Source organism: Prochlorococcus sp. MIT 1306, assembly GCF_047304515.1.
GTDB classification, from domain to species: Bacteria; Cyanobacteriota; Cyanobacteriia; order PCC-6307; family Cyanobiaceae; genus Prochlorococcus; species Prochlorococcus marinus_D.
Genome location: NZ_CP138959.1, coordinates 2396283 through 2453953, shown reverse-complemented (window position 1 = coordinate 2453953; position 57671 = coordinate 2396283). Strand labels below are relative to the sequence as shown.

The following is a 57671-nucleotide window of genomic DNA, read 5'->3' as shown; positions in this document are numbered from 1 at the left end:
GCTCCTGAAGAGGTCAATGCTCTGCTGCTAAGAATCATTCAGCAAGCTGCATAGGCCTCAACCGTTTCACTCTACTGGCGCAGACCATTGAATCCATGACGCTCCAGATTGCGAACTCGGTCACGACTGATATCGGAGGATGCGACCAATCCCGGTGATATTCATCGGCGAATTCTGTAGCTTGATTAATAACCTTGCATAGTGATCACCTCCTATCCTGAACATTCAAACCTCCCGCTTTCACTGGCCTTAAGGCAGGAAAACGATCGTAGCGATATGGATATTAGGAGAACAGCAATAAGTAACCAACCACTAAATAGATCTATGAAACATAAAAGCTTTACTGGACACGCAGATTCGAGAGAGCCATGGGCTGGATCAAATGGTGCCCAAAACCTTATAATAGAATAGAGCTTCAGTACATTGAGGGGAAATGACCAATACACATGCTGAAATTCACTCCATATTTCCAACGCCAATAGGCAGTTACAAAGGATTTAATCAACAAGAAGAGTTGAAGCTTTATCTTATTGATTTACTTCAGAAAAGCCAGGCCAGGGAAAATAGTCAAGATCAAAGACTTCTTCATTACTTCGATACGAATAACAGCGGGATACTTACACTCAAAGATCCTTTATTGGAAGCTTTAAAGCTTTGGGTCCTATCTTGCGGGAAAGATTTCATTACTCGCATACAAGGCTATCAATGCGAAGATCTTCAAGTAATTAGTTCTTGGTTGAATTGGGCCAATCAAGGAGGGGCTCAATCAGTTCACGCCCACGAGAACAGCTTTATCAGCGGAACTTATTACATGTGCTTTGAGCAGGGCCATGCTCCAGTTCGGTTCTGGAAACCTGCATCACATTCACAAGCGAATACTCCATACATGTCTTTGTTGAAAACTGAAACAGAGACAATATTTAGTAGCAATGAAGTACAGGTTGCCCCTGCAGAAGGAACTTTACTGCTATGGCCATCTCATTTGCTGCATGGACATAGTGGAAATGCTCGAGATGGACGTTTCAGCCTTTCACTCAACCTCATGCCAACCAAGTTGATTGGAAGCAGCTACAGCCTTTCGATTGCACCACTAGCAAGCAGTTAATATTACCAATACTAGATTTTGCTTACAGAAATTTTCCCAGATTGATGGCATTAAAATAATCAAAAATAGTAAGTCAATATCTCAACTCTCCACGAGCTGCTGACTCAATTTTTATTGCAAAACAGCTTGCTTTTACAAATCATTCAGCAAGCCGCATAGGCCTCAACCGTTTCACTCAACTGGCGCAGACCATTGAGTCCATGGCGCTCCAGATTGCGAACACGATCACGACTGATGTCGAGGATGCGGCCAATCCCGGTGAGGTTCATCGGCTCGCCTCCGTCTATCCCATAACGCATCCGCAGCACCCGACCCTGCAGCTCAGGCAACTTTTCTAGCAAGGTACGTAAATCGCCTTTCATGCAATCCACTTCCACCTTCTCGCTCGGCAACTCCTCTTCCCCAGCAAGCAACTCAAGCAACTCCGTTTCATCACCATCTCCCACCTTCATCTCCAAACTCATCGGCTGACGTGCACGGCACATCAGATCCTTCACCTCCTCCTCGGGCAACTCCACAAACTCTGCAAGTTCGCTCACTGTTGGCGTGCGCCCCATCTCCTGACTTAACTCTCGCTGGCCTTTCTTGAGCTTGTTCAACATCTCCGTGATATGGATCGGCAGACGGATCGTCCGGCTCTTCTCCGCAATCGCACGCGTGATCCCCTGACGAATCCACCAATACGCATAGGTCGAAAACTTGTAGCCACGGGTTGGGTCGAACTTCTCCACTCCCCTCACCAAGCCGATCGTTCCCTCTTGGATCAAATCAAGCAGCTCCATATTCCTTTTGGTGTACTTCTTGGCAACACTCACCACTAAGCGCAGGTTCGCCGACACCATCCGCTCCTTCGCACGTCGTCCGCTCTGCAACTTCTTCTTGAGCTGCAGCTCACTCAATCCAGCGGCCTTCGCTAACTCTTTACGACTCGCTGGCTCACCTGTTTGACCTTCCAATTCAGACTCAAGCTGCTCTAAAGACATCAACTGCTGCACCTGACGACCCAGCGTGATCTCCTGCTCATGGCTCAGCAGCGGCACTCGACCGATATCGCGCAGGTATGAACGCACCAGGTCGACATCTGCGGGCAACTGACGAGCAGGCACAACCGCTGATTTAACAAGGGATTTGGAGGCTGCGGAGTCGGCCACGACAACTCTATTGCGTTTTGTAAAGCTTACCCCCCAGGCGGCCCAAAAGACCCTACGGGAAACCCACCTCGTCAGAATGCATAGGTAGGAATGCCTAGAACGCTATGCCATTTGTTTGCTCAAGCAGCCAAGCCGCTGTCCGCAAATAGATAAAGACCCCAGCCACATCAGTTGCTGTCGTAATAAAGGGAGCCGACATCAGGGCGGGATCCAGGCCCATTCGATCGAACAACAAAGGCAAAGCCGCCCCAGCCGTAGCAGCCAGGGTAGTGATCGCCATCAGACTGATCCCTACTGCTGCACCCACAAGAAGACTTTCACCCCGCCACCAAGCAAAGGGAACAACCACAAGCAACATCAACAAACCCAAAAGCCCGCCCGCCATTGCCTCACGCAACACCGCTTTCATGCGACCAAGAGCCTGGATGCGCTGAGTACTAAGACCTCGAATCACCACAGTGGAACTCTGAGCGCCAACGTTGCCGCCCGTACCGATCAACAACGGGATGAACGCCGCCAACAGCACAACATGCTTCAGCACATCGTCGTTCATGGCAATCACTTGACTAGTAAAGCCATTCGCTACCACCAATACAGCCAGCCACACCACTCGACGGCGCGCAACAATCAACAAATTGCTCTGAAAATAGTCGTCTTCATCCCCCGCCTGCACAGCTCCAGCGGCATAAAGATCGCGTGTGGCCTCCTGTTCAATCACGTCAATCACATCATCGACGGTGACGATCCCTACCAATCGCTGTTCTCGATCCACAACTGGGACAGCCAAAAAATCGTATCTCTGAATCGCTCGGGCCACCTCCTCTTGATCTGTGTCGGTGCGCACATTCACCACATCGCGGGTCATCACATCCCCGATGCGTGCCTCCGGCTCAGCAGTCACGAGATCTCGCAATGAAAGGATCCCGGTCAGGTGGCGCTCGCCATCAGTCACATAGAGGCTATAAATCGTCTCCGTGTCAGGAGCTCGACGCCTCACGATCGTGAGAGCCTGAGCTGCACTGTGAAATTCCTTGAGATCAATAAACTCGGTGGTCATCAAGCGACCAGCGGTTTCAGGCTCGTAACCAAGCAACTGAGCAGTGACCCGTCGCTCTGCTGGGCTCAGTTCTGCCAGCAATCGTCGCACCACCTTGGCAGGCAGCTCATCAAACAATCGCACCCGGTCATCGGGGGACATCTCCTCCACCAACTCGAGCACCTCACCAGAGCGAAGGCGTTCCAGCAGACTCTGCTGAACAGCAGGCTCTAGGTATTCGTAAACCTCAATGGCCTCGTCCTTGCTGAGCAAGCGGAAGGCCAGAGCCTGCAGGGTACGAGGCAAAATGCCAATGGCTTCAGCGATGTCAACCGGTTGCACCGGTTGAAGCAACATCTTCACTGCGTCATAGTTTCCTGCTGACAACAGCGCTTGCAGCTGCTGGGCCACCAAGTCCACCAGGTCAGAGCCGCTGACGACGGCCGCCTCCGGACTGTTTGCCCCCGTTGCCTCGTTCATCGGCCCGCCGTCAAGGCGAGCACACTGTATGGCGTATGGTCATCGCTAGGGTCTTGAAGACAAAATCGAATATCCATGGCCATCAACATCAGCCAGATTGTGGTTCGCACTCCAGAGGGTGCTGAGAAATCTCTAAGCGAATACAACGGCACGGTGCTGTTAATCGTGAATGTGGCCAGCCGATGTGGATTCACCAAGCAATACAAAGGCCTGCAAGCGCTGCAAGACACATACGGCCCTAAGGGACTCAAGGTGCTGGGCTTTCCTTGCAACGACTTCGGAGCCCAGGAGCCCGGCACCCTCGAGGAGATCAAAAGCTTCTGTTCCACGACCTACGGCGCCAGCTTCGAGTTGTTTGACAAGGTGCACGCCATGGGCCAAACCACCGAGCCCTTCACCACCCTCAATCAAACTGAACCAGCAGGAGATGTGGCCTGGAACTTCGAGAAATTCCTTGTTGGCAAAAACGGCAATGTCCTGAAGCGCTTCAAAAGTGGAGTCGAGCCTGAGAGCACTGAGCTCAAAACAGCTATCGACCAAGCCCTGATGGCCTGAACTGCCGACCAATCAAAAAACCAAAGGCTGCAACACCAAGACCTAAGCCCATGGTTAGACCAATCAATCCCAGCGCTGACCACCAAGCTCCCTGGGAGATCAGGGTGCTGCATTCCACCATCCAGCTGCTGAAAGTGGTGAGAGAACCACAGAAACCCACCCCCAGCAACAACTGACGGCTTGGACGGAACGGCAAACCAACCACCAACCCCAAAATGGCAGCTCCAATTACATTCACCAGCAAGTCGTTCTGAACTTGCCAGCGAAGCAAGGCTCCAGGCACAGCCCCAAGAGCCACCAGCCACATCTCATTCAATTCATTGTGCAAGGTCGTTTTAGCCATCAGCCAACCCAACGCCTGCAGCTACAGCCAAGAGACCTCCCAAGATCGAGCCCACAGCAAGCACAAAGCCCTCACTCCAGTGATGCTCTCGCAAGGTATTGAGCACCTCTACAGCAAAAGTCGAAAAGGTGCTGAGAGAGCCGAAGAAGCCCACACCAATCAACAAGATCAAAGGCGATGCTCCACTTGCTGGTGCACATTTGGCCTGCAAGGCCAAGACCAAGCCAAGAGCGAAAGCAGCAACCATGTTCACCGCAAAAGTGCCCCAGTGCTTGCTCGGCACCATCGGCTCGAGGTGGTTCACCACTCTGAGGCGCAACCAAGCTCCTGGCACAGCGCCTATGGCTACAAGTGAAGCCTGCCATGCTGGCAAAGCCAGATCAGACATTGAGCCAGCCACGCCTAACAACCCCGGCCAAGCACTCCCCGCTACCCGAGGCGATCTGTACTTGCAGCCAGTCCTTACCATCGTCGCCATGCCAACGACGGAGCACATTCAAGGGGGTGCCAACGGCCAGTCTTCGCAAGCTGGGAGCTACAGCCAGAGGGCTAACTCGCAATTCACAGCTTGTACCAGCAAACAAAGGTCCTGAAATATCAGAACGACGAATTTCTGGCTGGCGACGCTCACCCCCACCAGCCGGCAAGGCTGCAGGAGCTAGCAAGGCCACCACTAGGACCCACCCCCAACGGAGCACAACACCCATCAGATATCTAACGCTGCCATATCGAGCTCAGCGCTGTGGGTTTCAATGAACTCCCGGCGGGGAGCAACCTTGTCACCCATCAAAATTGTGAAGATACGATCAGCCTCTAATGCATCCTGAACCTCCACCCGCTTCATCATCCGGGTAGAAGGATCCATGGTGGTCTCCCATAACTGCTTTGGCATCATTTCGCCGAGACCCTTAAAGCGCTGAATGGTGTAGTTGGCCTTCTCGGGGAAACCTGAGAGTGTCGTCTGTAAATCAGCCTCGTTGTAGCAATAGGTATGGTTCTTACCTCGCTCAACCTTATAAAGAGGAGGGCAAGCAATATAGATATAACCACCTTCCACTAATTCTTTCTGGTAGCGGTAGAAAAATGTAAGTATCAGCGTACGAATATGAGCACCGTCAACATCAGCATCAGTCATGATCACCACACGGTGATATCTAAGGTTTTTTGAATCAAATTCTTCTCCTTTGATACCTAATCCAAGCGCAGTAATCAACGCCTGGATCTCCGTATTTTTATATATTTTAGCATCATCTGTTTTCTCAATATTTAGGATCTTACCGCGCAAGGGAAGAATTGCTTGAAAGCGACGATCTCGGCCCTGCTTTGCAGAGCCACCAGCGGAGTCGCCCTCCACGATGTAAATCTCTGATTCCGAGGGGTCCCTAGAACTGCAATCAGCCAGTTTGCCTGGCAACGTAGAACTCTCAAGTACGCTTTTGCGGCGCACTAATTCTCGAGCACGACGTGCAGCTTCAGCTGCATTGAATGCCTGGATGGCCTTCTCAAGAATAAGGTCAATCACCGCAGGATTAAATTCCAAGTACTGACTCAATGCTTCACCCACCAAGCTGTCGACAATGCCGCGGACTTCGGTATTGCCCAACTTGGTTTTTGTCTGCCCTTCGAATTCCGGATCGGGCACCTTTACAGAAAGAACAGCCGTAAGTCCTTCACGAATATTTTCTCCAGCCAGATTAGAATCGGCTTCCTTGCGTTTGCCACGCTTACGGGCAAACGTATTGAGAGTGCGCGTAAGGACTGTCTTCAGCCCCTCAATATGAGTACCCCCATCTACAGTACGAATATTATTAGCAAATCCGAGAATGCTGTCTGAATAAGCATCAACACACCATTGCAGTGCTGCTTCAACCTGCACATTATCCTTTTCGGAATTCACATAAATAATTTCGGGATGAAGAGCGTCCTTTTCCTCGTTCATATAGGTGACATATTCTTTGATACCGCCCTCATAAAAATAGACCTCCTCATGAGGAGCCCCTTCAGCATCTAAAACAGACTGACGCTCATCGCGGAAAACAATCCGCACCCCACCATTGAGATAAGCCAGTTCACGCAAACGAGCAGACAGGGTGGCGTAATCGAAAACAATGCCAACAGTAAATATCTCTTCGTCCGGCTTAAAACAAACGCTCGTGCCAGTGCGCCCTTTTTCTGAAGCAGGCTGGGCTTCGGAACGAAGACTACCGATCGCAGTCCCACGTTCAAAGCGCTGACGGTGCACCTGTCCTTGACGCCGCACCGTCACTTCCACCCATTCACTCAGGGCATTGACGACAGATACACCAACTCCGTGCAAGCCGCCAGAAACCTTGTAACCGCCACTGCCGAACTTACCGCCAGCATGAAGCACGGTGAGCACCGTTTCCAAGGCACTCTTGCCTGTCCGGGAATGAACGTCGGTGGGAATGCCACGGCCGTTGTCAGATATTGATGCGGAACCATCTGGCCCAAGCACCACGAGAATCTCGTCACAGTGCCCGGCCAAGGCCTCATCAACAGAGTTATCGACAACCTCAAAGACAAGGTGATGCAACCCCCTTGGCCCAGTGGAGCCGATGTACATCCCCGGACGCTTCCTAACGGGCTCTAGCCCTTCCAGCACCTGAATTTGTTCGGCGCCATAGGCAGCCTGGACTTTGGAGTCTTCGCTCATTCAATAAATCCGCAGCCAGGAAGGGTTGTTCTAAGAGGCCTCATCGGCGAGAAACCTCGACCTGGCATGCTCATTTTACCACTGGCTCACCACTGGCGCATACAACGGTCACTGAAGCGTCATTGCCCAAAAGGGACCACCTAAACGTTGCTGACATGACACTCATCACGGCTGCTCATGCCCGCCTCTAAGCCGCTTCTGGTTGCGCTGCTAGGGCCAACAGCAAGCGGCAAAACATGCCTGGCCTTACAGCTGGCAGAACAGCTGAAGCTGAGCGTGCTCAATGTGGATTCCCGCCAGCTCTACATCGGCATGGACGTTGGCACCGCCAAGCCAACCAAAGAACAGCAGCGGCGCGTGCAACATCACCTGATTGATCTTCGTCGCCCAGATCAACCGATCACCCTGCAGGAATTCCAGGCAGCCGCGCAACTGATCCTTGCGCAAAAGCTAAGGCAACAAAACATGCCATTTCTAGTTGGCGGCAGTGGTCTTTATCTCAAAGCTCTCACTTGTGGGCTGCGCCCACCAGCAGTGCCACCCCAACCAGAGCTCCGCAAGCAGTTAGGCGAGCTAGGACAACGCACCTGCCACCACCTACTCCAAGCCGCCGATCCCACCGCTGCAAGCCGAATTGCCCCTGCTGATGCCATGCGCACCCAACGGGCTCTGGAAGTGGTTTATGCCACTGGCAAACCGATCACCACTCAACAAGGCTCAAGCCCACCCCCTTGGCGCGTGCTGGAACTAGGCCTCGACCCACACAACCTGCGCGAACGCATTGGCCAACGCACAACACAGCTCTATGCCAATGGTCTCATCGAAGAAACCGAACACTTGAGTCATTGCTACGACACCAATCTGCCCTTGCTGCAAACAATCGGCTATGGGGAAGCACTAAAGGTGATTCAAGGCCTACTCAACCGTGAAGAGGCCATCGCCCTGACCACACGTCGTACCCAGCAGTTCGCCAAGCGTCAGCGCACATGGTTCCGCAGACAACATCACCCGTATTGGCTCAAAGGTGAGGAACCGCTGAGCGAAGCGCTTTCACTGATTCAAGCGGGTCTAAGGTGAAGGGTGCAGACATAAAACCTTCTGGTCTCCTTGTCGTCTGCTCTATTCCCTTATCTCACTGAATGCCACCACGTCCTCGTTTTGACCGTCGCGCACCCGTCAGGGAGCTCCCCAATATTAATGACCGCATCAATTATCCCAAGTTGCGGGTCGTTGACGCAGACGGAACTCAGCTCGGGGTGATCAACAGGGAAGAAGCCCTTGATGTAGCAAAAGATAGGGAACTCGATCTGGTCCTTGTCAGCGAGAAAGCGGATCCACCCGTTTGCCGAATCATGGATTACGGCAAATTCAAGTTTGAGCAGGAGAAGAAAGCCAAGGAAGCCAAAAAGAAGTCGCATCAGACCGAAGTCAAAGAAGTCAAAATGCGCTACAAAATCGATCAGCACGACTACAACGTGCGCATCGGCCAAGCCGTGCGATTCCTCAAGGCTGGTGACAAAGTCAAATGCACCGTTATCTTCCGGGGTCGGGAAATTCAGCACACTGCCCTTGCTGAAACGCTGCTACGACGTATGGCAAAAGACCTGGAAGAACAGGCCGAAATTCAGCAAGCTCCTAAGCGTGAAGGTCGGAACATGATCATGTTCCTTACACCGCGCAAAACACCGCTGATCAAAACAGATAAGGAAAACCAAATTCCTACGCGTGCGGTTCGCACCATCACAGCCCCACCTCGAGCCACTGCTGCTGCCAAAACACAGCTCAACAAGGATCAATAAATCCCTAACTTCAGAGGAATCAACCACCTGCTAGCCCTTGAGAGCAACCTGAGCCACTAAGTGTGTGCTGGTCTATCAATTCAGAGGGGTCGACCCCTCTGAATTCCCGGTAGCAACAACGCTTTTTCAAAAACATGCTGTATCCAGTACAAGCCTGGATAGCCCGCCTAAACATCTCGCCAGGCAGAGAGTCGTCCGGACGAAAGAGATATTGCCACTCCACACTGCAGCCAGGCAAAACATTCGACCTGAGAGCAGCAGCAAGGCGGGCCTTTATGCGGATTCTCTAAATGAGCTCAACAACAAACCACTGTCAAGCTCAGCCATGCCAAGGCCACAGTGAACTGTCACAGCATCACAGGACACACGCGCGATTGTCATGAAGGCCTCCTGCTCTTTAAGGTGGCCGCATTGCAACCTGGCCTACCGGCGTGCGATTCCATATTCAGCAGGAAAGCGACATTCCGGCTTCGGCCCAGCTTTACAACCAAATTTGTTTCGCAATCGCCGCACGTCATTACCCACCTGGCCACAGACTTCCCAGCACTCGCCAGTTAGCCATGCAAACTGGCCTTCATCGCAACACGATCAGCAAGGTCTATCGACAGCTGGAAACAGATGGGGTCGTCGAAGCCATGGCTGGTTCAGGTATCTACGTGCGCGACCAGCAAAAGCCGCGCGAAATCAAAACCCCTCCCCATATTCGCAATCGAGGCACCCCTGACCTTGACCAGGAAGTGCGCAAGTGCGTCGATGGTCTGCTCAATGCTGGCTGTACTCTCCAGCAGACTCGAGAACTCTTAACCCGCGAAATTGACTGGCGCCTTCGCTGCGGGGCGAGAGTGTTGGTAAGCACTCCGAGAGAGGATATTGGCGCCTCCATGCTGATTGCAGAAGAGCTGGAGCCCCACCTTGATGTTCCAGTTGAAGTGGTACCGATGGAGGAGCTGGAAAGCATTCTTGAAAGCTCAAGCAACGGCACCGTGGTAACCAGTCGTTATTTCCTGCAACCGCTGGAAGAGCTAGCTAAACGCCACGGAGTTCGGGCCGTCGCAGTAGACCTCAATGACTTCCGCCAAGAGCTCGCCATGCTTAAGGAGTTGCGACCCGGCAGCTGCGTGGGGCTGGTAAGCATTAGCCCAGGGATCCTACGAGCTGCCGAAGTAATCCTGCACAGCATGCGCGGCAATGAACTCCTGCTCATGACAGCAACACCGGATGTAGGCAGCCGCCTACTAGCCCTGCTCAGAGCAGCCAGCCACGTGCTCTGCGACCGCCCCAGCCTGCCCCTCGTCGAGCAAAGCCTGCGCCAAAACCGTTCCCAATTGATACGCATGCCCCAACTTCACTGCGCAGACAGCTATCTCAGCACCAACACGATCGAACAACTGCGCAAGGAGATCGGCCTACTCAGCGCCTAATTAAGCTCACTAATCTGGGCAAATGCTCACAGCCATAAAGACCGACCTAGCAATCATCAAAGAGCGAGATCCAGCAGCCCGAGACCTGCTTGAGATCCTGCTTTGCTATCCGGGCTTTCAGGCCTTGACACTGCATCGAATCAGTCACCGACTTTGGCGCTCCGGATTACCTTTGCTGCCACGACTACTCAGCCAGATCACACGTGCCCTGACTGGCATAGAGATCCATCCAGGCGCCCAGATCGGTCACGGAGTATTCATCGATCACGGCATGGGTGTTGTGATCGGCGAAACAACCGAAATCGGCAACCGCTGCCTGCTCTATCAAGGCGTCACGCTCGGTGGCACAGGCAAAGAGCACGGCAAACGCCATCCAACCCTGGCAGAAAATGTGGTCGTTGGCGCGGGCGCCAAAGTTCTTGGCGCAATTCACGTGGGGGCCAATACGAGAATCGGTGCCGGATCAGTCGTTGTAAGGGACGTTGAAGCCGACAGCACGGTTGTGGGTATCCCAGGGCGAGTGGTCCATCAAAGCGGTGTCCGTATCAATCCATTAGCCCACTCAGCACTACCAGACTCAGAGGCCGATGTCATACGCAACCTGATGGAGCGTATCGACCAACTAGAAAATCAGGTGACAGCGTTGCATTCTTTCCTACAAGAGCTAAGTACTGATCGTGTTCCTCAAGATCTTCAAACCGGACAAGCTCAAAACCTCAAAGACAGGGAAATCATTGAGTTCCTAGGGGATACTCCCAGAAGCTGACATTAATTTAGACAAGCTTTTCAATAAAATCAAACCTTAGCGGCCTCTTGAGCAGGAGCAGGCTGGAACATAAACATCGAATAAATCACATTGCGACGCATATTTGCCATCATCTCAAGAAACATATCGTAGCCCTCATTCTTGTATTCAATAAGCGGATCTTTTTGCCCATACCCTCGCAACCCTACAGATTCACGCAGAGCGTCCATCGCCTGCAAATGTTCCCGCCAAAGTGTATCGATCTGCTGAAGGATGAAGAAGCGTTCTGCCTCCCGCATCAACCCTGGTCGCTGCTGCTCAATCTGACCTTCCTTAATGTCATAAGCATTGCGCAGTTGCTCCTGAAGGAAAGACTTAAGTTCCTCCATACTTAGCCCCTGCAACTGCTCAGGCTTGAGATCCTCAAGCAGGTAGACAAATTCCTGAACCTTGCTAACCAGTTGGCCTAAATCCCATTCTTCAGGGGGCAAATCAGGATTCACATATGCCTCAACAACGTCGTCCATTGTTCGCTCTCCATAACCAATCACCTGCTTCTTGAGTCCGCGACCCTCAAGGACCCTGCGACGTTCGGCATAAACGGCACGACGTTGATTGTTCATTACCTCGTCGTACTCAAAAACCTGCTTACGAATGTCGTAGTAATAGGTTTCTACCTTTTTCTGAGCCCCCTCTAAAGAACGGGTAAGCATGCCCGACTCAATGGGCATGTCCTCCTCCACGCGGAAAGCATTCATCAACGAAGCCACCCGTTCGCCTCCAAAGATGCGCAATAGGTTGTCTTCCAAAGAAAGGAAAAAACGGGTACTACCTAAATCCCCCTGACGGCCGGCCCGACCACGAAGTTGATTGTCAACCCTGCGAGATTCATGACGTTCTGTACCAATCACATGAAGACCTCCTGCTTCCCTCACTCGAACCTCCTCCTGGGTCACTACCACGTCGTATTCAGTCTTTACTCTTGCGATCGACTCTCTTAAGGCAGCAATCTGCGCATCATCGGTAGGTGCTTTTTCAGCAGCAGTGGAGATGCGATCCTCTAATTCGATCACGCTCAGTGCCCTATCTCCCCAAACCTTCACAAGGTCCCGAGCTAACTCCGCAAGGAACTGATCAGTGTCATCAGTGAGCAAGCAAGGATAGAGACTCCCGATTGCACGGGCCTCGCTCAAGACATGGCCATGAGATCCATTCGAAGCAGCGGCCTTGGCAGCGAACCCACCACCTGTCTCGGCAGCCCTCTGTAATGGCACTGGTGGACGATGACCCTCCTCAGGCCGCACCAATCTTGGCAGCAAAACCTCACGCAACTTGAGGCGTGCCATGTAATCGCTATTTCCGCCAAGGATGATGTCTGTCCCACGGCCAGCCATGTTTGTGGCAATCGTCACAGCCCCTGCACGGCCAGCCTGGGCAACGATCTCCGCCTCACGTTCTACATTCTCCGGCTTGGCATTCAAAAGATTGTGGGGAATCTCTTGTTCTGAGAGCAGAGAACTCAACAATTCGCTTTTCTCAACACTGGTCGTGCCAACCAGAACAGGCCTTCCCTGCTTATGAATTTCGGCCGTTTCGTTGGCCACGGCCCGCCACTTGGCTGATTCAGTCTTATAAACCTGATCCACCCAATCCGCACGAGCCCGAGGCTGGTTGGTAGGGATCACTGAAGTCTCAAGCTTGTAGGTCTTCTCAAACTCCACCTCTTCGGTTTTAGCGGTGCCGGTCATGCCAGCCAAGCGGGGATAGAGCAGAAAGAAATTTTGATAAGTAATCGAAGCCAGAGTCTGAGTTTCAGGCTGAATCGCTAGCTGTTCCTTGGCCTCAATCGCCTGATGCTGTCCGTCGCTCCAGCGCCGGCCTGGCATCACACGACCTGTGAACTCATCGACAATCACAGCTTCACCATCGCGCACGATGTAATTCACATCCCGAACAAACAACTCCTTGGCCTTCAATGCATTGGTGATGTAATGGGCCCAGGGATCAGCGGGGTCAAACAGATCCCTCACTTTGAGGTTCTGCTCAGCCTTGGCAAAGCCTTCATCTGTGAGTGTGCAACTGCGTTGCTTCTCATCAACCTCGTAGTCACCCTCAGGATCAATGCCATCCTTACCCTGTTCGGCAGCCCGCTCCAGAGCAGCGGCCACATCTGCAGCCTGCTGATACTTCTCCTGGGGACGCTCCACCTGTCCGGAAATGATCAAGGGAGTACGCGCCTCATCGATCAGGATCGAATCCACCTCATCGATGACGCAGTACTGAAACTCCCGCTGAACCACCTCACTCAGATCGGTGGCCATGTTGTCACGTAGGTAGTCAAAACCCAACTCTGAATTGGTTGCATAGGTGATATCGCAGGCGTAATTGCGCCGCCGCTCAGCAGGGCTCATGTCCTGCTGGATCAAACCAACACTGAGACCGAGAAAACGATGCACCTGGCCCATCCATTCAGCATCGCGCCGTGCCAGGTAATCATTGACCGTAACCACATGCACCCCACGGCCAGTGAGGGCATTGAGGTAGCTAGGCAGAGTGGCTACAAGAGTCTTCCCTTCACCGGTCTTCATCTCACCAATCTGACCCTCATGCAGCACCATGCCGCCGATCAGCTGCACATCGAAATGACGCATGCCGAGCACCCGTTTAGCAGCCTCACGCACAACAGCAAAGGCTTCTGGGAGCAGCTCATCAAGTAAAACTCGCTGCTTAGGAAAACTGACGACAGTCTCAAACTGCTGGCGAAAATCGGCCGTTTTAGAGCGCAGCTGGTCATCGCTGAGCAAGGCGATGTCCTCTTCGAGGATATTGATGTCAGTGACGATCGGCTGGTAACGCTTCAGCTTGCGGGCATTGGGATCACCCAGCAGGAGCTTGAGCATGGAAGGAGGCAGTCGAACTCCTCTAGCCTATCTACAGCCACTACAAAGGCAGCTCTCAAAGCATGTTCGCAAAGTTCTAGCAGTCAGCAGAAGCCGCAAGAACGACAATTCAGAGGTAACTCTGGGCAACCTTTGAGAAATCATTCCCTTGCCGACTCAATCAGATGGATCCTGGTCAATCAGGAAGCCAATTAAAAACCCCTTGGAACTCCACATCGCTGCTAGCTGAGAACCAACCATCGAGCTATCTACAACAAAGGCTGCTGGCAAAGAGAGCCTTGGTACGCCGCTAAGTCAGAGAAGCGAATAGGGCTCGAAGAGGCGTATCCAAGATCCAATCCTGAACAAACAACCTTCTTTCTATCCTCAGACTGGTTAGCCAAGGCCAGGAAAGATACCAATATGCTGTACCTAAGTAGAGGTGTTGAACGCCAAGGCAGCAACTCTTGCAGCAATAGCCTAAAGTTACTCAATGCTAAAAGCTGCGGTGGTGTGATCAGAATCAAAGATGGGCAAATCTGAAACCACCAAGCAGAACAACTGATCTCAACCATGAAGTGTTCAGTGACATTTTATAAGCACTTAAAAGCAATTCACAACATGGGCACATCCTCGAACCTGACAATTACGCCTTGCAGAGTGTCCTAAGCAAAGCTCACAGGCCTTCTGATGCAGAGGGGTTGAAGCGAACATCTACACAGAAACATCAAGACCACAATCTTATTAAACAAGATTCCAAACCTTCTCCAAACTCCCATCAGACCCATTAATAATATAAACCATCATTTAAAATCACATGCCTTACGAATTATGATCATTTCAAACAGCCCGAGCTTAACAACCTGAGGCAGGGAAGATCTACTAAGCGCTTATAATCATCAACTAATCCCTGGCTATGGCAAACGATTACTTCCCATCCATCAGTTGGCTGATGCCTCTAGCACCTAGCGAGGCTCCGGAATTACTGAAAGCAACGTTGGATTGCCTAGAGAAACAAACACTGCAAGCGCAGGAGCTTATCATCGCCGCTGACGGTCCATTACCCCTCGATCTTTGCCAGGTCATCGAATCCTGCCACCTACCAGTAAACTTAAAGCAACAAAAGCAGCCTCAAGGGATAGGCGCGATGCTTGAAATTATAGCTCCTTTCTGCAAAGGAGATGTGATTATGCGTATCGATAGTGATGATCTATATGCAGCTGATCACACCGAATTAATGGCATTAAGTTTAATCAATAGGCCAGGCATAGGAGTTTTAGGTTCTCAACTTTTAGAGTTGGATACAACCCGTGCTTATCAACAGTCTGCGCGCAAAACGCCAACATCAAAAAGTGATGCTCAGCGATGGCTGCCTTGGCGTAATCCACTCAATCACCAAACAATCGCGATCCACCGTCACGTTCTGATCGAGGCAGGAGGCTATCGCCATACACCTGGCTTCGAAGATTGGGATCTATGGATCAGAGTTGCAGCTGCTGGCTACGGAATCGTGAGTCTTGCGAGCTGCACAAGCGCAGCTCGAGTCAACGATCGGCATCGAAAGCGACGAAGAGGTCTTCAATACATCCTGCAAGAAGTCAACTTTTATGCACGGCAGGTAAGAGAAAGAAAGATCAACCCTTGGATAGCCATCATTGCTTGCCTGAGCAGGCTGCCTTGGCGTCTACTTCCTGCGAGAGCATTGCGATGGTGGATGCAAAGCAAGTGGCGAGGCTCACCAACGTTCGATACTTCCTGGGTCTCCGAGTTTGTTCCTGAGGGATCGAGGCCACAATCGATAAGGTAACAACAACAATGGCCATGAAAGTAGAAGAGCTTGTAGGTAACTTGTGGAGATCAAAGCGAGGTGAATATGAATGCGCCAAGTGTTCAAGCCAAGTCTCTGATCACCATAAAATTGCTGCACTCGCAGACACTTAGCAATATTTCGTCGCCAATCGGAATGCAAGAGCAGCTTCAACAATGCAGATCGATTTTGGGCATCAATGAAGCCACTGAAACTCGCCAGAGTGGTCACCATCTCAAACCAAGTCGCTGCCTTGGGCCAGGAGGCCTCCGAGATGCCATGCTCGACTGGCTGCAAATGTGAAAACATCAGCTTGGCATCATCCCGCACACAAGCCTGCAAAGCCGGAAACAAGTGAGAGATTTTGCTGGAATAACCAAGATAAGCGCTAGCCAAATATAGTCTATAAGAGTCAGTACGGAACAACCAGTTTGATATTAAGCATAGATTGTTGAAAGCATCAGGGTAATTACGAGGTGAGAGCTGCTCTATATAATCACCAAGTCCTGATGAAACACATTCAGGCTGAGAACCAAACAAGCTTGAATCAAACTTCACTGCAGCGATGTCGTCTTGAAGTGAAGCAATAAGATCCAAAATTTGATCAGCCGCTCCAAACTTAAACAAGTCATCATCCCCTACAATCATTAACCAAGGGGTTGTACAGCATTCAAAAGCCCGAAGAAAATTCACACCAGCAGATAAATTAGCAGCGTTACATCGATAACAAACATTAAGCGGCAGATCACCATCACCCTTCGCCATGGTTTCTGCCAATGGCCCCTCAGGATCATTATCAGAAATCACAACCTCTGCAAAATCAATGATCCCAAGCTGATCAAAATTCTTTAAAAGTTGAGAGAGCTGTCTTGGCCTACGAAAGGTAGGAATCCAAATCGTCAGAGGCTTACTCAATAAACTCATTTCATACTTTAGGTTTATTTGCTAAGACATTAATTCCAGTGATTCGATTAAAGCTAATGAGTCGATTAACTAAAAATCTAAAAACGAAAGCGAAGCCAAGCTTTTTCCATAGCAACAAACTAGGTCGTAAAAGCTTAATAGATGCCAATAAATCCGCGAAATCATCTAGTCTAATCAACCCATTACAAAGCATTGCATGCGCCCAAAAAGGGTATTTAAAACTATCTACATACTCACCTAAAAAAGCTGAAGAGAATGACTGCCCATCCTTAAGAGCTTGAATGGTACGGCTACTCATAAGAACACTTCGATATTGCTCTATCTGATCAAGAGTTATTTGACTAACTCTGTATGCCATCGCAGAAAGAGGCGGAGGATCCGACAAAAGCAAATCGAATATATCAACAGATGATCTACTTTTAAGTATCAAAGCTGATAGCGGAATCTGCTTCAACGGACTATTACTGCTGAGGCGAGCAATAAAAGCTCCTGGAGAATCTGTAATCAAAGAAGTAAGATCGACTGGGAAGTTGCGAAAACATCGAGCAGGGAAAGGATTGCCAGTAAGATAAACAGGCAAACCCAATATGGCGGCTTCCAGATTCAGATTAGTCATCGGATCACAGCTAATCAAGCCTTTAGAGTCAATCAATAGTTTTGTCAGTTCTGACTTTTTGGAAGGCCAAGATCTAGTAATCAAAATAACTTTATAACCCAGCAAGTAGCGATGCAAGCTCCTTGGTAAAGCTTTAAGGCGTCCTTTTCCGGTATACAAAAGAATCTGTTTTTTCTTGGCTGGTTGGTGACGATATTTAATCAAATAGCTAGAGAAAAGAGGATCGTTTTCTGAGTCAAGCTCTGGTTGGACGAAAAGATACTCTGTTTGCCCTGGCAAAGCGAACTCTGAAAATCCAACCAAAAAATCTCCAAGCCGAATATTAGGACGGAATTCCGTAAGCACTCCAGCAGGGGCTAGCAACCACCAAATCAGTTTATGAAAATATGGTCGTAATCTTTTGATCAAAGCTTTAGGTGCTGATTCTGGGACTAAAAGCACTGCTCCTAGCAATTCTTGCGGATCAGAAATAAAAGACAACACTTGAAATTTCTCTGGCAATTCGGAAAAGTAATCTCGGAAAAATGTAAGTGGCTTAAAAGGTAGAAGATGAACAGTATGTCCCATCTCCTGCAAATGCAAAGCCAAGGTGAGAATACATGCATGCCCATTACTACGGGCATTAAGCTCTGTTGGGGTCAATATCACCAAAGGTTTTCTCAAAAGATCAGGCAATAGGGAAAGAGTGGAAGAATCACGACTTAGTGCCTTTAACTGATTAGCATGAATCTCTAAAGACAAAAAATACTGAACTACTAATGGATGTACTCTTGCGGTTGAATGAAAGAAAGTTCTTTCCAGCCAATATGAATATTTAGCGTTATGAGAAGTTTCGGTGGCACCTAACCAGTGTGGAGATTGGATCGCACAAAGACCTTGATTTCGATGCACTGCAAGTTGTTGGTGCTCTGCTTTTGCAAGATCAGCATCTAAACCAACAAAGACATCAGAAATACAGCAACAGTCCCAATTTAGCTCCAGCAAACAAGCCCACCATCTAGCCGTTACTTCTATCTTCGGATCCCATCTTGAAGCAAAAGCTGCCAAGGTCTGCCTTACCACAGAAGAACACAACAGCTGAACAGCAGGTGATGGGAGATCTACAGGACGAACATGAGAATAAGTCGCGAAATCATTGTTATAGTTATTTTTACTAAGGTGTTGGCCTAAGGGAATGTAGACATCTGGAACTGATGGCAACATTGCATATCCGGCTGATATGCATAACTCTGGCTCTTCCAATGTGAAGCAGGGAAAAGTAATCTCCTGCCAACGGGATGTACGCTCCAACCAAGCAATTAAATCTGGGTTAATCTGCTCCTGCAATGAAGCGCCAACTTGCAAAACTAGTAAAGGTTGATCATCAGGTATTAAGTCATGAAGTTCCCCTAATCCAACCTCATTAGTAGACAAACAATCTATCCTTACCGCAGCTGAAGCTGGAGAAGAATGATCAGACAAGCGAATGCTAAATATTTGATCAAAAAGAATTTCTGAACCTTGAATCGATTGAAGCGTACGTTGCAAGCGGCTTTCAATCTTCAAGTTGCCTAAAAGCAGAATATTGCATCGCCTCTTTGCAACACAATCATCACTACGGTCAATGCCAAACTTATAATAACTGGTAGTTTTTTCTTCTAGAGCTACACGTGTACTCTCTCCTAGTTGCTCGTGAGCATGGCCCAAAAATTCCTGCGCTTTCTCTAGCAACTGCAGTTTTGGAGTTGCTGAAGACGCAACAGATTGATCCGAAAGTCGCCAGGCATAAAGAGGCAGAGGCAAGTATCCAACCTGTTCAGGTCTCAATACTTTTGACAAACGAAGATAAAAGTCCCAGTCTTGAATTCCGTCATACTCAGAATTCATCCCGCCACAGGCTTGGTATGCTTCAGTCCTGATCACTGTCAGGTGAATTAAATAATTAAATTCCAACAGCACCGCTGGGTTCCAAGGGAACTTAGGGATATATTGGCACCTAGTCCTGTCATCTTGAAAGGCAATATGATCGGTGTAGAGCAATCTGCATTCCTTATTCTCAGTAAGATGCCGATTAACGAAAGCAAGTGCTGCAGGATGCAAGAGGTCATCTTGATCAAGGATGGCTATATAGGGGGTCTGTAACTGTTTAACGGCAAGATTCAATGCTGATGAAATACCTTGATTGGCAGGCTGATGCAACACTCTTATCCATGGATAATCCTCAATCAGGCGCTCTATATGTCTCCAAGAGTCTGCGGTCGAGCCATCGTTGATGAGCAATAGATCAAAACGCTGATCACTTTGCTGTTGCAAAGAAAGCAACAATTGAGCAAATTGTTGTGGATCGGGGTTAAAGCATGGAACCACGACAGAGACCAAGTAACCTGACGGATAATCACCTGCGAGATCGTGTGGTCGTATAGGCGCACGCTGCCAATCTGCGACAACTCCTCTGACTTGCTCTGGCAAATCATCAATAGAGAAAGGAGGCCAAAGCTTTGCAGAAAAAGTTAGGTTAATCATCTGCTATTGGTTGCATGCTCAGGGTTAGTCAATCCCTTAGCCGTGTCAATCACCTGCTGCTCCATCGTCATTGGCAATAAATTTTGCTCATTCATTGCAGTCAGGAATGATTCGGAATCTGCGATATAGCAGTTGGGTACCGCAGCAGGGTCAATAGTGGATTGCACAGGAGGCAAGTCGTAAATACGGGTGATCAGGCTGGCGAGGTCAAATAAATTGGTTGTGCAACTCGTCGCGGCCAAAACATTGCTTGAGTTATCAACATTATTATTAAATAGCCATCGCCAGACAAAGGTGGTGATATCGCTTGCATTGGCATAACTTCGTAGAACAGGGTTGGGTGAATCCAAGCGAATCGGTTGCTTGCGAAGAGCTTTAAGCAAAAAGTCCCCCAGTGCAAAGCGAACAGGTTCACGAATAAACCGGCCCGATAGTGCATAGAGGCGCAACACCAAGCTTCCTGGAACCAAGTTCGACAAAAGCTGCTCCTCTTCCCATTTAAGGACTCCATAAGGGTCTGAAGCTAGATCAAGCCCTAGCTCCTGATCATGAACAGCGGCAGCTCCAGATGAAATCACAACAGCACGAGCTTGAGGGGAAGCTGTTAAAGCAGAGGCGACCTGAGCAGTAATCCAACGATTGGTCGCCACGTAATCATCCTGACCGACTTGTGCAACACGATCTCGTGTCAAAAAAGCTGTGTGCAGAACAGCGCTCAAAGATTCAGAGACTGCTAGATCCGGCAAGTCCTTAAGAGGGAAAACAGGAATACTGAACGGAGGTAAATCGGTGTAGCCTGTAGATACTATGGATCCAGAGCGGCTCGCAAATAGACGAACACGCTCCAAAAAATTCTCCGGTGTCAACAAGCTTTGCAACTCCTCGACTGCTGTGCGACCGACCCAACCAGTAGCGCCGGTAATAACCAATAAACCATGATCCTTGGCAGAGCTATTCATCGATGGACATCACACTGAAAAACACGTCAACCGTGCTCTAAAACCTTCCAGCGACTTTCAAGCATTTGGATGCGAGTCTGGTCCTCATGATGCATCAACCCGTAGTAATCGCGCTTATTGAGAAGCCAAAGCAACTCAAAATGTACAGCCTGCCGTAAAGCATCTGGCAAATTCTTCTCCCCCAGCGCTGCAGCATTAAAAACAACCTTACGAGTTTCGAAGCGATCAAGATGAACATCATTGAATCGCCTCAAACTCACCAATGCATCACTAGAGACAGCCCCTCCGACAACAAATTCGAGGCCATGATCCTTGCACAAGCGAGCGACAACTTCACCAGCAGAAGTGACCTGCTCTGTTTCAATTCCTTGTCGCCCTAGGCCTAACGATCCACTAAAATCAACACGACCAAAAACAACACCATCACAACCAGGATTCTTTGCTGCAAGTTTAACCATGGCTTCGATATTTTCAAAAGCTGTCGATGTCTCAACATTAAACAAGAACGTAACGTCTTCACGTTCAAGATCTGAATAGATCTTCCCTTTGGCTGCAATATATTTCGAGAGTGCATAAGGTGTTTCCACCATTGGAGCAATGATATACCTCACACCAAACTGTTTGGCCTCAAGCATGTCACGAATAGCCTCACAGCCACCAATCTTCAAAGCCAAGCCAACATCAGCCTTGTTAGCAATTTCTAATAGACGCAATAACTCATCAGTTCGGGTTCCTTCCGCCTCGAATTCAGCCTTGGCTGCTACGACGCCAAACTCTTCGCGTCCTTGGCGCAGGATATCAAGCATCTTGCGCTCATGAACGTTCATGCCAAAAGCAATCCAGAATATAATTATTATATCACAATTAAAATGAGCGCAAGGGAGTCAAGAAGCTTTTTTTGGAATAAAGCGTGTCACAAAATCCTCAAGCTCTTGATCTAAATCCGGACTCATTCGATGCAAGGGATTTGATTCCATGCCGCCATTAGCACTAATGCGACTAACGATCTTAGGAGAATATGTCTGTTCAGGATGCAATGGGACCAAAAACAGAGCAGGGCCTTGGTGATTCCACAAATGATCAAACCGTTCAGCATCCCACCAATCATCGCCTAACTCAAAGCAATCAATCCCATAAGCCTCGGCAAGTTTTGACCAATCAGGAAAGCCTAAGCCCGAAGAAATATCACAACCCATATAAGCGCCACCAAAGTAATTCTTTTGTGTCATCCTGATCGATGCATAACCATTATTGCAAAACAGGAACATCTTTAGATTGAGATTATTTACCGCCACAGTTGCTAACTCCTGAAGGTTCTGGGTGAATCCACCATCGCCCTCAACTAGCACTGTACGCACATCAGGATCAGCAATCGATGTTCCGATAGCACCTGATAAGCCATAACCCATGCTCGCTAATCCCTTATCAGTAATCATTGTCTGACCCTGCTGCAGCTCAAAAGCCTGCATCATTACAGTGAATGCTCCTCCACTGCTGCAAGGGACAATGTGATCAGAAGCATTGCAAAGCTTGGATAGCATGATTACCATCTCAAAGGGATTGAGATAACCAACGGGTGTGAAATTGCAGGCTTCAGAAATCGGCAATCTGGTTTTAACCTCAGAACAGTAAGCAAGCCAATCAGGGTGAATACCCAAGTCAAAACTGAGCAACTGTTGTATAAAATCATTAGCATTCGCTTCAATGGCTAGATCAAGTTTTGGATTGGGCTTCGCCAGCTCAGCTGGATCAATGTCAACCTGAATAACTTTCCCAGCTGGCACAAATTCTTGCCAATTAAAGCCTGTCTGCTGGAGCCCAAGCCGGCTGCCGATCGCAACCAAAAAATCTGATTGCTGAATCAGCAGATTGCTGTAGCGCTGTCCCCAGGTATTGGGCCTGCCAAAATAATTGGAATGCTCTGCGCCATAGCGATCGGCTCCATTCCAGGTCGTCATTACTGGCAAACCAAGCGAAGCAAGCTGGGGCTCTAACTGCTGAGCCGTTACACAAGAGATCCCCCCTCCAAGCAGCAAGACAGGACGCTCAGCCGCGGCTATAGAAACTGCTAAGGAATGAACCATGTCACTGTCGATGACAGGACCAGCGCCATCAGCCTTGTTGATATTGGCTTCATCGATGCCAGCGACCCAAGCATCAGGAACTTGCATTGCTTGAACATCAAGCGGAAACTCTAGAAATACAGGGCCAGGACGAGCCTGCCAGCATGAAGAGACTTCAGCCAAAAATGCTTGTTGCTCTAATGGCTCTCGCAAGCAAAGGCTCCTTTTGCAAACGGGAGCAGCCATGGCAACACCATTCACCTCCTGAATGCCCAATTGGCGCAAACCAGACGAAGCAAGATCCGCCACTTTCGCCTGACCACCAAGGAGGAGTAGCTCACGGCTTTCTAACCAAGCCCCAGCGAGGCCCGTCAGAGCATTCGTTAATCCAGGGCCTGCTGTGACAAGAGCAATGGCTCGACCCATTGGCTTGGTCACCTTCCCAGATGAGACGGTTGCATTGTGATACTCAGCAGCCACAACTGCTGCAACTTCATGAACCACAGGCACACAATGCATCGTCTGCCTGGCTGAATTTAGGAGGTGCATAATATTGCCACCCGCCACAAAGTAACAATGGCTATAGCCACTCCGCTTAAGCCATTGAAAAACAACATCTGAATATTTCATCATAATCGATTTGCTAAAGACTTTTTATCTGATATTTCATCAGAAACAATAGCCAAAACCTCTTGCATCGCCTTCAAAATACGAGCCAAGGAATCATCATCAGATCGCAAGCGAATCTCCTCAACACCCAATCCAGAATCAGCCACAGCTGTAGGAACAATCAAGTGAAAATGGCCTGGAGAGTGTTTCTTGTCAGCCCGAAAAGCTTTGACAAAAACATCGGCTTCAAAGACAGTCAATTGCTTAAGTAACAAGATAGGCTTCAAAAGATTCATGCAATGTTGCCAGAGCAAAGAGTCGGTTATCTCTGTACCAACAAATCGTATGGCTGCCATCATCCCAAGACCCACTGCCAAGCCATGGGGAATGGCAAAGGCTGTTGCAGATTCAAGGGCATGGCCCCATGTATGGCCAAAATTAAGTAGCCGCCTCTCAGCCTGATCAAATTCATCTTTTTCGATAAACCACTTCTTAACGGCCAAAGTTGCATGAAGTAATTGAGCGAGTTCTTCTTCTGTCCAAGCTCCAGCAACAACTGGAGATGCTAACTGCTCATAATTCTCAAAAGTTGTCTTGCCTCTACAAAAAGAAATCTTTGCGGCCTCTGCCGCTCCACCTGCCATCTCGACCATCGGTAAAGAGCGGGCAAAAATAGGCAAAATATCAATACGGCGCGGCGGATGAAAGTTGCCGACAAGATTTTTATATGGACCAACATTAATAGAACTCTTGCCACCTAGGCAGGAATCAACCATGCCCAAAAATGTAGTTGGGACGTAACTCCAACCAATTCCGCGCATATATAAAGACGCCACAAAGGTTGCAATGTCTTGAATGACTCCACCGCCGATCGCGATGAGATGAGAACCACGGCCGAGTCCTGCTTGTTTGAGAGCGACAAACACGTCAATGGTGGCTGGCAGTGCCTTGGCATCCTCATTCGCCTCAATCCAGACCACAGGGACATTTGCAGGCAATGGCAGGCGATCACGAAAAAATGCATCCACCAAAAAGGCGTCAGCTTCAAAGCAACATTCGCTCAAATCATTGAGATCCGAAAAAGCAACCTTGTAATTGGCATAAGAGCTTTGGATGTCGAGGGTTAAGAGATCAGCCATAACGGTTCTCAAGAATGCTTCACACCAATGAACCCAGCATCAACTGTAAGGAACTGACCTGTGATAGCCCGGTTGGAGGGGTCCGCCAAGAACGCTACGGCAGAGGCGATGTCTGCCGGTTCAGCGAGGCGACGGAGTGCTGACTGATCAATAATCCCTTTAATCTGCTCAGACGACAAGTTGGCGCGAGTCATCGGCGTATCAACCACTCCTGGCAACACAGCATTAATCAAGATGCCACGCTCACCAAGATCAAGCGCACACGATTTGACCAAACCATGCAAGGCAGCCTTGGAAATCGTGTAGGACATTTTTCCAGGACGACTTTCTTGCTGCCAAATCGAGCTGACGACAACAAGGCGGCTACCACCAAGCAATTTTCCGGCTTTCAATAAAGCCGATAGACTTGAGGCAATAAACACCACATTGGATTGCCAGAGACGTTCTAGATCTTCTAAATCAAAATCAGCAATCACATCGCTACAGTTCAAGCCATGCGCCCAAATCACGACATCCAAACAAGGTAAGCGAGAAAAGACACTTGCCTCTTGTGGCCGCTGATAGGCAACCTGCAGATGATTGTTGATAGCATCATCATGTCCTGAGCCAGCAGTCAAAACACTAAAGCTTTTCTGCGTCATTACCTTTTCAATTGCAGAACCTAAAGCGCCGCGCGCCCCAAACAGAAGAGCATTCCCACTCATGAGATCGCGGTATTGGGTTGGCTAATATTATATTTTTTCTCCGCAACAAAAGCAGAAATCAAAGCCAATTCTCGATCGATCATTTCCTCTGAGAGGCCTGGATAAGTTCCCAGGAACAACGCTTCTTGCATCAATTGATCTGCCCCTGGCATCTCAGGCATAGCCAATCGCATGGCATCGGGTCGGTCCTTACGCAATTGCACAAAGGCAGGCTGCTTTAACAAATTCCCGCCAAACAACATCCTTGTACCCACTCCATTGTCAGCAAGATGGCGACCAAGCTCTGAACTGGTGAAAGGCGCCTCTGAGCGAACAAGAAGCAAAAAGCCAAACCAACTGCAATCAGTGCTTGCTCCACTACTGTCCCAAGCGAAAGACCCACTAGAGGATTCAAATCTCGTGGCATGTGTCGGCAGGCAAAAATTAAAGACATCATTCAAGTGATGTAATCCTTGTCGCAATCGCTGCCAATTGCGTTTACGCATCTCAATAAACTCTGGCAAGCGACGAATCTGAATGCGGCCGATTGCAGCCTGCGGATCTAGTGGTTTGAGGTTGTAGCCAAAGTGGGAATAAATGTACTTATGGTCATACCCCTTAGGAAGTTCACCCAATTGCCAGTCATATCGCTTGGAACATGTGTCATCACGTCCACTTGGGCACCAACAGTCACGACCCCAATCACGAAAACTTTCAACGATGCGCCTCAGTAAAGAACTTTCCACGATGTTGACTGCTCCCCCTTCTCCCATCGTTAAGTGATGGGGTGGATAAAAACTCTGAGTACTGATATCTCCCCAGGTACCTGTCCAACGAATCACATGGGCATCGCCAGCATCTAATCCTGGACTGTTCTGATCAAATCCAAGCTCTTCTGCCTGCTCTCTCGGCATGGTGTAACTGCATCCAAGGGCATCGCAGTTGTCCTCAATAAGCCATAGATCATGTTGACGACAAAATGACAACACACCTCCCAAATCAAAGGGATTACCAAGTGCATGAGCAGCCATCACGGCCTTGGTTCGCCCAGAAACAAAGGCCGCTTCAAGCTGATCAACATTCAAATTGCCTGTTAAAGGATCGTTATCAATAAAAACAGGAATACAACCGTTCTGAAAAATTGGGGTCACGGTCGTTGGAAAACCGGCAGCACAAGTGATCACTTCATCACCGGGCTGCAGCCTCTTCGACGCAGGGAGCAAATGTGATGTCAGCGCAGACAAGGCCAATAGATTGGCCGAAGAGCCAGAGTTGACTGCTAGACAAGCCCGAACCCCCAAAAAACCAGCGAGTTCTTTTTGAAAGGCCTCTCCCTCATTGCCAAGAGTGAGCCAAAAATCAAGAGTGCTGCTGACTGCAGCCTCCACCTCATCTTCAGTAAACACACGGCCTGCATAGGGAATGGATCCTCCTTTTGAATCAAAGGCAGGTCTTAAGGGATCTCCAGCGGGACGAAAAGCACGATGAGCAGATGCTGCATAACGGCGCGTCAATGCAAGGATTTCTGCTTTGAGAGCTTCGAGTTCTGCTGGACTCGCCATTGATTCAGCGCTAATGGGAACAGACAACAACAGCAACCATTACTAAGGGCAAATTATCAGCCCTTCACGTAGCGATCGATCTGTTCAATACATAATTGGCGCGCATCTTCTCCAGCATGAAAGCGGCTATACCAATTCACCGTTTCCGCAATCGTGACCTCAAAACTCCAACGAGGGCTCCAACCAAGCTGATGGAATGCTCGATCGGTGGTTAGATCTAGGCGCCCAGCTTCATGTTTGGCCTTGGGATCGGATTGATCAAGCCATGATCCAGGCCAATGGCTGAGGATTTCTTCTACAAGGGCTGCCACTGGCCGGTTGGCGCTTCGTTGCGGACCAAAATTGAAGGCGGTCGCAAGATTGGGATTCTCGTGCAGCTGCTCAGCCAAGGCGAGATAGCCACCCAGAGGCTCAAGCACATGCTGCCAAGGCCTTGTCGATTCAGGCGCACGCACGACAATTGGCTCTGCCTTGATCAGAGCTCGTATGGCATCAGGAACAATGCGATTTTCAGCCCAATCACCACCGCCAATCACATTGCCTGCACGCGCTGAAACCAGCTTCAAATTGGGCACTTGATGGGGCAAGAGACCACAAAAACTTGCTCGCCAACTAGCAATCGCAAGTTCTGCTGCTGCCTTACTACTGCTGTAAGGATCATGACCTCCGAGGGGATCATTCTCCCGATAGCCATAATCCCACTCTTGATTGTCGTAGACCTTGTCGGTGGTGATCATCACCGACACACATGGATGATCCAATTGTCGCAAAGCCTCGAGCACATGGCAGGTACCAATCACGTTGGTATTCCAGGTCTGCAAAGGTTCTCGATAACTTCTGGTCACAAGAGGCTGGGCAGCAAGATGAAAAACCACCTCGGGCTGAAAGGCGCTCAGCCGCGTGACTAGATGATCAGCCTGCGCCAAATCAGCGCGCTCATCACGTGACAGATCAGCCGCGATCTCAAGGCTGTCGAATAGGGAGGGTCCACCAGCCTGGTCTGGATCAAGGGCATAGCCTTCCACAACTGCTCCCCAATGCAGCAACCAAAGAGCCAACCAGCTGCCTTTAAAGCCTGTGTGGCCACTGAGCCAGACGCGTCTGCCACGCCAAAAATCTGGATTCCAGCTCTCAGCCATCACCATGTTTTCCATGGGGCGCGATCATCCTTCCAGAGTTCTTCAAGCAGCTGACGATCGCGCAGGGTATCCATGGGTTGCCAGAAGCCATGGTGCTGAAATGCATTGAGTTGGTCTGCCGAAGCGATAGCTGGCAAGCAATCCCTCTCCCACACGCTTTCGTCGCCATTGATCGTGTCCAAAACCTCTGGCTCCAGAACAAAAAAGCCACCATTAATCCAAGATCCATCACCCTGTGGCTTCTCCTCAAAACCCAGCACCCGCCCCCTTTCAAAAGCAAGCGATCCGAAGCGGCCAGGAGGCTGAACAGCGGTGAGTGTGGCCCAGCGAGCCTCAGTGCGATGGAACTCAATCAAGGCCGTTAAATCCACATCAGCAACTCCATCACCGTATGTAAAACAAAAAGATCCGCCATCTAAATAAGAAGCAACCCTACGTAAACGACCGCCGGTGAGAGTTGATTCCCCAGTGTCTACAAGGGTGACTTTCCAAGGCTCAGCATTCTGCTGATGCACCTCCATTTGATTCGTACTCATATCAAAGGTGACATCACTACTATGAAGAAAGTAATTAGCAAAGTATTCTTTAATCACATAACCTTTGTATCCACAGCAAATCACGAAATCATTGATACCATGCTGCGAATAAATCTTTAGAATATGCCAAAGAATTGGACGACCTCCGACCTCAATCATCGGCTTTGGCTTGAGGTGCGTCTCCTCTGAAATCCTCGTACCGAGACCACCAGCAAGAATAACGGCCTTCATTTCCTAGACCCAAAAAGGCATATTGTAGCGAACGCGCTTCAGCCAATAGCAAACAATCCATATTAAAATTATATTCACAAAGAGCGTCGCAAATTCGGCCCTAAAATAAACATCTCCATCGATCAAAGCTGTACGCAAAGGAGCAAGGACACGATAAAAAGGATTGAGGTCTGCAATTAATGCCATTTTACCCAAGCCTTCTTTCTGATACAGGATTGGAGAGAGCAAAAAAGTTAATTGCATCAAGATCGGCATCAGCTGAGCAACATCCTTAAAGCGAGAGCCCAACACAGCCATCAAAACCGTTATCCAAAAACAAAAAAGCACAACATTGATGAGTGGCAACCAAACACTCGTTAATGCATGCAGCCAAAGCACCGGCTTAATAAAAAGGATCGGAATCATGACAATCGCCAAGCTCTGTGCAAATGTCTGAACCTGAAAAGCCCATTCTTCAAGGCAATAAAAAATTGCTGGCAGAGAATTATTGATCAACTGATCACTACGCATAGTAAATAGCGTGCTAGCACTAATCACAGTCAAGCTAATAAAACCAAAGATCGTATAACCCAGTCCCAGATAAACAACATAGTCCCAAGGATTGGCAATATTAAAAACCGCGCCATACACTGCTCCCAAAAGGGCCACACTCAAAAGATTGCTTAATCCAAGCCAAAAGCTCCCAAGATAAGTGCGACTAAATCGCGCCAAGGTTCGCAGCCAGGCGCTATACCACCAGGCCCGAGCCGTGCGCAACACAAAAACAAAGCCAAAACCTTGCGCAGGAGCAGTTTCAATAAGAGCTATCTGATCTTCAGCAGGAGGCACTCTCATGATGCTGTCACCCCTTTTGAGTAATGAGTCAAAGCCTCATGCAAAGGCCCATCGAACACAACCCGGCCATGATTAAGAACCAAGCCCCTGTTGCAAAACTGACTCAACAACTCCACCGAGTGAGACGCCAAAATCAACGTGCCCACCTGACCGAGAAATTCACTCAATCGCTGACGAGCTCGAGAAAGGAACCACTGATCCCCTGCTCCCATGCCCTCATCGAGGGCCAAGGCCTCATGGCGAAAAGCAGTTAACAAGCCGAATTGAAGACGAGTTTTCATGCCGTCGCTGTAGGTACGAATTGGTAGATGAATGAAATCAGCGAGCTCAGTAAATTCCACAAGTTGATCAAGAAATTGATCAAAACCATCAATGGTGTTGCGATTCAATAGGTACTGAGCTCTTGCTGCATGACGACCACTGAGGTCCGTATCGACCCAGAAACTTTTATTAATCAGCGGGGCAATGTGTCCATTACGCCTGATGCGCCCCTGGCTTGGCGCATAGACATCGGCAAGCAAGCGCAACAACGTGCTTTTTCCTGCGCCGTTATGACCCAACAAAGCCACCCTGTCGCCCTTTTGAATGGTGAAGTTCAAGTCAGAAAGTGCTTGAACCGTTAAGCCGCGAGTACGGCTGCGATTGAGCAAACCCCCTGTCAGCCCGCCAACGAAAGCCGACTTCAGAGAGCGACTGCCCACTCCATCAACAGGAATGTCCAGACAAACATGCTCAAGTTGAACCAGGGGATCGTTGACTGCACTAGTCAGAGGAAAACCTTTCTTGATCCAACAAATTTAGCGGCCTTGGTCATCTGGTTCCAGTTGTGCCACCAACACAAGTCAACCAAGGATGCCGTTCCTTAAGCAGATGCTCCAGACCGCGCACATTGGGCAAAGCCGTGACCGCAGTCATCGAATCTTGATGCACGCTGTAGCAGCCAAGGGGCTGAGGGCACTGAACTCCACTCCAACCGGCATCAATTAAAGAACACCAGAAGTCATAGTCTTCCCAGCCGCCTGGAATGTGGACATAACCGCCAACCTCTTGCCAGGCCGAACGCCTGATCAACGCCATCGCATCGACAGCATTGGAGGCCGCAAAAATCGACTGTTGCCAAGGGCGCCCCTCGCCTTGAAAAACCTGCGGCGAGGCCATTGGCGGCACTGTGAGCAACAAGGGGTGCACAACTGCAACCTGATCATCCACACACTGAGCTAAACGATGAGATTGCTCGAGAGCTCTTGGCGCTAAAGGGTTATCGGCATCCTGCACCCATACCCATGCAGTTGTCGTTGCAGCGAAGCCCGTATTGCGAGCAGCTGCCAAGCCACCATTGTGCTGATGCTGGAGCAATCGAACACTGCAGAAGCAATCCTGATGTTCCACAAGCCACCCTTCCACCCTTGCAGCACCCAAATCAGTAGATGCGTCATCCACCACAACCAACTGAATGCCTTCGAGAGTTTGCAACGCAACCGTTTCAAGAGTCTCAAGAATGCAATCGGCATAGTTGTACAGACTGACCACAACTGCCACCAAAGGCCTCTGGCCAGATCGAGAGGACAAATCCAACAGAATGTTGCAAGCAGGTGATGGTGTGATCAGAGACGAAGCAACCATCAGCGGCAACGAAATTCCCATTGCAGAAGCAAATCAAGCTCTACTTCTGGAGCCAACACAACGGCTTCAGCTGACAACTGACAAGCACCTTGCTGTATTGGCTCAAGCCAGAGAACCCTCTTACAACTCTGAGCCAATTTATTGAGCCAAGCCTGCAACGCCTTGAGCTGATCAAGGCTGGCAATTTCAATCTGAGGCAAACGAGGCAACAGCAACAATCCAGCAGCTTCTAACTTCAGGCCCACCTCTCCCCAGCGCCGTTCCTGGGTCGGACCACTGCTGCCAATGACAGCGAGCTCAATGGAAGGATCAAACCAACGGGGATCTGGAAGGCCAAGTTTGAGCTGTGCCAACCGCAAGAGAGCCTCAGTACTACCAGGTGCCAGCTCCAAAGGTTGAAAAGGCTGATGAAGAGCCTTTACGCCAAACAACTGCAAAAAAGCTGTTCGCTGAGGATCTGGATCCAGCACTGCTTCCATCCCGCGAAGGCCCTGGATCCAGCTAGCGAGACTTTTAGTAGCAGGCCAGTAAAGATTGATCAGCCAATCTCCAGGGGAACTCGTCCGTTGCCAAATAAGACAGTCATCAACATCCTCCAACACATGCAGCCTTACCGAGGCGGATTTTGTAATGGCGAGTTGATCACTGCAACCAGCCAACAACCGCTCTGCACGCCAAGGCAAATCATGGCCAAAAGCTAAGGTTTGGGGAATATGCAGACTTGAAGCAGCAGTCAGTTGACCTTGCAAGCCCAAGGCAAACAAAGATGCCTGCTCAGTATCAAAAAGGTTGAAACTTGGCAGCAGTTTCTGCATGGCGTTGGGCTCAAGCCAACGTTCGGCTGGCCATAGTCCTCGCTGGTTCCAAAGTCTCAGCAGATCAACAAGGGCAACGGGCAGGCGAGTGGAGCACACTGGCTCGGCTAGAGCCGCCCCATAAAGATTGCCGCAGGGATGTGTGAGGCCAGGATCAGTGGGATCTCCCCCATCGAGAATCAGGGCCATCAGTGGTTCACCTGGCAAGCCATGCCGCCTCTTCATCCAGAGTGGATCGACAGCTGGATGCGGGGCCAGGCCTTGCTGCCAACCCTCGACTAAATAATGCTCCAAAGGCGTGGGTTGAGCCGTGCAATCTGCCTGCCGACATTGCTGCCTGTAATGCACAGAGTCAAAGCGTGGATGAACCTGAATGTCGTCATGAATGGCCTCTCTCCGATAGAGGGCAACAGCCTCTTTACGCAAGCCCAAATGGGCCCACATCCTTGCTGACTCCAGCAATGGATGTGGGTTCACACCCAAACGCCAACCAACGCGTTGATACCAAGCCAAGGGGTCGCGATGTTCGCGCAACAAGCTTGGCCTTTGCCGCGTAATCCAAACGGGAGAGACCAAAGGACCACAACCAAAAGCTTGGAGAAAGCTTTTGCGATAAGACCACAAGCCACCCTTCTCGAGCAGAGGGGAGCCCAACAGCCAAAGCCAATCAAGAGAATGGGCAAGCTGCTGGCGCAGGGGACGCCGTGGTTTTAAGGGACCCTTGAACAATTTGCGCGGGAGGCGAACGGTCGTGCGTTGATGCAGCCAATGATGAAGTTGCTTGAGGCGAGGATCCAAGGACGGCGCTACATCAGGGAGAGGCTGTTGATGGCGATGCTCTGGCTTGATTGCAGCTTTGATGGCATTCAGCTGTTCAGGCTTGGGCTCAGGCAAACCAAGATCAACAGCCAACAAGCGTGCCTGGCACTCAGGATTTGTAAACCAGGCTTCGTAATGAAGAACAAGAGGGTCTGCTTCATCTGCCAAAGGCGATGACGTCAGCACAGCCGAGTTGAAACGCCACCACAACTGTTGAGCACGCCACCAGGTCATGCCTGCAAGCCGTTCATCTCGTGCCATCACCGAGGCCACGACTGCTTCTGGATCACGAACCGCTAAAACCAACCGCAATGGAATGTTCAGTTCCTTGCACAGCTGCCGCCACAACGGCAGAAAAACACTGCTGCGAGGATCCTTAATCGCCCAGGGCCCCTGCTGGCGAAAAGCTTCCTCCTTCAAAAGTGAACGCAAACCTTGCTCACAATTCAGCGTCGCTGGATGAGATCTCCATGCCTCAGGAAGAGGGTGGGCTCCTCGAGGTCCTGCCCAAAAACGATCCAGCTCTATGAGTAACTGCTCTTGTAATTGCGTGACATCGTGACGCTCAAAATAACCCTCAGGATTATGAGCATCCCCAGCAATCAAATCCCCAGGCATACCAACGCCGAGCTGTGGCAATACAGAGCCCAACAAGGAGGTGCCGCTACGGTGCATTCCTACCAGCAAGAGCAAGGGAGCTGGGCGATGCATGGATCAAAATGATTAGGGAAAACCTAAGCCAAACCAGTCCTTTACTTGCCTAGGTGTGATGGTTCAGGTTTTTGATACCTCAATTCGCAAGCTGAAGCAGCAATTCGGCTTACGTGCCAAAGAGCCCCTTCCTCATTTTTTGGTCATCGGTACCCAGAAAGGCGGCACCACAAGCCTCCACAAGCTTCTTTCTCTGCATCCCGATATCTTCCTGCCCAAATGCAAAGAAGTTCAATACTTCAGCTTGCATGCTGACAAGCCAATCAGTTGGTATGCCAAACACTTCAATGCAGCAAAGCCTGGTCAACGCCGTGGCGACATCTCCCCTTATTACATGTTTCATCCAGAAGCACCAAGGCGAATCAAACAGTTGTTGCCAAAGGTTCGCTTGATTGCCCTGCTTCGTGATCCTGTGGAGAGAACCCTCTCGCAATATTTCCATGCTCATCGCCATGGATTTGAAGAGCTTGAACTTCACGCGGCACTAGCAGCAGAACCAGCAAGGCTTGCTAGTGGCAACCATTACAGCTTGCAAAAACACAGTTACCTCAGTCGCAGCTACTACCTCGAGCAGCTTGATCGTTACGAAGCACTCTTTGCAAAGCGCCAAATCCTTGTGCTCCGCAGTGAGGATCTGTTCAACAACACCGATGCGATATGGAAGCGAATTCAGCAATTCCTACATCTTCAAGATCAGCCTCTACCCATGCCGCTGCCTAGAGCCAATGCGGGCCAAGGGGAGGCCAAAGACGTAGATCCCAACGTACGGGCCCAGCTCAGACGCGAGCTAGCCAAAACGGCCGAAGGCATAAAAAACCGATACGGCTTCAACTGGGGCTGGTAGACACTGAATCCATGGACTTCCTCTTCATCCACGGAAACTACCCAGCGCAGTTCCGACATCTAGCATCGCTGCTGGGACAAGAACAACAGCATCGAGTCGTTTTTCTGACAGCCCGCCAGGACGCCGCAAATGAACCCGTCCCTGGCATAGAAACCCGCACGTTTGCATGCCACCGCAGCCCACATCCAGAAACGCACCATTACCTAACAGCCACGGAAGACGCCGTACTACAGGGTCAAGCTGTAATTAAAGAAGTTCATAATCTTATCGAGGAAGGATTAAGGCCACGTGTGGTGGTGACCCACTCAGGCGTAGGGGTTGGTCTATTCATCAAGGATTTGCTTCCAAATGCTCTGCATGTGGGTTATTTTGAGTGGTTTTTCCGACCAGCCACAGCAAAGCACCTCCTCAAAAATTTCGATCTCGATAATCAGCTGAGAATTGGCCTTCGCAATCTTGTGATCCTCCACGAACTGGAGAACTGTGATCTGGGAGTTGTACCAACTCACTGGCAAAAAAGCCAATTCCCAAACACCTATCAACAGAAACTCTCGGTGATCTTCGATGGTATTGACACAAATTTCTTTCATCCTTGCCCCACAGGTCTTTCCCTGGAAGAGAAAGACCTCGCGATCGCCAACCGCGAAAGCGGCGAAACTTTCCACTTGACAGCAGGGAACAAGATCATCAGCTATGCCACACGCGGTATGGAACCACTGCGTGGCTTCCCAGAATTCCTCAGGGCATTGCCAACGCTATTGAAGGAGGATCCCATGCTGCAAGTGGTGATCGCGGGAGCAGATCGCCGCGCCTACAGCTACGACGCACCAAGCCACAACGGCAGTTGGAAGGAGCATCTTCTCGATGAACTCGGAGAATTCGCTGGCCGAGAACGCATCCTTTTCACAGGCCTGTTGAATTACACCGATTACAGAGCACTACTTTGGCGCTCCAACCTACATTGCTATTTCACGCACCCTTATGTGACCAGCTGGAGCCTGTTTGAAGCAGCTGCCTGTGGGGCCAAATTGGCAGTGAGCCGCAACCCAGCAACTGATGGTATAGCAGAAGATGAAAGCGTTACATGGTTGAATCTCGACTCTGAGCAAAGCCTGAGCCCCATTTTGCGAAAAGCCTTGCAGGACAAAAACCATCCCGCAGCACAAATCAAACCTGGCTTCGAACTCTCACGGTCACTGCAGCTGTGGGAACAATTATTGAATCAAGGTCTGCGCAGCAGCTGACTCACTAGCGAACGTAGACGACTGGAAAAATTCGGAGGATTTGGAGCTCTAACAGACACACCCCTAACCCGCAGCATTAATGGAACCGTGAGAGTAGCCGGATGGCTAATTCCGTGTTCCCAGAGTCCATCTTCACCCCAGCAATCTCCGTGATCAGCGCAAACCAACACAGTTCCATCGCAAAAGCGCTGCAATAGTGGACCAATCTGTCGATCCACCCATTCCAAACAGATGCGTTGGCGCCTAGCACTTTCAGCAGCATCGCAATATGAGCCGCCAAAGGGTACACAAGGGCTTGGCCACCGCTCCCAAGAAGCTCCTTCGTGCCAATAAGGCACATGGGTCTCGCCAACGTTTAGGAAGCAAAACACAGGCTGGGCCAAAGGAGTCAAGGCCAGTTCAGTGGCTATCCAAGCCAACTGGTTGCTCAAACTCCAAGTGTTGCCTGAAAAATGGAAGCGTTCGAAAGGCGCTCCAAGTACGGCGCCAGTATCAGTAGCGGGATTGAACCAATCAACAGAAGCGCTGCCGATCGTTCGATAGCCGTTACGACGAAAACCCTCGATCATATTTGCACCTTCAAGCCTGAAGCCCTCACCATCTCTGCCCTGAGAGCCAGAAAATGCCATACGAAATAGCTTGCCAGCCTTTGGATTCAACCAGGGTTCTGTACTTGCCACCACACCTGGGGTAAAACCCATCCAAAAGGCGGCATGACTGCCATAAGTGAAATAACTAGGAGATTGAGCCCGATGAAGTACTCCGACACCAGCCAGATTAGGTAGGAAGCCAGCCTGATGAGCTTTAAAAAACGTGTCAAAGCGACAAGAATCAAGACTGACAAAAAGCACGTCGTCTCCTGCCATGTGAATTGCCAGACTCAACGAGTAGGGTAAGACGATGATTTTTCCAAGGATCCTTGAGTAGTAGGCAGAAGCGTCGCTTCATGCTCCTGCCGCAAGAACACACTGTGATGGTGAGGCAGACCTCCAAATGGGGACAGATCTTTCTACTCTCACTTGTGGGTTTGGGGGCAACTGCCTTCGTCACAGCTTGGTTCTACCGGCTCGATGAGGTGATAACTGTGCAAGGGCGATTGGTGCCTCAGGAAGGTGGCGTCGAAGTCAAAAGTCCCTTGAGCGGCCAGCTAGATGCTGTTCTGGTCAAAAATGGGCAACAGGTACTTAAGAAACAAGTTTTGCTGCGCTTTGATGTAAAAGCATCAAAGGCTGCAGAAGAAACTCTTATTCGCCAGTTAAACATTGAGGAAGATCGATTAGAAGATCAACTCAACAGCAGTAATCAGAGGCAGGAAACGCTCAAACGAAATCTCAAGCTCAGCGAAGATATTCTAAATAGGTTGAAGCCTCTTGCAGATTCAGGAGCTATTAGCGAGTTGCAGATCTTGCAACAGAAAAACCAACTTGAGGGTCAGCGTGATGAATTAAACCAACAACTTAACAGACAAGAAGAGTTGCAAAATGCAAGCAATAGCCGAACTGCTAAATTGCAAGGGGACTTGCAACAAGTTCAAAATAGATTACGAAATGAACTCGTCGAGGCCCCCATCAGCGGGACAGTTTTTAACTTAAAACCTGACAACGATCGCTATGTAGTGCGTAATGCCGAGCCCCTACTCAAAATTGTGCCTAAAGGCGAGCTAGGGGGAGAAGTGAATATCGACAACCGAGACATAGGCTTCATTCAGCCTGGTCAACCCGTCAAGGTGCGAGTAGACTCTTTCCCCTACACCGAATATGGGGAGATAGAGGGAACTATCAGCCGTATCGGTGCAGATGCCTTGCCACCAAACTCTCTAATATCTAGCTACCACTTTCCTGTTGATTTGAAGCTTTTAGAATCTCATCTAAAAACACGTGATGGCACCACTATCCCACTACAAGCAGGCATGACGATCACAACAAACCTGAAGCTACGTGATCGTCGCCTAATTGAACTACTCAGCGATCTCTTTACTAATAGGGGAGAGAGCCTCAAGCGCCTTCGTCAGCCTTAGACCATGCCTCTACTAAGACTTGACGAACGTCTCATCAGCGACGAGGAAATCTTCAATGTTCTTCGACGTAATTACCAGATACCCATGGTAGTTCGAGAGCTGATCCTCGAGCAGGAAACGGCATCGATAGCTCTGGAAACGGGTTTGGAAGAAAAACTGCTGAATGACTTCTGCAAGCAGCGTCAGCTGGAGAGCCCCGAGGCCTTGCAAGGTTTCCTCAGGGCAAACCATCTAGACGAAGCATTACTGAAGAAAATGGTTAGTCGCCCAGAGCGAGTCATGCGATATCGAGAAGAACGCTGGGGCCCAAGGGCAAACTCGCTTTATCTAAAGCACAAGGATCGCTATGACATGGTGACCTACCGGCGCCTGCAATGTGGCAATGCTGATTTGCTACAGGAAGTGTTCTTCAGGATTAAAGACCGTGAAGAAAGCTGGGAGAGCCTTGCCCGACAGTTCAATCCAGGTGATCCCCAAGCCAATGCTCGAGTGGGGCCCGTGCCTGCAAGTCAACTGGAACCACCCTTGCTCGAAGCTCTCCGTCAGTCAGGAGTCGGAAAGGTGATAAGACCAATACAACTTGATCATCAGACTGTCTTGGCCGAACTAGAAGCCTTTGAGGCCAGCCAGTTCGATAACAAATTGCGCGAACAAATCCTGCGAGAAGAATTTGACGCATGGTTGAAAGAAGCATGCAGCAAGATGCTTAACAAGGTGACCTTCTCTTCATGACGATCACGTCAAGCACCCAGGACTGGTTGGTTAAACTTCAGTCAGTGCCTGCCCTCGCAGAGGCAAGCAAGAAAAGCCTTGAGCGATTGGCCGAAGCCAGTGAAGAACTAAGCCTTAATCAAGGACAAACTCTCCTGCGTGCAGGAACTATCGAGACCCATGCATTCCTGCTCCTAGACGGCGCCCTACGGCTACTAGCGGAGGATCCCTTCAGCAAAGATCTATTCACAGTCGGCAGATTAGAAGCGGTTGAACTGGTGGGAGTGGTGGACCTGTTGCGCCAGGCACCCTGTGAAGCAGCCATCGCTAGGCGCCCCTGCAAGCTGCTGAGCTTTCCCTTGACGTTAATGCTTGAACTGTTCCAAAACGATCCAGGCCTTCGAAGTGGCCTCCAGCAGCTAGAAAGCCCGTGCGAAGGAGCCATGATTCTTCAAAAGATACTTGGCGAACTCAACCCACCACCGGCAAACTCACAGCAGTGGATCCTGGACCAACTCCAGAAACGCCAGAAAGACAGCGAGCAGGTAATAGAACTACTGAGTTCCGTTGTGGCTGGAGGAGAAACCTGGGTTGGCAAAGAAATTGACGACATTCAGCTAAAGCAGTTCGAGCAGAACAGCTCGCTACCCCTGCGCTTCTGGCGCTGGTCACCAACATCCGTCAAAGCAACAGCCAAAGCTTCTGCTTTAACCCCCAACGTTGCAAATACCACCAATACAAAAACATCAGCAGTCAATACTTGGCGACCTACAGAAGAACTTGACCTCACAGCTGTCGGACTTCGGGAAGCGACATCCACAACGGATCTTCAGGGTTTCAAACTCATTCGAGGAAAGGGTGCGGTGGCTGCAAACTTGGCATGTCTACGCATGGTGGCATGCGCATACACCACTCCCTGTCCAGTGGATGTGCTGGAAAAAATTCTGACGGGCTCCGTGGAGCGCTCTGGATCGGTGCCGATTCAGGGCATGGGTCAGCTTGCAGAATCAATGGGACTCCAGACCCAGATGGGGTCGGTGAAATTCGAGCAACTGCATCGACTCGAACTACCGGTGGTGGTGAATCGGGGGGCCCACTTCGCGCTCATTACCGAAGTTTCCAAAGGGCATGTGCTGCTGGCCGACCCAGAGCGTGGCTGGCAGAAACTGGAATTTACCGAAGCCAGAAAAGAATTGGGTGAAGAAGTGCCCTTATTACTTCTCAAACGCCTTGATACCACAGCGAAGCGTCAGTTCGGCTGGGGGTGGTTCAACCCGGTGATTAAACGATTCCGTTGGCCTCTGATTCAGGTGCTTCTTGCATCTTTGTTCATTCAACTATTCCAGCTAGCAAACCCACTGCTGCTACAACAGATTATCGATAAGGTTATCAATCAGAGCAATCTATCTGCCCTACAGGTGCTTGGAGCTGCCCTGGTGACCGCTGCACTTTTCCAGGGCCTGCTAACGGCCGTCCGCACCTGGCTGATGATCGACACCACAGACCGAATGGACCTCTTACTTGGCAGTCAGGTCATAGACAAATTGCTTCGGCTGCCTCTGCGCTTCTTCGAACAGCGTCCAGTAGGTGAGCTCTCTCAACGACTAAGCGAACTAGGCAACCTGCGCTCTTTCCTCACAGGTACTGCTATCACTAGCGCCTTGGACCTTCTGTTCGCAACTATCTACATTCTGATCATGCTGCTCTACAGCCCGCTACTCACAGCGGTTGCTCTTGGCACAATCCCGCTTTATATCCTGCTGATTCTTTTTATTGCGCCGGTATATCGAAATCTGATCCGCCATCAGGCTCAATACTCAGCCCGCACTCAAAGCCATCTAATCGAAACGCTAAGTGGGATCCAAACAGTGAAAGCCCAGCACTTCGAGCTGAACTCACGCTGGAGATGGCAGGAGCGCTACTCCGGCCAGATTGCCGAAGGCTTCAAAAGTGTGATACTCGGCAGCACTGCCGGTGAAGTGGGAAATTTCCTAAATCAACTCAGTTCGCTACTGATCATATGGGTGGGTGTCTACCAGGTCGTTAATGGCGACCTAAGTCTGGGTCAATTAATCGCCTTCCGGATCATCGCAGGATATGTAACCGGACCGATTCTGAGACTCTCAAGCCTTTGGCAAGGCTTCCAGCAGGTGGCCATCTCTATGGAGCGTCTAGCCGATATCGTTGATCAGGTGCCTGAAGCAGGCGAAAATGATGCGGAACAAATCTCCCTACCACCAATCATTGGCAAAGTTCACTTCGAATCGCTGAAATTCCGTTTCGGCAGCAAAGGGGCTTATCAGATCAACGAGCTCGACCTAGAGATACCTGCCGGCAGCTTTATAGGCATCGTCGGCCAGAGCGGCAGCGGCAAGAGCACGTTAATGAAACTACTGCCGAGGCTGTATGAACCAGAGCAGGGTCGAATCCTGATAGACGGCTACGACATCAGCAAGGTGAGAATGAGCAGTGTGCGTCAGCAGATCGGATCCGTCCCACAGGACTGCCTTCTGTTTGATGGAACGATCAGGGAAAACATTGCGATGAACCATCCAGAAGCCGATACGGAATCGATCATCAATGTGGCGCGTGCAGCAGCAGCCCATGAGTTCATCATGGAGCTCTCAGATGGCTATGCAACGCATCTGGGAGAAAGGGGAGCTGGACTGAGTGGCGGCCAAAGGCAGCGAATCGCAATTGCGCGAACACTACTTCAGAACCCAAGCCTGCTTGTGCTTGATGAAGCCACCAGTGCCCTTGATTACGACACTGAAGCGACAGTATGCAGGAACCTACAGAATGCTTTGCAGGGGAAAACGGTATTTTTCATTACGCACCGCCTGAGCACAGTACGCCATGCCGATAGGATAGTACTGTTGCATCAAGGGAAAATCGCAGAGCAAGGCACCCATGCCCAACTTATGGAGATGGGCGGTCGCTACGCAGCTCTTTATGCACACCAGGGTGATACCTAATCAAGCTGAATCAGTTCAGCTCAGGCTGCCTGAGGCGACAAGATGCATAAGCGACAACTGAAGGGGAACACACTGCTGCAAGCTGAAGCGTTCCATCACCAGCTGACGGGCACGCTCCCCTAGATGCGTTGCTAAATCCCTATCTTTAAGCAAAGTGCTTACAGCATCAGCCAGAGCGTTTGGCGAAAAGAAATCCACCAGCAAACCTGTTTCGCCATGGCGAATAACTTCCTGCACTGGCGCTGTGGCAGATCCGACAATCGGCAACTGCGTACTCATCGCTTCTAGCAGGCTCCAACTGAGCACAAATGGATAAGTTAGATAGACGTGGCAAGAGCTAAGCTTAAGCAATTGCAAAAAAGTAAGATATGGAAGTGAACCAGTGAAATGAACTCGATCTGGATTGTATTTGCCTTCGATTTCAGCAAGAAAAACATCACTCCAACGATTATTAGGAGCCGGTTTCCCATAACTGACCCCTTCGTTAGAACCAACAATCACGATGCGTGACTTAGGATGAAGACGTTGAATCTGAGGTATTGAACGAATAAGAATGTGACAACCTCTATAAGGCTCAACGCAGCGATTTACAAAGGTAATTATTTGCTCTCCGGCACTGATAATTGTGCCATCGGGAAGCTGCAAAGGCTTCACATTGGAATCTGGAGATGCTAAATCAGTATCAATTCCATCGTGAATAACACTAATGCGTTGTTGCCATTCCGAAGGGAAAGTACTGCGCTGAAACTTGGTCGGAGTAACATTCCAGCTGCTTACCTGAAGCATAAGCAGCGGATTGGCATTTTTCAAACGAACCCGCGCACAAGACCTCCAATCAGGTACTCCCTGTAATTCTTTGTCAAAGTCATAATCAGTTCCATGAGTTTTATAAAAAAATTCCTGATAACACAGCAAAGGGACGTTCGGCCAAACATCCCTGATAAAAAGAGCTTCCCCCCAGCCTGGATGAGCACAGATCAAGTCGGGCACAAAACCCTGAGACCTCAACTTAACTGCAGCTTCAGAGCAAGCTTCACCGCGAATTAGTTTGCTATCAACGTCAAGCAACCATTCGTGTACCCCAGGGGTATTGCCACGAGTGAGGCCGTAGCGCTGATAGGTAACACCCTTAGGCAAAGCTTCAGTGAGCTCAGCAATGCCCAGGCCTACCAGACAATGACGATCCTGCGAGGCCAAAGCCCGGAGAATGTGTCGATACTGCCCAGGAAAACCCTGATGAATAAAGAGAATATTCATAGCTCAGCCCAAAAACAGTGATCGAAATCCACACTTACTGGCAAGAGAGACGCTTGAAGCTGAAGTACCTGCCAGTAAATGCAAAACACCTCCCCTCCAGAACGAGATCTAGATCGCTGATTGTGACCACTATAATTAATCAAATAGAATGCCATGGAGCCATTCAAAGCTGGCTTGGGTGAGATGCGAGCCAGTGCTGAAACCGCTCTGCGATGCGCTCCCAGGCAGCGGCAATCGATGCTCGCTCCTGCTCCGCGCTGTAGAGCGCGCGCACTGCCAAGGCCTGACGCTGCAAGCGCAAGGCCGTTTCACGCGGAGCGCGTGCGAAGTTATCGAGAGAGCGCTGAATCGCTGCAACAAATCCGGGCCAATCACCAAAGGGCACTTCCTCAGCAGCCCCAAAGCGAAGCAGTTCACGACCGCCACCGCCGCTATAGCCGACCACCCAACACCCAGCAGCCATCGCTTCGGCAATAGGCAGGCCGAAACCTTCAGGATGGCCAAAAGCCAGAAAGAGGCGTGCACCGTTAAGCCGCTCAGCCACCTGAGCGTGGCTGAGCTGCTGCAAAGGCTCTCCCGTCCAGCCCATGCTGTTCTGCAGCCCAGCACGTTGCATCCCCTGGATAACTGCCTGCACGTGCTGGGGGTTCTTGCGAGGCATCCAATGCATACGATTGGACTTGGGTTGTTCGCTAGAAAAAATCGTCTCAATCGAATTAATAATTCGACTTAGACGCTCATCTAATAGGCCAAGATTGCGAGCCATGAAAGTGTGGGTATCTTCAGAAATGCTGAGCACCTGAAGCACCGCCGGATCATCGTAGAAACACTGCAACGCCTGGCTGGTATCAGGACCAAAATCACCATAGGAATAATAGGCGTTCTGGTTAAACACCACCCTGGCCAAGGAAGAAAGATTCAGGCCGCGGACAGCGGACAAATCCACTCGTAAATAGGTCTCAGGCAGCAAGAGGATCGAGCGCTGCTGCTCCAACTCACCTAGCTCATGGCTCCGTTGAAGAGAAAGTGTCATCGCCGAAGAGGCAAACCATGAGGGACGAAACCCCTCCGCCTCAGTCAAAACAGCAGCATCCCAACCCAAGGCCAGCAGATGCTCAACATGGCGATAGAGTTGCTTAACGCCACCAATGGCAGAATCCACATCCGGCAGACAAAGCACCCGCACCAGCGGCCTGTTGGAGGATTCGCTGGTCACGGTCTTCATCAGAAGTCAACAACTCTGATAATGGCTCAATGCATACTCTCAAGTTGCTGATCAAGCAAGAGGCCTAAGGCCGCACTACTACCGACCTCTCGGGCTTCAGTCTGCCGGAGGCATGTTTACTGCACTGATGCAATCGGCAACAACAGATCATTTTCACTCAAGGCCAATATGGGCACTGGTTCAATCAGCTGGCCTAAAAGACAACCATCAGGACCAGACAGTGATGCACCAAGTCAAGCTATGGGGAGACGGAGCAATCAACAAAGCTGTTATCCATCTTCCACTTGCTGGAATATATAAATAAGCCTAAAAACTAATACCTTGAAGAAAGGGGCGTTCTCTCTTGTTGGACTCGTGCATACCCTATGCATAAATCAGATGTAGTGGAGCCTAGACCAGTTCGCAACATTAACGGCGCGATCAATTGTTCTTCATCTCTAGAACATCAAGAAAGTGTTGGAAGCATTTTTTACGCGCCAAGAAAATCAGTGCGCAATCGCTTAGGGGCACGAACACGCTTAAGAAAGTATAAATACCTTTGACCCCGATAGGAGTGCAGGCGATTCAATGACAGGCTAAGGAAGGAATCAAAGGCACGACATGGAGGATTGATAAACACCCTTAGCCTTCCCAGCAAAAAGACAAATGGCCATGGCGCAAGCCAATACAAGCAATTGTGATTTAGGGATAGGGCTTACCTTCAATCAATCACAGAGCAACCTCCTGTGATGAAATAATGAGTGCTTACTTCAACCATCTATTCCTTAGCAAGGTATATCTACAGCAAGGAGAACTTCCTTTCCACTTCTTTTAACTTAATCAGTTATCCGCTTTAAAAAAGCTTTTTGGCCTCCATGGCTCACCACAAAAACGCCAATGATTCAGCATGAGCGGGGGGGGGAGGTAACAGCCACAAGAGTCTCTAGAAATGAAAGTACGCTTAAGCAGGCTGATCTTTAGCATTTATGGATGCATGGTATATATGGACTAGTGCTTTTTAAGCAAGGCATGCGCAATTAAAATCATTGCAAAAGCTGAAATTTCCAAAGACAGGCCAGACTTCGAGACGGTGGACAGTTTTCTGGATTGGCTACACACATTGACATTGGCCGTTTAAGCGGTATCATTCCTTTTGACTTGACCGTTCCAATTTCTCGTGACTTCGAAGACTCTTACTGGCACCACTGGGAATGACATCCTTAATGCACCAGGCTCTGTTGCCACCCTGGTCCAGGCGTTGGAGGGGGGCTGACACGATCACATTAGCTGGAACAAATGATGTTGCCCAGGCAGGCAAAGGCGATGACACCATCAACCTAGCTCTAACTGGAGGGTCGGTTAACACTGTTTATGGTGGAGAAGGCAAAGACTCAATCACACTGGGAACCGCGGTATCGGTTTTCAGTGGATATGCTCAAGCAAATACCGGCAATGACGTCATTGATTTCAACGGCAGGACAGTTTCTGCTGCCACTGTTGGAGGTAATGCTGGCAATGACACCATTACCGCAACGGCGAATACAACCTTGTCCTACCTCGGTGGTGGTCAGGGTAACGACCTAATCGACTGGTCTGGTGCAGGATCAAACACAACAGTCAAAGGCGGCAAAGGTAAGGACACAATCTCCATTGTGGGAGCTGCAGGTACTTCAACGATCCTCGGCAACGAAGGCTTTGACACCATCAGTGCAACTGCACTTACTGCAAACACAACTGTCTATATAGGCGGTGGTAAGGGTGGAGATAGCATTTCATTAGCTGCTCAACTCGGCACAGTTGTTGGTGGTTACCTCGCCGACACCATTACGGCACGCGGTGCATTTGGTGGTGGACTTATCTACGGCGACAAACTTAACGAGTCTGTTGGTGGTGATGGCACCGATTCTCTCGCTGATGGTAATGACTTAATGTCCTTTACCGCAGGGATCCTTGCGGAAGGAACAACCATCTACGGAGCTGGTGGTAATGATACTGTTAAATTCATCAATGGTTCTGCTGCAGCTAGTGCACTGCTAGTTGATACGGGTAAAGGTGCAGACTTTATCGGGCATAGCACCACAAACTTCTTCTCCATTGTTGGTCACGGAACGCTAAACGGCGGATCTGGTCACGATACGATCAAGTTCAATCAGGCACTTAGCGGCATAATTCTTGGTGGTGCTGGTGCCGACAGCATATTTGGTGTAGCCGTTACAGGTGGTGGAAGCATCGATGGGGGAGCGGGTAATGACACCCTGAACTTCACGAATGGAACTACTTTCGGTTCTCAGCTCACCCTCATGACCACCATCGATGCTGGTGCAGGGTCCGATTCCATCATTCTGGCGACCTACACAGCAATCACTTCTACTCGTGCTGGTGTGATTAGTGGAAGCTTCATGGGGATAGTTGATGGAGTATCCGCTGGTGATGTGATCAGGCTTACTAACAACCAGGCAGTTGCTGCAACAGCTAACTGGCTTGGACAAACCCAGATCTATGTAGGCGCAAACGCAGCTGGTGTTACTTCAGCTGTTGCCTCTGGTAATGGTTCCATTGCTGTCTACGCGAGTGGCAATGACATGGTTGTTGGAATCATGGCTGGATTGAATCAATCAACATGGGCTAAGTTCGTTGTTAAGGATGGAGCCGGACACATCAAGACCACTCTTACTGCGCAGGATGTGACAATGAGTTCTAGCAACTTTGGATTCTCAGTCGGGTCTACCAACAACAACGTTGGATTGACATTTGCCTGATACATGAATCTTTAAACACAAGAAGGGGGGGGTAATACCCCCCCCTATTTTTATGAATGAAAACCTGTTCCAAAAAAATATAAAGTTCTTGGAGGAATCAAATCCAGAATTTTTAAAAACAAAAGAAATAGACCTTGAAAAAGCAAAAAAGAAAGCAAGGAAAGCTAAGGAATCACCAGAACATGAATATTGGCTAAAATTAGAAAAGAAAGCTGTACATCTGCCGTGCCAAATACCAAGGAACGATGAATCATTTGAATTTATCAAAAAAGAAGTAAAAAAGCATAAAATTGAAAATTCAATCGAACCTATTATAAATAGACAGATAGATCTAACCCTGTGGAGATTTTTGATAGAAATCATAGAATTGATAGAACAGACTGATATTGATCCAAACAAAACAATTACAACCATGGGTAGTGGGGGGATAGGTTTAATTGGGTTTGGTACAGGTTCAGGAGAATGTCTTTTAAGTCTTATAAAAGGCTTTCAGCCATACAAAATTGCATTACTAGTCTCAGATTGGCATGATTATGTATCCAGCTTCTGGGAAATAGACTGGGATGATCTCTATCAAGAATGCAGTAAGATGGGGACAGACCTAAGTGTCACGAGGGTTGAAAATGAATGGAATTTATTAGCAACCCTATGTTCAAAAGGATTACTTTGGCTTGATCACGCATATATATTTGAATCACCGTCAACTGACGAGAAGTTACTGAAGTGGAGTGACATACTACACAGGCACGAATGCAGCAATCTTGTACATTATCTTGGTTATACAGTTGATGAATTTAATATGATGATACAGAGTACACAAACACTGCTAAGACAACCTAAGTTATTCACAAAACCCTCAGAAAAGCTTGGTTGCGACTTTATAATATGCGGCAGTGGTCCTTCTCTTGACAAAAATATTAATCGTTTGAAAGAGTTGCAGAAAAACCATATTATTGTGTGCGGAGGAAGCAGCTACAAGGCATTAAAAGACAATGGAATTCGCGTCGATTATCTAACATTAATGGAGCGTGATTATGATATCGGCAATGATGACTATGCCGGATACAATAAAGAGCTGTCAGGTTCAAAGAGTGACACTCGGCTTGTAATGGCTGATGTTTGTTGGCATGAAATGCTGGATACATTTAATGAGTCATGTGTATTTTTCCGAAGCGCGTTAACTCCATTATCAATATACTCTACTAATCCTGGAGAGGTTCTAGGTTTTGAAGGTCCTGAAGCAGTTAATGCTGCTGTTTCGTTTTGCGCAACATTAGGGGCAGCCAAAATTGTTCTGTTTGGTGTTGATCTAGGTTCAAAATATCAGGATGAAACACGGAGTAAGATTGTTTTAGGGACCAGCAATCGTATATTTGACCAAGAAGGCGAAGGCAACCTTTGCGATAAAGTTATGACCTGTAGCAGCATGATAAATGTACAGCAAGTCCTGGAGGCTCTGGTAAAAGGCAAAAAGAAAGAAGATGAGGGATTGAAAGATACATTCAAGACAAGGTTTATTAACTGCAGTGACGGACTTAAAATAGCTGGATTCGAGCAGGTAGATCCCGAAAAATATGAAGCATCGACGATCGACAACAATACAAAGGGATGCTTAGAAATTGATGAATGGTGGGAATCACTACAGACCTATAGTCATTATAAAATTAGGTCACAATGGAAGTATAGAAATGCGAGAGGCCAAACGTTTAAACTCTGTAGAGAACTGGAAAATTTGTACCAGGGAGAAACTTCGTTTTATCCAGATGTTTTAAAGGAAACAGAGCGTTTAATGGATATAGAAGGAAGTCTCGAAGTACAGTTCCCTAGGAGAATGATGCGTGGGACAATACTTAAATCAGTTCTTGCCGTAAGCCAACAACTGCAAATTCTAAGAGGAAATAAAAGCAAATACGTTGCATGGTTTGGCGGTAAAGCAAGAGAGCGATTATGCAGCCTGACAAGAACCCTTGAAGAAGAGATCTATCTTCTTCTGGACTATATAGAAAACACATTATTCGAGTGATCGTGAACTATTTCGAATCAAACACATCTTGGCTCATCAAAGAAGGTTTAAAGGAGTTAGGCAACAAGGTAAATAAGGCCAGTCAAAATATAAATATAAAGAATGATGAGGATCTTTATATAGACAACAAACTTCTCTATAAAGACATAAATAATGAGGTGTTCACAGCAATTGTAAAGCAGATTATAGACCCACAATATGTTCGTCTTGCAAGATTTTTTCATGAAAATCCACCACGTAGCAATAAAGAGACAGCCAAAGAAATAATAGACACAAGAGAGCTAGAGATATTTTCAAATATGGCATGTAACCATAAGTCAAATACTGAAAGAATAAAGAATAGCGTAAGGGATTATATCTTGCTTGGGAGTCTATTAATACCAGCATTTATAAGATGCCTCAATGAAAATGTAATAAATTCAGAAGAAATACTGTCAATCACGGTAATTGAAAGTAGCTACAAGCGACTTACCGCTTCGCTAAATCTATACGACCAAAAGAATTTTATAAAGCTATGCAAACAAAAGAATATCGGATTACACTTTATAATTGAAGAGGATGCATCTGAGCTGTTAGAAAAAACATACACTTATTATTCAGAAGTATTGCCTACTGCCATATACGGTTTGTGTGTACTAAGAGAGCCAATACAAGATGAAAGAGTTGCTGATTTGGATTCGTGGTTATTCAGTCAAACAGGATTTTCATCCAGGCTTTTGGCTGGATTTGGATTTACATCAGACGAAACAAATCAAATCATACAATACTCATTGAACTATATAAATTTGAAAGAAAGGATGATGTTGAGACTAAATAAACCCAGGGAGGAAAAGCAAATATGTACTATTGCGGCAAGTGGCCCAAGCATTGACGAAACAATAGATTATATAAATGATCAAAAAACTACAATTATTGCAACTCATAGTTCGATAGGAACCTTGCTGAAAAAAAATATATTACCAGATTATCTGGTTGTTGTAGAAAGGAATTCTACAGTTGCTGACTTATTAAAAACATTGATGGAAGAGTATCCCAGACTTAAGAATGTGGTCTTAATTGCGGCACTTACAGTAGATCCGAGAATATTAAGAATGTTTGATATAAAATATTTATTTCTAAGGCCACGCTCAACAGCGGCAGCACTAGAAAAAGATATGGACAATTACTATCTTCCAACTGCAGGGCCAGAGTCTGTTAATTGTGCGATAGAAGTTGCATACTACATTGGATTCAGAAGCTTACTATTAGTGGGTGCGGACTGTGGCGCAAGGAATCGAAAATATCCTAGATCAATAAATGCGCTAGGAGATTCGCCAAGAATACTTGATTTACCGATCTCTGGAAATAAAAAAAGGACGATCTTTTCACAGCCAAGTTTAATATTGGTGCGTGATACTATTGAATGGTTTTCAGAATTATGTGTAGATTTAAAGATTTACAGAATAGGCGAGGGGGCAAAAATTAAAGGTACAATTGAACTCGAAGTCGATTCTGATGAGCTGAGAACTCTTCAAGAAAACAGTTATAAAGAATTTGACAAAATTAGAAAACTAGATTCAGACCTGTTAGACGCAGGCACCGATCGAATTCGTTTGGAGCTTGAGGAATTCAGGGAGTCACTAAAAAATCATATAAATAACACTCTAAATATAGTAGATAAAAATTATTTAACGATCCATACGATTCGTGAATTATGTCAAATGCTAGATGGGTCACAGAAGGACTCGGAAACAAACTACCAACTAGCGGCAAGAAGACTTTTGAGACAAGTATTGTTCCTTTCATCATCGTTGTTATATGACTGCTCTACAGACTCAAAGGAATACAGATATCAATTTCTTCTATATAAGCAATCGTGCATGGCAATGCTTGAATCAATAACATTGATTATAAATGCGCTGATAGAGGCATCAAAACAAGGGTTGAGATTCAGTAATTCATGGAAAAAAGAATTAAAAGAATATATAGAATAAATAATATCAGCCTGGGCTTGGAAATAGCAAGGTGGCCAAGGAAGTAGTGGTATTAATTATACTGAGTATATTTTCTTTCAGATTAGTAACAAGGCAATAGGTTTAGACAACGTAAATTTCCAATTTATGTAACGGGGCCGGCATGGAGTGTAGTAAGTATAAGTGGTGGTACAACTGATTTAAAGTAGGACTAGTATTTATAGATTAAATCTATCTGTTATGCAGTTTTTGATCTGCAGTTACAAAGAAAATTAGCGGATTAAATGTAATATAATTATCAACCAAGAGTACGCCCGAATACAAAAGAATTTATTAAGAAGCCTGGATCGCGAGAGGGATTGTGATTCCTGACTGCCAGAGGCTAGAATAAAAGGGGGAAAGTTGAAAGAGGGAAAAGACCCTGATCATGATTGAAACAAAAGGGGTCATAAAACCCTTGAAAGCAATTTTGTTAGCTGCAGGCTATGGTACAAGGCTAAGGCCCATAACTTATGTAACGCCGAAGTGCCTGGTACCGGTAGGTGAAAAGACATTACTTGATAGATGGATCAATAAATTACAAGAAATAAACTGTAAAGAAATAGGAATCAATTTACATTACCTTGGAGGAATTATAGAGAAGCACCTATTAGAAAAAGCTGGTAAAGAGAAGCTTCGCATGTTTAAAGAAGACGTGCTCCTTGGAACCGCAGGTACGATAAAAGAAAATTATAGATTTTTCAAAAATTCAAGAGGGATCATAGTACACGCGGATAACATTATGGAAGAAAGTCTAAGAGGATTGGTAAATGCTCACGAACAGCGTCCAAGTCATTGCATAATGACTATGCTTACATACACAACAAATGTGCCTGAGTCCTGTGGAATAGTGGTTAAAGATATGAAAGATGTAGTCATAGGGTTTCACGAAAAAAAGAAAGAAGATTATGGTACATGTGCAAATGGAGCTATTTATATAGTAGAGAATGAGTTTTTTGATGAAATCAAAGGGATGGACCAAAACCAAAGAGATATAAGTATTAACATTATTCCAAAATTGATTGGAAGGATATACACCTATCATACTGATATGTATTTTGATGATATTGGTAATAAAGAAAGACTGCAAAAAGCAGACAGGTATTTTTCAAAACTTGAAGGTTGATATGGGCAATAAATTAAATTTTGAAATTTTCTGTAAAGCATACATCGAAAAATTGACGAGTATGTTTAACGATGACTATTTTGGCTCAATAAAGATGCTGGCAGACTCACTAGAGCAGACATGGTTAACCAAAAAGACTGTGTTTATCTGTGGGAATGGAGGTAGTGCTGCTAATGCAATGCATATAGCTAATGACATGCATTTTGGGATAGGGAGTTGTGATCAAAACACATCATATCCTGGACTTCGTATAGAAGCTCTGCCAACAAATATTGGGGTAATAACATGTCTGGCCAATGATTTAGGTTATGAGAACATATACTCACAACAATTACAAGTAAAGGGTGAGAAAGGTGACCTATTAATAGTATTATCAGGAAGCGGAAACTCCCCTAACATCGTAAAAGCAATAAGAATAGCTAAGAAATTAGAGATAAAAACAATAGCTATTACTGGTTTTGATGGGGGGTTGAGCAAAAAGTTGGCTGACATATCAGTACATTTTGAAATCAACGATATGCAAATTGCTGAGGATATTCAAGTTATTGTTGGTCATATCTGTATGCAATGGTTGGGAGAAAAAATGAGAATTAAAAGACTCGAAGAGGAATCCTGTAAAAATGGGTGATGATTTGAAAACAACGATAATCAAATTAAGGGACGCTAAAAAGGCTGAGAATTGTACATTAACATTTGGACATTTTACGACTATACATCCAGGACATATACGTTATCTTAAGCATGCTAAAACATTAAGAAGAAATCTGTATATTGCTGTCCAAGGAGATCTAAGTCAAGATCTCCCAAGCTCTTACCACTTTACACAGAAAGAAAGGGCAGAGTCATTGCAACTACTAGGTATAGCAGAAAAAATAATACTACTAGAGGCTGACGAAATTGAAGAGGCTATTAAGCTAATTAAACCCGAGTTACTAGTCATAGGTGATCAACATAGAAACCTCAACAGTCTTGAAAAGGTTGTAAATTTAAACGGGGGCAAGCTTATCCTTCATGCTGGAGACAATATTAGTGCTTCTGTCGAACTGTTAACAAACAATGTAAGGGATTTGGATAAAAAAAGGTATGAAGAATTTGCCAAGTCATGCGCAAGACAAGAAATACAATATTCAGATCTTATTGATGCTATTGAAAATATGAGAAGAGCAAGATTGGCTGTTATCGGAGATACGATTGTAGATCAATTTGCTGCCTGTGAAGCACTTGGTATGAGTGCTGAAGCTCCTGTAATTGTGGTAAAAGAACTGGAAACGAAGAATTTTATTGGTGCTGCTGCTGTAATTGCTGCACATGTAAAATCAATCGGTGCTGATTGCAAGCTGATATCTGTGGTGGGAGAGGACTCTGCTGGAGAATTTGTAAATTCGTATCTGGAAAAATTAAAAATCAATAACTTATTGGTTACAGATCAAAGCAGACCTACGTCATTTAAAAAAAGGTATGTCGTGGAAAGTCAGAAATTATTTCGTGTAAGTAGGCTTGTAGAACATTCTATAGATACAAATACAGAAGACAAAATAATTGCTCATATAGAAAATTGTGCAAAATCGGTTGACGGGTTAGTCATATCAGATTTTGTCTATGGAGTAATAACGCCACGAGTTTTAAGCATGATCAAGATAGTGGCGAATAAACACAAACTAATGTTATTTGGTGATGTTCAATGCAGTAGTCAAATTGGTTCCATTTTAAGATTTAACGATTTTACGCTTTTATGTCCAAATGAAAGAGAAGCTAGGTTGGCTCTAAGAAATAAAGAGGATGGTTTAGAAAGTATAAGCTATGAAATCATGGAAAAAACCCGGTGCAAGAAATTAGTAATGAAATTAGGGTCTGCTGGTTTGATTACTTATGATAAAGGTGAAGGTACTGAATTGATCAGTCAACATTTCCCAGCATTATCTGGGAATCCAGTAGATGTCTCAGGCGCAGGTGACTCAGTTCTGGCAGTTATTGCTACTGGTCTGAGCAGTGGCCTCTCATTAGCAAAAGCTGCCGCACTAGCTTGTTGTGCTGCATCGATTGCAGTTGAAACGATGGGGAATGAACCTGTGGGCATAGACAAATTAAAAAAACGTCTTAAAGAGATCTTTAACAAGAAATAAGATTAGAAAACGTAACGAATATAGTGTTTTGAGTTAATAGGGCAATCAATATACTTGTCAAGCTAGATGAAATATAAGTGAACACATCAATAATCTTCTGCTAGAATAAAGTTAATCAAAAAAGAGGCATGAGAGCAGTTGTAACTGGTGGGGCAGGATTTATAGGAAGCCATCTGGTATCTAGATTACTAGAGGGAGGTTATGAAGTTAGTGTTATTGACAATCTTTCTACAGGCAGACTTCAAAATTTATCAGAATTCGAAAAAGACATTAGGGTGGAAATTGCTGATTTATCCAAAGAAGGAACGTGGATGAATCTAATTAAAAGTGCAGACGTTGTTTACCATATGGCAAGTTTGGCTGATATAGTGCCAAGTATAGAAGATCCTAAAGCCTATTATAATTCAAATGTAACATCAACGCTTAACATTGCTGAAGCTGCAAAGGATAATAAAACTGTAATAATATACGCAGCATCATCATCATGCTACGGGTTGCCTAAAAATATTCCTACAACTGAGAAAGATGAAATAAAAGCAGAATATCCATATGCAATGACAAAGAGACTCGGAGAGGAAATAATATTACATTGGGCGAAAGTGTACAATTTCAGGGCTATATCTACAAGATTTTTTAATGTATATGGAACAAGATCAAGAACATCAGGAACATATGGCGCAGTATTCGGAATATTTTTGGCCCAAAAGTTGGCTGGTAAGCCATTTACAATTGTTGGCGATGGAGAACAGACAAGAGACTTTACATATGTAACTGATATTGCAGAAGGTTTGATCAAAGCGTACGAATCAAAAGTGACTGGAGAGATATTTAATCTAGGCTCTGGCGATCCCAAGTCGATTAATTACTTAGCGAAACTGTTAGGGGGTGAAAAGGTTTATATTCCAAAAAGGCCTGGAGAGCCAGATGTTACACATGCAGATATCTCAAAGGCGGAGCAAATGCTTGGATATAGTCCAAAGGTGTCATTTGAGGATGGAGTTAAAAAAGTATTGGCCGATATAAGTTATTGGAGAGATGCTCCTGTCTGGACACCTGATTCAATAGAAAAAGCGACACGTGCTTGGTTTAATCACTTGGGTTAGTGCTAAGATGGTTTAGTATGATTTGACCATGAAAATGGATAAGTTCAAAATTGACAGCCACAAATATGCTTATCATCCGGATCATAGTGCTAATGTAATTAATTATATACGCAATAAAGATGACAAACAATACATAGAAGCATTTAAAAATCAGCATCCGCTATATATGGAATTGTCTCCAGTTGGAGCTTGCAATCACAGGTGTACATTCTGTGCTGTTGACTATATTGGATACAATTCAGTATTCATGGATTTAGAAGTCTACAAGAAAACAATTGATTCAATGAAGACGAAAGGTTGTAAAAGTATAATGTTTGCTGGTGAAGGTGAACCGTTGCTGCATCCTGAAATAAGTGAATTTGTTAACTATACAAAGATTGAAGGTGGAATAGATACATCCTTTACAACAAATGCCTTCAAGCTTAGTGAAAACTTTGTAGAAAAGTCATTGTCAAATATTGCCTGGGTCAAGGTTTCTTTTAATGCAGGAACTAGTAAAGCCTATAGCGAAATTCATAGGACAAAGGAGAAAGACTTTGATGTTGTATGTAATAATCTGAGATATGCAGTTGAATATAAAAACAAACACGGGTTGAAGGTGGCGTTGGGTATGCAAATGCTCTTACTGCCAGAGAATCAAGAAACCCTGCATGATCTTTGCAATCTTGCAATTGATATTGGCCTGGATTATGTTGTTATCAAACCATATTCACAACATAAATTTTCGAATACGACCAAATATAAAAACATAGACTATACACAGTATCTAGGCCTGGAAGAAGAGTTAAAGCAGTACAATTCCAAGAATTTTAATGTAGTTTTTAGGATAAATACAATAAACAATTGGATTTCACAAAATAACGAAAGGTATTGTCATTGCATGGCAACTCCATCAGTGTGGTCATATATAATGGCTGATGGCGAAGTTTATAGTTGCAGCGCATATCTGCTAGATGATCGATTCAAGCTTGGCAATATAAATGAAGCAACATTTCATGATATATGGAGTTCAGAGAGAAGAATGAAACATGCACATTATGTTATGAATGAACTTGACATAAATGAGTGTAGAGTAAATTGTAGAATGGATCAAGTGAATAGGTACTTAGACAATGTAGTAAATGAAAAGATAGATCATATTAATTTCGTATAAGATGGTTAATCGCAAAACCAGACTTTCGAAAGATTTTTTGAATGAGTATATTTTATGTGGAAAAATGAGAGGTCTACAGGAGGCAATATCAGAAAGATATAATCTGCAATTGATGAGGTGTCCTATGCACTTATCTATAGGGCAAGAATACTGGCTTCCACTAGTAGGGAAATACTCTCAAAAAGGAGATAGATTTTTTTCTTCACATAGATCGCATAGTATGTATATGGCTTTAAGAGGAAGCGTAAGAGCAATGATTGCTGAATTATACGGATTAGAAGAAGGCTGTACAGGTGGAAAAGGTGGGAGTATGCATTTGAAAGATTTGGAAGTTGGTTTAGAGGCTTCTGTCCCAATCGTAGGTAGTTCTATACCACTTGCTGTTGGAAGTGCTTTATCAGCAAAACATTCAAAAAAAAATATACTCTCTGTAGCATACTTTGGAGATGGGGCATGCGAAGAGGGTACTCTGCATGAATGCCTAAATTTTTGCAGTGTCCAAAAGTTGCCAATACTTTTTCTGTGTGAAAATAATATGTATTCTTGCAATACTCGTATAGAGAGGAGGCAGCCTACAAAAGATATGAAAAGATTTGCTAAAGCAGCACTGATAAAAAGTTACGAAATAAGGGCAGACAACACATACTCAAAGATGAATGGTATTCTAAAAGAATGTTTTTCAGAGGCAAGAGAAAAGCCTATATTTCTCGAGATAAATTCATACCGATTATATGAGCATTGCGGAAACAAAAAGGACGAGAGTAATGGAGATAGAACAATAAGTGAATACAAAGAATACGAAAAATATGACTTAGTCTCTGAAATGATTAGGCAATTCAAAGAGGTGAAGAATGCATACACTGATAGGATAGAAGATGTGCATCGAATATGCAATGAGATGGAAGGAGTAATATAATTAAATGAACAATCAAGTAAATCATTTACAAGAGCTCCTAAATGGTACTGATAGGTTTTTAGCTGAATCGCGAAACAACATCCTTTTTTGTGAAGGCATCGATGATGGCTTTTACGAGACTATCACTGGCCTGTCTAAAAAATATCCACGACAGTGCTACGAATTACCATGTTCAGAAAATTCAATGGTAGGGATGGCACTGAGTGCATCTAGTTACGAAGTTACGACAATCCTTTGTTTTCAAAGGGTTGAATTTGCACTTCTGGCAATTGAGCAGTTCGCAAATAATTCATGTAAAATAAATTTTTTATCTAATGGGAAAAGGGCAAATCCATGCCTTTTTAGATTAGTCATAGGAAGGGGGTGGGGGCAAGGACCTAGTCATTCACAAAGCTTTGAAACTATGTTTGCTCAGATACCACAGTTAAATGTGTTTATGCCTGCATTCCCCTCTGACTCAAAATA

The 57671-nt window shown here is 47.3% G+C and carries 48 protein-coding genes and 1 pseudogene (2 of these 49 cut by a window edge); 25 read left to right on the top strand and 24 right to left on the bottom strand.

Annotated elements, in window-relative coordinates:
- Window positions 1–54, top strand: the 3' end of a protein-coding gene (locus SIB74_RS12170; protein ID WP_369818003.1) for an alpha/beta fold hydrolase. 879 nt of this gene lie to the left of the window's left edge; only the last 54 of its 933 coding nucleotides appear in the window; the start codon falls outside the window, past its left edge; the stop codon is at window positions 52–54.
- A 379-nt stretch (window positions 55–433) separates the two neighbouring features.
- Entirely contained in the window at window positions 434–1105 is a 672-nt protein-coding gene (locus tag SIB74_RS12165) for a putative 2OG-Fe(II) oxygenase (protein WP_063395135.1), read from the top strand.
- A gap of 143 nt (window positions 1106–1248) precedes the next feature.
- Here SIB74_RS12165 and SIB74_RS12160 read toward each other — a convergent pair whose 3' ends face one another.
- Both SIB74_RS12160 and mgtE read right to left on the bottom strand, forming a co-directional pair.
- Window positions 1249–2256: an RpoD/SigA family RNA polymerase sigma factor gene (locus tag SIB74_RS12160; protein WP_413681747.1), complete on the bottom strand. Its 1008-nt coding sequence runs from the start codon at window positions 2254–2256 to the stop codon at window positions 1249–1251.
- A gap of 94 nt (window positions 2257–2350) precedes the next feature.
- Complete coding sequence (mgtE, locus tag SIB74_RS12155) at window positions 2351–3772, bottom strand: magnesium transporter (protein WP_063396436.1); 1422 nt, start codon at window positions 3770–3772, stop codon at window positions 2351–2353.
- A gap of 75 nt (window positions 3773–3847) precedes the next feature.
- Between mgtE and SIB74_RS12150 the strand changes: the two genes are divergently transcribed.
- Window positions 3848–4327, top strand: coding sequence for a glutathione peroxidase (locus SIB74_RS12150; protein WP_063396437.1), 480 nt, complete (start codon window positions 3848–3850; stop codon window positions 4325–4327).
- Here SIB74_RS12150 and SIB74_RS12145 read toward each other — a convergent pair.
- The 4 genes from SIB74_RS12145 to gyrB are packed head-to-tail and all read right to left on the bottom strand — an operon-like array spanning window position 4302 to window position 7344.
- Window positions 4302–4670 carry a fluoride efflux transporter FluC gene (locus SIB74_RS12145; RefSeq protein ID WP_063396438.1) on the bottom strand — a complete coding sequence of 123 codons (369 nt, stop codon included), beginning with the start codon at window positions 4668–4670 and terminating at the stop codon, window positions 4302–4304. The two genes, SIB74_RS12150 and SIB74_RS12145, sit on opposite strands and share 26 nt — an antisense overlap.
- Window positions 4663–5058, bottom strand: a complete 396-nt coding sequence (locus SIB74_RS12140) for a fluoride efflux transporter FluC (protein ID WP_063396439.1) — start codon at window positions 5056–5058, stop codon at window positions 4663–4665. Before SIB74_RS12140 ends, SIB74_RS12145 begins: the two co-directional genes overlap by 8 nt.
- Window positions 5051–5377: a hypothetical protein gene (locus SIB74_RS12135; protein ID WP_063396440.1), complete on the bottom strand. Its 327-nt coding sequence runs from the start codon at window positions 5375–5377 to the stop codon at window positions 5051–5053. The genes SIB74_RS12140 and SIB74_RS12135 overlap by 8 nt, the downstream gene beginning before the upstream one ends.
- Complete coding sequence (gyrB, locus tag SIB74_RS12130; protein ID WP_063396441.1) at window positions 5377–7344, bottom strand: DNA topoisomerase (ATP-hydrolyzing) subunit B; 1968 nt, start codon at window positions 7342–7344, stop codon at window positions 5377–5379. The genes SIB74_RS12135 and gyrB overlap by 1 nt, the downstream gene beginning before the upstream one ends.
- A 177-nt stretch (window positions 7345–7521) precedes the next feature.
- Between gyrB and miaA the strand changes: the two genes are divergently transcribed.
- The 4 genes from miaA (at window position 7522) to cysE (ending at window position 11330) form a co-directional block, all read left to right on the top strand.
- A complete protein-coding gene (gene miaA / locus SIB74_RS12125; RefSeq protein WP_063396442.1) occupies window positions 7522–8421 on the top strand; it encodes a tRNA (adenosine(37)-N6)-dimethylallyltransferase MiaA in 900 nt (299 codons plus the stop codon).
- A gap of 62 nt (window positions 8422–8483) precedes the next feature.
- Window positions 8484–9143, top strand: a complete 660-nt coding sequence (gene infC / locus SIB74_RS12120; RefSeq protein ID WP_011129498.1) for a translation initiation factor IF-3 — start codon at window positions 8484–8486, stop codon at window positions 9141–9143.
- Between the two features lie 431 nt (window positions 9144–9574).
- Window positions 9575–10564 carry a GntR family transcriptional regulator gene (locus tag SIB74_RS12115; protein WP_063396443.1) on the top strand — a complete coding sequence of 330 codons (990 nt, stop codon included), beginning with the start codon at window positions 9575–9577 and terminating at the stop codon, window positions 10562–10564.
- A gap of 22 nt (window positions 10565–10586) precedes the next feature.
- The gene (gene cysE, locus SIB74_RS12110) at window positions 10587–11330 is read left to right on the top strand and encodes a serine O-acetyltransferase (RefSeq protein ID WP_011824838.1); all 744 of its coding nucleotides are present in this window, start codon (window positions 10587–10589) and stop codon (window positions 11328–11330) included.
- Window positions 11331–11359: 29 nt separating this feature from the next.
- Here the strand turns inward: cysE and secA are convergent, their stop codons facing one another.
- Window positions 11360–14209 carry a preprotein translocase subunit SecA gene (gene secA / locus SIB74_RS12105; RefSeq protein ID WP_063396444.1) on the bottom strand — a complete coding sequence of 950 codons (2850 nt, stop codon included), beginning with the start codon at window positions 14207–14209 and terminating at the stop codon, window positions 11360–11362.
- A gap of 895 nt (window positions 14210–15104) precedes the next feature.
- On the opposite strand from secA, the gene SIB74_RS12100 reads away from it, so the two are divergent.
- Together SIB74_RS12100 and SIB74_RS12095 are read left to right on the top strand one after the other, a co-directional pair.
- Window positions 15105–15995 carry a glycosyltransferase gene (locus SIB74_RS12100; RefSeq protein ID WP_074159151.1) on the top strand — a complete coding sequence of 297 codons (891 nt, stop codon included), beginning with the start codon at window positions 15105–15107 and terminating at the stop codon, window positions 15993–15995.
- A 156-nt stretch (window positions 15996–16151) separates the two neighbouring features.
- Entirely contained in the window at window positions 16152–16298 is a 147-nt protein-coding gene (locus tag SIB74_RS12095; protein WP_413681806.1) for a hypothetical protein, read from the top strand.
- 249 nt (window positions 16299–16547) lie between these two features.
- Here the strand turns inward: SIB74_RS12095 and SIB74_RS12090 are convergent.
- From SIB74_RS12090 to SIB74_RS12065, 6 genes and pseudogenes are all read right to left on the bottom strand, one after another.
- Window positions 16548–16919, bottom strand: a pseudogene (locus tag SIB74_RS12090) (glycosyltransferase family 2 protein); the annotation flags it as partial.
- A 1-nt stretch (window position 16920) separates the two neighbouring features.
- On the bottom strand, window positions 16921–20037 hold the full coding sequence (locus SIB74_RS12085; RefSeq protein ID WP_063396447.1) for a glycosyltransferase: 3117 nt from the start codon (window positions 20035–20037) through the stop codon (window positions 16921–16923).
- Window positions 20034–20996 carry an NAD-dependent epimerase/dehydratase family protein gene (locus tag SIB74_RS12080; protein ID WP_063396448.1) on the bottom strand — a complete coding sequence of 321 codons (963 nt, stop codon included), beginning with the start codon at window positions 20994–20996 and terminating at the stop codon, window positions 20034–20036. Before SIB74_RS12080 ends, SIB74_RS12085 begins: the two co-directional genes overlap by 4 nt.
- Window positions 20997–21022: 26 nt before the next feature.
- Window positions 21023–21823 (bottom strand): aldolase/citrate lyase family protein, encoded by an 801-nt coding sequence (locus SIB74_RS12075; RefSeq protein WP_063396449.1) that lies wholly within the window; start codon window positions 21821–21823, stop codon window positions 21023–21025.
- Window positions 21824–21880: 57 nt separating this feature from the next.
- A complete protein-coding gene (locus SIB74_RS12070) occupies window positions 21881–23689 on the bottom strand; it encodes a thiamine pyrophosphate-binding protein (protein ID WP_063396450.1) in 1809 nt (602 codons plus the stop codon).
- Window positions 23689–24594 carry a 3-dehydroquinate synthase family protein gene (locus tag SIB74_RS12065; RefSeq protein ID WP_231906141.1) on the bottom strand — a complete coding sequence of 302 codons (906 nt, stop codon included), beginning with the start codon at window positions 24592–24594 and terminating at the stop codon, window positions 23689–23691. The genes SIB74_RS12070 and SIB74_RS12065 overlap by 1 nt, the downstream gene beginning before the upstream one ends.
- Here SIB74_RS12065 and SIB74_RS12060 point away from each other — a divergent pair.
- On the top strand, window positions 24520–24795 hold the full coding sequence (locus SIB74_RS12060; protein WP_231906144.1) for a hypothetical protein: 276 nt from the start codon (window positions 24520–24522) through the stop codon (window positions 24793–24795). The two genes, SIB74_RS12065 and SIB74_RS12060, sit on opposite strands and share 75 nt — an antisense overlap.
- Window positions 24796–24815: 20 nt before the next feature.
- Here the strand turns inward: SIB74_RS12060 and SIB74_RS12055 are convergent, their stop codons facing one another.
- The 8 genes from SIB74_RS12055 to SIB74_RS12020 form a co-directional block, all read right to left on the bottom strand.
- Window positions 24816–25511, bottom strand: coding sequence for an SDR family NAD(P)-dependent oxidoreductase (locus SIB74_RS12055; RefSeq protein WP_063396452.1), 696 nt, complete (start codon window positions 25509–25511; stop codon window positions 24816–24818).
- Window positions 25508–27079, bottom strand: coding sequence for a lipopolysaccharide biosynthesis protein RfbH (gene rfbH, locus SIB74_RS12050; protein ID WP_231906114.1), 1572 nt, complete (start codon window positions 27077–27079; stop codon window positions 25508–25510). Before rfbH ends, SIB74_RS12055 begins: the two co-directional genes overlap by 4 nt.
- 29 nt (window positions 27080–27108) lie before the next feature.
- The gene (gene rfbG / locus SIB74_RS12045) at window positions 27109–28206 is read right to left on the bottom strand and encodes a CDP-glucose 4,6-dehydratase (protein WP_063396453.1); all 1098 of its coding nucleotides are present in this window, start codon (window positions 28204–28206) and stop codon (window positions 27109–27111) included.
- Window positions 28191–28958 carry a glucose-1-phosphate cytidylyltransferase gene (rfbF, locus tag SIB74_RS12040; RefSeq protein WP_063396454.1) on the bottom strand — a complete coding sequence of 256 codons (768 nt, stop codon included), beginning with the start codon at window positions 28956–28958 and terminating at the stop codon, window positions 28191–28193. The genes rfbG and rfbF overlap by 16 nt, the downstream gene beginning before the upstream one ends.
- 3 nt (window positions 28959–28961) lie before the next feature.
- Window positions 28962–29792, bottom strand: a complete 831-nt coding sequence (locus SIB74_RS12035; protein WP_063396455.1) for an ABC transporter permease — start codon at window positions 29790–29792, stop codon at window positions 28962–28964.
- Entirely contained in the window at window positions 29789–30493 is a 705-nt protein-coding gene (locus SIB74_RS12030) for an ABC transporter ATP-binding protein (RefSeq protein ID WP_082818506.1), read from the bottom strand. Before SIB74_RS12030 ends, SIB74_RS12035 begins: the two co-directional genes overlap by 4 nt.
- Before the next feature lie 109 nt (window positions 30494–30602).
- A complete protein-coding gene (locus tag SIB74_RS12025) occupies window positions 30603–31415 on the bottom strand; it encodes a glycosyltransferase family 2 protein (RefSeq protein ID WP_197463311.1) in 813 nt (270 codons plus the stop codon).
- Complete coding sequence (locus SIB74_RS12020) at window positions 31415–33760, bottom strand: sulfotransferase family protein (RefSeq protein WP_063396457.1); 2346 nt, start codon at window positions 33758–33760, stop codon at window positions 31415–31417. The genes SIB74_RS12025 and SIB74_RS12020 overlap by 1 nt, the downstream gene beginning before the upstream one ends.
- Before the next feature lie 58 nt (window positions 33761–33818).
- Between SIB74_RS12020 and SIB74_RS12015 the strand changes: the two genes are divergently transcribed.
- Together SIB74_RS12015 and SIB74_RS12010 are read left to right on the top strand one after the other, a co-directional pair.
- On the top strand, window positions 33819–34604 hold the full coding sequence (locus SIB74_RS12015) for a sulfotransferase family protein (RefSeq protein ID WP_082818508.1): 786 nt from the start codon (window positions 33819–33821) through the stop codon (window positions 34602–34604).
- 11 nt (window positions 34605–34615) lie between these two features.
- On the top strand, window positions 34616–35848 hold the full coding sequence (locus tag SIB74_RS12010; RefSeq protein ID WP_063396458.1) for a glycosyltransferase: 1233 nt from the start codon (window positions 34616–34618) through the stop codon (window positions 35846–35848).
- On the opposite strand, the gene SIB74_RS12005 is transcribed toward SIB74_RS12010, so the two are convergent.
- Complete coding sequence (locus tag SIB74_RS12005; RefSeq protein WP_156486150.1) at window positions 35827–36714, bottom strand: sulfatase-like hydrolase/transferase; 888 nt, start codon at window positions 36712–36714, stop codon at window positions 35827–35829. The genes SIB74_RS12010 and SIB74_RS12005 overlap by 22 nt on opposite strands.
- 53 nt (window positions 36715–36767) lie before the next feature.
- Here SIB74_RS12005 and SIB74_RS12000 point away from each other — a divergent pair, with 53 nt between their 5' ends.
- Genes SIB74_RS12000 through SIB74_RS11990 form a run of 3 tightly spaced genes read left to right on the top strand, consistent with a single transcriptional unit; the run spans window position 36768 to window position 41551 of the window.
- Window positions 36768–37865: an HlyD family secretion protein gene (locus SIB74_RS12000; protein ID WP_197463312.1), complete on the top strand. Its 1098-nt coding sequence runs from the start codon at window positions 36768–36770 to the stop codon at window positions 37863–37865.
- A gap of 3 nt (window positions 37866–37868) precedes the next feature.
- Complete coding sequence (locus SIB74_RS11995) at window positions 37869–38597, top strand: peptidylprolyl isomerase (protein ID WP_063396461.1); 729 nt, start codon at window positions 37869–37871, stop codon at window positions 38595–38597.
- Window positions 38594–41551, top strand: a complete 2958-nt coding sequence (locus tag SIB74_RS11990; protein ID WP_063396462.1) for an ABC transporter transmembrane domain-containing protein — start codon at window positions 38594–38596, stop codon at window positions 41549–41551. Before SIB74_RS11995 ends, SIB74_RS11990 begins: the two co-directional genes overlap by 4 nt.
- A 15-nt stretch (window positions 41552–41566) precedes the next feature.
- On the opposite strand, the gene SIB74_RS11985 is transcribed toward SIB74_RS11990, so the two are convergent.
- Both SIB74_RS11985 and SIB74_RS11980 read right to left on the bottom strand, forming a co-directional pair.
- On the bottom strand, window positions 41567–42748 hold the full coding sequence (locus tag SIB74_RS11985) for a glycosyltransferase (RefSeq protein WP_413681739.1): 1182 nt from the start codon (window positions 42746–42748) through the stop codon (window positions 41567–41569).
- 223 nt (window positions 42749–42971) lie between these two features.
- Window positions 42972–44024 carry a glycosyltransferase gene (locus SIB74_RS11980; RefSeq protein WP_197463313.1) on the bottom strand — a complete coding sequence of 351 codons (1053 nt, stop codon included), beginning with the start codon at window positions 44022–44024 and terminating at the stop codon, window positions 42972–42974.
- A gap of 1211 nt (window positions 44025–45235) precedes the next feature.
- Here SIB74_RS11980 and SIB74_RS11975 point away from each other — a divergent pair.
- The 10 genes from SIB74_RS11975 to SIB74_RS11930 all read left to right on the top strand — a co-directional run.
- Complete coding sequence (locus tag SIB74_RS11975) at window positions 45236–46771, top strand: beta strand repeat-containing protein (RefSeq protein WP_413681737.1); 1536 nt, start codon at window positions 45236–45238, stop codon at window positions 46769–46771.
- Window positions 46772–46823: 52 nt separating this feature from the next.
- Complete coding sequence (locus SIB74_RS11970) at window positions 46824–48794, top strand: 6-hydroxymethylpterin diphosphokinase MptE-like protein (RefSeq protein WP_063396467.1); 1971 nt, start codon at window positions 46824–46826, stop codon at window positions 48792–48794.
- 2 nt (window positions 48795–48796) lie between these two features.
- Window positions 48797–50767: a 6-hydroxymethylpterin diphosphokinase MptE-like protein gene (locus SIB74_RS11965; protein ID WP_156486151.1), complete on the top strand. Its 1971-nt coding sequence runs from the start codon at window positions 48797–48799 to the stop codon at window positions 50765–50767.
- 406 nt (window positions 50768–51173) lie between these two features.
- Window positions 51174–51911 (top strand): nucleotidyltransferase family protein, encoded by a 738-nt coding sequence (locus SIB74_RS11960; protein ID WP_082818509.1) that lies wholly within the window; start codon window positions 51174–51176, stop codon window positions 51909–51911.
- A complete protein-coding gene (locus SIB74_RS11955) occupies window positions 51901–52539 on the top strand; it encodes an SIS domain-containing protein (RefSeq protein WP_231906115.1) in 639 nt (212 codons plus the stop codon). The genes SIB74_RS11960 and SIB74_RS11955 overlap by 11 nt, the downstream gene beginning before the upstream one ends.
- Window positions 52532–54034, top strand: a complete 1503-nt coding sequence (locus SIB74_RS11950) for a PfkB family carbohydrate kinase (protein WP_063396470.1) — start codon at window positions 52532–52534, stop codon at window positions 54032–54034. The genes SIB74_RS11955 and SIB74_RS11950 overlap by 8 nt, the downstream gene beginning before the upstream one ends.
- A gap of 128 nt (window positions 54035–54162) precedes the next feature.
- A complete protein-coding gene (locus SIB74_RS11945; RefSeq protein WP_063396471.1) occupies window positions 54163–55137 on the top strand; it encodes an NAD-dependent epimerase/dehydratase family protein in 975 nt (324 codons plus the stop codon).
- Window positions 55138–55171: 34 nt separating this feature from the next.
- On the top strand, window positions 55172–56290 hold the full coding sequence (locus SIB74_RS11940) for a radical SAM/SPASM domain-containing protein (RefSeq protein WP_063396472.1): 1119 nt from the start codon (window positions 55172–55174) through the stop codon (window positions 56288–56290).
- A 1-nt stretch (window position 56291) separates the two neighbouring features.
- A complete protein-coding gene (locus tag SIB74_RS11935; RefSeq protein WP_063396473.1) occupies window positions 56292–57206 on the top strand; it encodes a thiamine pyrophosphate-dependent enzyme in 915 nt (304 codons plus the stop codon).
- Window positions 57207–57210: 4 nt separating this feature from the next.
- Window positions 57211–57671: the 5' portion of a transketolase C-terminal domain-containing protein gene (locus SIB74_RS11930; protein WP_063396474.1), read on the top strand. The gene runs 598 nt beyond the window's last position; only the first 461 of its 1059 coding nucleotides appear in the window; the start codon lies at window positions 57211–57213; its stop codon lies off the right edge, out of view.

Bases quoted from the DNA above. Each gene is read 5' to 3' on its own strand.
- SIB74_RS12140 (WP_063396439.1), bottom strand. From the start codon at position 5,058: ATGTCTGATCTGGCTTTGCCAGCATGGCAGGCTTCACTTGTAGCCATA.
- SIB74_RS12095 (WP_413681806.1), top strand. From the start codon at position 16,152: ATGCAAGAGCAGCTTCAACAATGCAGATCGATTTTGGGCATCAATGAA.
- gyrB (WP_063396441.1), bottom strand. From the start codon at position 7,344: ATGAGCGAAGACTCCAAAGTCCAGGCTGCCTATGGCGCCGAACAAATT.
- mgtE (WP_063396436.1), bottom strand. From the start codon at position 3,772: ATGAACGAGGCAACGGGGGCAAACAGTCCGGAGGCGGCCGTCGTCAGC.
- SIB74_RS11945 (WP_063396471.1), top strand. From the start codon at position 54,163: ATGAGAGCAGTTGTAACTGGTGGGGCAGGATTTATAGGAAGCCATCTG.
- SIB74_RS11935 (WP_063396473.1), top strand. From the start codon at position 56,292: ATGGTTAATCGCAAAACCAGACTTTCGAAAGATTTTTTGAATGAGTAT.
- SIB74_RS12055 (WP_063396452.1), bottom strand. From the start codon at position 25,511: ATGAGTGGGAATGCTCTTCTGTTTGGGGCGCGCGGCGCTTTAGGTTCT.
- SIB74_RS11975 (WP_413681737.1), top strand. From the start codon at position 45,236: ATGCACCAGGCTCTGTTGCCACCCTGGTCCAGGCGTTGGAGGGGGGCT.
- secA (WP_063396444.1), bottom strand. From the start codon at position 14,209: ATGCTCAAGCTCCTGCTGGGTGATCCCAATGCCCGCAAGCTGAAGCGT.
- SIB74_RS12015 (WP_082818508.1), top strand. From the start codon at position 33,819: ATGGTTCAGGTTTTTGATACCTCAATTCGCAAGCTGAAGCAGCAATTC.
- SIB74_RS12005 (WP_156486150.1), bottom strand. From the start codon at position 36,714: ATGGCAGGAGACGACGTGCTTTTTGTCAGTCTTGATTCTTGTCGCTTT.
- SIB74_RS12135 (WP_063396440.1), bottom strand. From the start codon at position 5,377: ATGGGTGTTGTGCTCCGTTGGGGGTGGGTCCTAGTGGTGGCCTTGCTA.
- SIB74_RS12080 (WP_063396448.1), bottom strand. From the start codon at position 20,996: ATGAATAGCTCTGCCAAGGATCATGGTTTATTGGTTATTACCGGCGCT.
- SIB74_RS12020 (WP_063396457.1), bottom strand. From the start codon at position 33,760: ATGCATCGCCCAGCTCCCTTGCTCTTGCTGGTAGGAATGCACCGTAGC.
- SIB74_RS11960 (WP_082818509.1), top strand. From the start codon at position 51,174: ATGATTGAAACAAAAGGGGTCATAAAACCCTTGAAAGCAATTTTGTTA.
- SIB74_RS12070 (WP_063396450.1), bottom strand. From the start codon at position 23,689: ATGAAATATTCAGATGTTGTTTTTCAATGGCTTAAGCGGAGTGGCTAT.
- SIB74_RS11950 (WP_063396470.1), top strand. From the start codon at position 52,532: ATGGGTGATGATTTGAAAACAACGATAATCAAATTAAGGGACGCTAAA.
- SIB74_RS12010 (WP_063396458.1), top strand. From the start codon at position 34,616: ATGGACTTCCTCTTCATCCACGGAAACTACCCAGCGCAGTTCCGACAT.
- cysE (WP_011824838.1), top strand. From the start codon at position 10,587: ATGCTCACAGCCATAAAGACCGACCTAGCAATCATCAAAGAGCGAGAT.
- SIB74_RS12100 (WP_074159151.1), top strand. From the start codon at position 15,105: ATGGCAAACGATTACTTCCCATCCATCAGTTGGCTGATGCCTCTAGCA.
- SIB74_RS12165 (WP_063395135.1), top strand. From the start codon at position 434: ATGACCAATACACATGCTGAAATTCACTCCATATTTCCAACGCCAATA.
- SIB74_RS12150 (WP_063396437.1), top strand. From the start codon at position 3,848: ATGGCCATCAACATCAGCCAGATTGTGGTTCGCACTCCAGAGGGTGCT.
- SIB74_RS11940 (WP_063396472.1), top strand. From the start codon at position 55,172: ATGGATAAGTTCAAAATTGACAGCCACAAATATGCTTATCATCCGGAT.
- SIB74_RS11995 (WP_063396461.1), top strand. From the start codon at position 37,869: ATGCCTCTACTAAGACTTGACGAACGTCTCATCAGCGACGAGGAAATC.
- SIB74_RS12075 (WP_063396449.1), bottom strand. From the start codon at position 21,823: ATGAACGTTCATGAGCGCAAGATGCTTGATATCCTGCGCCAAGGACGC.
- SIB74_RS12035 (WP_063396455.1), bottom strand. From the start codon at position 29,792: ATGAGAGTGCCTCCTGCTGAAGATCAGATAGCTCTTATTGAAACTGCT.
- SIB74_RS11970 (WP_063396467.1), top strand. From the start codon at position 46,824: ATGAATGAAAACCTGTTCCAAAAAAATATAAAGTTCTTGGAGGAATCA.
- miaA (WP_063396442.1), top strand. From the start codon at position 7,522: ATGCCCGCCTCTAAGCCGCTTCTGGTTGCGCTGCTAGGGCCAACAGCA.
- SIB74_RS12025 (WP_197463311.1), bottom strand. From the start codon at position 31,415: ATGGTTGCTTCGTCTCTGATCACACCATCACCTGCTTGCAACATTCTG.
- SIB74_RS12145 (WP_063396438.1), bottom strand. From the start codon at position 4,670: ATGGCTAAAACGACCTTGCACAATGAATTGAATGAGATGTGGCTGGTG.
- infC (WP_011129498.1), top strand. From the start codon at position 8,484: ATGCCACCACGTCCTCGTTTTGACCGTCGCGCACCCGTCAGGGAGCTC.
- SIB74_RS12085 (WP_063396447.1), bottom strand. From the start codon at position 20,037: ATGATTAACCTAACTTTTTCTGCAAAGCTTTGGCCTCCTTTCTCTATT.
- SIB74_RS11990 (WP_063396462.1), top strand. From the start codon at position 38,594: ATGACGATCACGTCAAGCACCCAGGACTGGTTGGTTAAACTTCAGTCA.
- rfbF (WP_063396454.1), bottom strand. From the start codon at position 28,958: ATGAAGGCCGTTATTCTTGCTGGTGGTCTCGGTACGAGGATTTCAGAG.
- rfbG (WP_063396453.1), bottom strand. From the start codon at position 28,206: ATGGAAAACATGGTGATGGCTGAGAGCTGGAATCCAGATTTTTGGCGT.